Origin of the sequence: Streptococcus sp. 9903 (assembly GCF_013276625.1) — a bacterium.
In the GTDB taxonomy this organism is placed as follows: domain Bacteria; phylum Bacillota; class Bacilli; order Lactobacillales; family Streptococcaceae; genus Streptococcus.
Window position 1 is genome coordinate 60,282 of sequence record NZ_VMLI01000016.1, and the last position, 49,656, is coordinate 109,937.

Below are 49,656 nucleotides of genomic sequence, written 5' to 3' on the forward strand. Positions count from 1 at the left end.
ATTTTCATTGAGTATTAGATGAATATTAATCAAAATAAAGCAAGTCTTTGCTGGTGCTTGTAAAGAGGTCAAAGCCATCCTTGGTAACAACACCGCAGTCTTCGATACGGACACCGACTTTACCAGGGATATAGATACCTGGTTCAACAGAGAAGCACATGCCTTCTTCGATAACCAAGTCATTTCCTTCCATGATAGAAGGGAATTCGTGGACATCCATACCGATACCGTGACCGAGACGGTGGTTGAAGTACTCGCCGTAACCAGCTTTTTCGATGACCTCACGGGCAGCGCGATCCACTTCATGGGCAGTCACCCCTGGCTTGATAAAGTCAAGAGCAGCTTGTTGGGCTTCAAGAGTCAAGTTATAAATGTCTTTCTTGAATTGGTCTGGTTTGCCGACAGCGACCGTACGAGTCATATCTGACGCATAGCCGTTGACTAGAACACCAAGGTCAAAGAGGAGAAGGGCGTTATTTTCAACTTTGTTTGCTGCTGGAATACCGTGTGGATTTGCAGCATTATCACCAGTCAAGACCATGGTATCAAAACTCATTTCATAACCTTCACGCTTCATAGCAAAGTCAATTTGGGCGATGATATCTGTCTCAGTCTTATCAAGAGAAATATTGTCAAAACCAACATTAACAGCCTTGTCCGCATAGAGACCTGCAACCATCATTTTTTGCACTTCATCAGCTGATTTGATGAGGCGCATGCGTTGGATACGAGGAGTGAGGTTTTCAAACTCAGCAGTTTCAAAAACGGTTTTTAAACCATGATATTTGGTTAAGATGAGATTGTCAAACTCAACAGCGACACGTTTGAAATCAAGCTGTGGTAGAGCATGTTTCATTTTTTGCCATGGATTTTCAGAATCCACATAGCCCACAACTGGGAAGGAAACAGTGCTAGTAGCACGCTCAACCTCAAGGGCTGGGACAAAGAGGAGGGGTTCTTGATCCGCTAGGATAAAAAGGAACATTTGGCGTTCATGGGGATCACTGTAAAAGCCAGTGAGGTAATTGATTGTGACGGGGTCAGATACGACAGCGACGTCTAGTTTTTCTGATTCAAGATATGTTACGATTTGTTGTAATTTAGACATATGCTACCTTCTTTCTACTCCTCTATTTTGGCAAAAAATGAGAGAAAATGCAAGGGAGAAGGGTAAAAGAACAGACAAAAAGAACTCCGACAAGATAACAGAGTTCTTTGATATAATTTCCTTTTGTTTAAGAAAAGTCAGCCTTGCTTTTGACATCACTGTATTCTTCAGCGATTTCTTGGCTGAGAATATCTTCATAGGCAGGGAGTTGGATGTCCTGACCATATTTCTTCTTGAGGGCTGTAGTGACTAGGCGATAAGCCAGATTGGCATTACGAGAGAGGATAGGCCCGTGGAAGTAGGAACCAAAGACATTCTTATAATGAACCCCTTCGCCGACTTTTTCTTCGTTATTTCCATTTCCATAGACAACCTGTCCCAGTGGTTTTTGATCATCTGAGAGGAAGGTACGGCCCTGATGATTTTCAAAGCCATAGTAGGTTTCATTGAAATCTTCATTGTGAATCTTGATGTCACCGATAAAACGGTTATTGGTCTGGTTGAGCGTGTAGTGGCCCATGACACCTAGCCCTTCGATACGTCTCCCTGAAGCTTCAATATAATATTGACCCAATAGTTGGAAACCACCGCAGATAGCCAGAACCACACCGTCATTTTGGATGTAGTTGTCAATGCTCTCTTTTTTAGCAGGTAGGTCGTCTGCAATGATACTCTGTTCAAAGTCTTGACCACCACCGAAAAAGGCGATGTCGTAGTGATTTTCATCAAAGTCATCATGGAGAGAAACGATGTCAACCGTCACATGGGCTCCCAGCTTTTCAGCCACATACTTGAGCATGAGGATGTTTCCATTGTCCCCGTAGGTATTCATGAGATTTCCGTAGAGGTGGGCAATGTTGAGCTGATAAGGGTAATTGCCATCTTTTGAGGAAAGTGAAGTATAAACCATTAGTTCATCTCCTTTCTAACAATCTGACGACTAGCCAGCAGTTCGCGGAATTCCAGCATAGCAGTATAGGTAGCCAGGATATAGGCATGCTTGCAGTCTTGGTTTTCAATGGTCTTAAGAACTTGTTCCAGATTACTTGTCTCAGTAATTTTCTCAGCTGGATAGCCAGTCACTCGGAGACGACGTGCAATTTCAGAATGACGAACACCGCCAGCGTTGATTTCGGGAATGTCCATGTCAGTGATTTGTTCAAAATCAGCATCCCAGATCCAGCTTGTATCAATTCCGTCTGCATAGTTAGCGTTAAGGAGGACAGATAGGCTAAATGGATAAGGTGCTAGTTTAATCATTTCGATAGCTTGGGTTGCACCGACTGGATTTTTAATCAAGACGAGGGTGCATTCCTTGTCACCGATATGGAAGGTTTCCTGGCGTCCAAAGACTGCACGGCTCTTATCAAATCCTTGCTTGATTAGTTGTGAATCGGCACCAAGGAAACGGGCGATAGCAACCGCAGCTAGGGCATTGTAGATATTATAGAGTCCGCCGATTTGGATACCGTATTCTTGTCCGTCAATGACAAAGCGAGAGCGATTGTTGGTCAACTCAACCAGTTCTGTCAAGCGATAGTCCAGATCAGGACGTTTACACCCACAGCCTTCACAGATATAGGCACCCAAATTTGCATAGGTATTGAACTCGTATTTGAGGATTCCTTGGCAGTCAGGACAGAGAATCCCTTCGGTATTGTAGTGAGCCAGCTGGGCTGGACCTTTCTCCAAGTCAAAACCAAAATACTCTACAGGATTTGGAATAGCTGGTTTGTAGAAAAGTGGACTGTCTCCATTAAGAAGAACAGTGGCAGTAGGCACCTTACGGATGGCATCCAAAATCATCTTGTAAGTTGTGTAAATCTCGCCATAGCGGTCCATCTGGTCACGGAAGATATTAGTGATAACAAAAAGGCTTGGCTGGATATAGTCACAGATACGAGATAGACTGGCTTCGTCAATTTCTAAGACGGCAATATTTTTTCCAGTTTTAGATGATTTGGCTGTTAAGAAGGTTGTCGCAATTCCTGTAATCATGTTGGCACCGCTTGGGTTGGTCAGAACTTGACCATAAACCTCTTTTAAAATGCCGACAGTGAGGGCAGTTGTTAGGGTTTTTCCATTTGTTCCAGTGACCACGACAATCTCGTAGTTCTTAGCTAGGCTTTGTAAAATATCTTTATCAAATTGAAGGGCGACTTTTCCTGGGAGCGTACTTCCTTGGCCAAGACGGCTTAAAACGAAGTGGGAAGAACGCCCAGCAAGAAGGCCCAAAGTAGTTTTTAAGTTCATGTTTCTATTATATCACAAAAGAGTGAAAAGACAGATTTGGTGTTTCGCAGAAGCAAAAACAGCCCAAAGAGGGCTGTTCGATACGATCAAATCTCAACTTAAATCGCAAACAAGTCATTCAAGTTCTCAGCCAAGGTTGGGTGAGTGAAGATTTGTTTTGTGAAGTAAGTGTAAGGAATATTGTTGTCCATAGCAACAGTGATGATGTTGATGATTTCTTGAGAACCTTCTGAGAAGATGCTTGCTCCAAGAATTTCTTTTGTTTCAGTATTAACAATAGCTTTGAAAGCTCCACGAAGGTCTCCGTTTACATGACCACGAGGCATTGCTGCAACAGGGATTTCCTTCACTGCGTATGGAAGTTTCAAATCAGCTGCTTGGCTTTCAGTCAAACCAACTTGTGAAAGTGCAGGTGTGATAAACATGGTGTTTGGTACATTGAGACGGTCTTCAAGTGTGTAGCTGCCATCTCCAGCAAGGTAGCTGTAAACAACACGGAAGTCATCAAGTGAAATGTAAGTAAATTGAAGGCCACCGTTGACATCTCCAACTGCAAAGACACCAGGAACGTTTGTTTGACAATGTTTGTCTACTTTAATAGCACCACGTTCAGTTAGTTCAATATCTGTATTTTCAAGTTGAAGTGGTTCTACATTTGGTTTGCGTCCAGTTGCGTAAAGAAGGGCATCGAAACGGTAAGTTTCATTTTCAGTTACGACAAGGACTTGGTCACCGTCATTTTTAATTTCAGTAGTATGGATATTTTGAAGCAATTCAATGCCATCTTCTTCCATGTATTGTTTAGCAAGAGCTGCGATGGAAGGTTCTGCACGAGGTAGGAAAGTATCCAAGGCATCTAGGACTGTGACCTTGCTTCCAAGTTTGTTGTAAAGGCCAGCAAATTCAAGACCGATATTTCCGCCACCAAGGACTCCAAGTTTTTCAGGCAACTTGTCCAAGTTTTGGATACCTGTTGAGTCAAAGACGTTTTTGCTTGTAGCAAGTCCTGGGATTGGCAAGACGTTTGAAACAGCACCAGTGTTGATGACGATTGTTTCAGCAGTCAGTTCTTTCTTTTCATCACCAGCTTGGATTTCGATGACTTTATTTGAAAGGAAGTGAGCTTCCGCATCAAAGATGTCGACGCCTGTACCAGCAACAGTCGCATAGTTTTTACCGTTGAGGCGACCAGTGATAGTATTTTTGGTAGCAATGACTTCTTCAAAAGACAAGCCCTTCTCAGCAGCAACTAGCAAAGTTTTAGTTGGGATACAACCGATGTTGATACAAGTTCCACCGTACATACCTTTGCTACGTTCAATGAGGGCAACTTTTTTGCCAGCTGAAGCCAATTTACCTGCTAGTGTTTTACCAGCTTTACCAAATCCGATAACGATTAAATCATAAGTTAACATTTAGAGTTCCTCCTATTCGCATTTCATTCTAGCACAAGAAAAAAACTTTTGCACAATTCTGCTACGAAAAAGACAGAAAAATATAAAAACGCTTTCCAGACAAAAAACTAGTAATTTTTTGACAAGCTTGATAAACTAAAATCCTATCTATTTTTATATAAGATAGAATAAATGTTCGAAAATAGGAGGTTTTATGAAATCGAATCGCTATATTATTGCCTTTGCTGGGGTCATTTTACACTTAATGCTGGGTTCGACTTATGCTTGGAGTGTTTATCGTAACCCTATTATTGAAAAAACGGGATGGGATCAGGCTTCTGTTGCCTTCGCCTTTAGTCTAGCAATCTTTTGTTTGGGCTTATCGGCTGCATTTATGGGGCGTTTGGTAGAAAAATTTGGTCCGAGAGTCATGGGGAGTCTATCTGCTTTTCTATACGCAGGTGGAAATATCTTAACAGGATTTGCAATAGACCGTCAGGAGTTGTGGTTGTTGTATCTCGCTTATGGCATTTTAGGTGGGCTTGGTTTGGGAGCAGGCTATATTACCCCTGTGTCAACGATTATAAAATGGTTTCCTGATAAACGTGGTCTCGCAACAGGTTTAGCGATTATGGGGTTTGGTTTTGCTTCTTTATTGACTAGTCCCATAGCGCAACATCTCATCGCAGGGGTAGGGCTTGTAGAAACTTTTTATATTTTAGGTGCAAGTTACTTTATTATCATGCTCCTAGCTTCACAATTCATTAAGCGTCCAAATGAGCAAGAGCTTGCAAGTTTATCTGTTTCAGGGAAAGAAAAAACAGCCTCTTTGACACAAGGAATGGCTGCAAATCAGGCTCTAAAAAGCAATCGGTTTTATATACTTTGGATTATTTTCTTTATCAACATAGCTTGTGGTTTAGGCTTAATTTCAGCGGCATCGCCAATGGCACAGGAGATGGCTGGCTTGTCTACAAGTCATGCAGCAGTAATGGTGGGCGTTTTAGGGATTTTCAATGGATTTGGTCGCTTGCTCTGGGCGAGCTTATCTGACTATATCGGTCGCCCCCTAACCTTTAGTATATTACTGCTTGTCAATCTTTTCTTTTCTCTCTCACTTTGGCTCTTTACAGATTCCGTTTTATTTGTAGTCGCTATGTCTATTTTGATGACTTGTTACGGTGCTGGTTTTTCTTTGATTCCAGCTTATCTCAGTGATATTTTTGGAACCAAGGAATTGGCCGCTCTGCATGGTTATATTTTAACAGCTTGGGCAATGGCGGGTTTAGCAGGACCTATTTTATTAGCAGAGACTTATAAAATGGCTCATTCTTACACACAAACCTTGTTCGTTTTTATCATTTTATATAGTATCGCCTTGGCTTTGTCTTATTATCTAGGTCGTTCCATCAAAAAGGAAAGTCAAAAACCGCTTACATGATTTTCTAGAGAAATTAGGCTATCTTTTGCTTCTCTCTTGTGTTATACTAGATAGGTTGCAAAGAAAACAGTACTTTTCTTTTGTGGAAAAGAAGCAACACGATTTTATATCCAGTATATGAAAATACGTCATAAAAAGAAAAGTATACACTAAGCCCTATAGGGTGGCTTCGCACCACCTTTAGAAAGAAGAATAACGTGAAATTTAATGAATTAAACTTGTCTGCTGATTTGCTAGCAGAGATTGAAAAAGCTGGTTTTGTAGAAGCCAGTCCGATCCAAGAACAAACTATTCCCTTGGCCCTTGAAGGCAAGGACGTTATCGGTCAAGCTCAGACTGGTACAGGAAAAACTGCAGCCTTTGGCTTGCCTACCCTTGAAAAAATCCGTACAGAAGAAGCGACTATCCAAGCCTTGGTTATCGCTCCAACACGTGAACTAGCTGTCCAAAGTCAAGAGGAACTCTTCCGTTTTGGTCGTAGTAAGGGAGTGAAAGTCCGTTCAGTATATGGCGGATCGAGCATTGAAAAACAAATTAAGGCTCTTAAATCTGGTGCCCATATCGTGGTGGGAACACCTGGTCGCCTCTTGGACTTGATTAAACGCAAGGCCTTGAAATTACAAGATATTGAAACGCTTATCCTTGATGAAGCGGATGAAATGCTCAACATGGGCTTCCTTGAAGATATTGAAGCCATTATCTCGCGTGTCCCTGAAAATCGACAAACCTTGCTCTTCTCAGCAACTATGCCAGATGCCATAAAACGTATCGGTGTTCAGTTTATGAAAGAACCTGAGCATGTGAAGATTGCTGCCAAGGAATTGACCACAGAATTGGTTGATCAATACTATATCCGAGTTAAGGAACAAGAAAAATTTGATACCATGACTCGTCTTATGGATGTGGAACAGCCTGAGCTTGCTATCGTATTTGGTCGTACAAAACGTCGTGTAGATGAATTGACTCGTGGTCTGAAAATCCGTGGCTTCCGTGCAGAAGGAATTCATGGAGACCTAGACCAAAACAAACGTCTTCGTGTCCTTCGTGACTTTAAAAATGGCAATCTTGATGTTTTGGTTGCGACAGACGTTGCAGCACGTGGGTTGGATATTTCAGGTGTGACCCATGTCTATAACTACGATATTCCACAAGATCCTGAAAGTTATGTTCACCGTATCGGTCGTACAGGTCGTGCTGGTAAGTCAGGTCAGTCTATTACTTTTGTTGCTCCAAACGAAATGGGTTACCTGCAAATCATTGAAAACTTGACCAAGAAACGCATGAAAGGTCTTAAACCTGCAAGTGCAGAAGAAGCCTTCCAAGCTAAAAAACAAGTAGCTCTCAAGAAAATCGAACGTGATTTTGCAGATGAGACTATCCGTAGTAACTTTGAGAAATTTGGCAAGGATGCTCGTAAGCTAGCTGCTGAATTTACTCCAGAAGAATTGGCAATGTATATCTTGAGTCTGACTGTTCAAGATCCAGATAGCCTTCCTGAAGTGGAGATTGCACGTGAAAAACCACTGCCATTTAAACCATCAGGTAATGGCTTCGGTGGTAAAGCTAAGGGAGGTCGTCGTGGAGATGACCGTCGTGATAATCGCCGTGGAGACAACCGTCGTGGTAGTCGCCGTGATGATTTCAAAAAAGGAAGTCGTGGCAACGATCGTTTTGATAAGGAAAAACGTTACCGTAAGGATAATAAAAAACCACGCACTACTTCAAGCGAAAAGCAAACAGGCTTTGTGATTCGTAACAAGGGCGATAAATAGGAAAAAGCGGTTCAAAATGAATCGCTTTTTTTATATAAGGAGACCGAATGTGAAAAAAGATAAATAAAATTGTTGTATTATCTTTTTATAATGTTATAATACACAAAAACAGGCAACTTGTCAATAGAAAAGGAACAATTTAATTAAAAATATTCTGGTTTTTAAAAATTGCAAGTCAATAAGGAATTTTCAGATAATGATTGAAAAAGAGACGTTTTTATGTTATAATGATAGCGATTAAATTCGAGGTGAAAAATGGCACATTTATTAGAAAAAACAAGAAAGATTACATCAATTTTGAAGCGCTCAGAGGAGCAGTTGCAGGATGAGCTTCCTTACAACGCTATTACGCGTCAGTTAGCGGATATTATTCATTGCAATGCCTGCATTATCAATAGTAAGGGACGTCTGCTTGGCTATTTTATGCGTTATAAAACAAATACAGATCGCGTAGAGCAATTCTTCCAAACTAAGATCTTCCCAGATGACTACGTTCAAGGGGCTAATATGATTTACGAAACAGAAGCAAACTTGCCTGTTGAGCATGATATGAGTATTTTCCCTGTTGAGAGTAGAGATGATTTTCCAGATGGCTTGACGACTATTGCACCGATTCATGTATCGGGGATTCGCCTTGGTTCTTTGATTATTTGGCGCAATGATAAAAAATTCGAAGATGAGGACTTGATTCTTGTTGAGATTGCCAGTACCGTTGTTGGAATTCAGCTTCTTAACTTCCAGCGTGAAGAAGATGAGAAAAATATCCGTCGCCGTACTGCTGTTACCATGGCGGTTAATACCCTTTCTTACTCCGAACTCCGTGCTGTTTCAGCAATTTTAGGAGAATTAAATGGAAATGAAGGGCAGTTAACTGCGTCTGTAATCGCAGACCGTATCGGAATCACCCGTTCTGTGATTGTCAATGCCCTTCGTAAACTTGAGTCTGCAGGGATTATTGAAAGTCGCTCACTTGGAATGAAGGGAACCTATCTTAAGGTCTTGATTTCAGATATTTTTGAAGAAGTGAAGAAAAGAGATTACTAATGACTAAAGCTTTAATTTCGATTGATTATACAGAAGATTTTGTTGCTGATAGTGGGAAGCTGACAGCAGGCGCTCCAGCCCAGGCTATTTCGGATGCCATTAGCAAGGTGACTCGATTAGCTTTTGAAAGAGGAGATTACATCTTCTTTACCATCGATGCTCATGAAGAAAACGATTGTTTCCATCCAGAAAGCAAGCTATTCCCTCCTCATAATCTGATTGGGACGAGCGGACGGAATTTATACGGAGATTTGGGGACCTTTTATCAAGAGCATGGTTCAGACAGTCGTGTCTTTTGGATGGATAAACGCCATTACTCAGCTTTTTCAGGGACTGACCTGGATATTCGTTTGAGAGAGCGTAGAGTGTCTACCGTTATCTTAACAGGTGTCTTGACGGATATCTGTGTCCTACATACAGCTATAGATGCCTATAATCTAGGATATGACATCGAGATTGTTCAACCAGCTGTTGCTTCCATCTGGCCTGAAAATCATCAATTTGCCCTAGGCCATTTCAAAAATACACTTGGAGCTAAGTTAGTAGATGAAAATCTAAATGAAATTTTAGAGTAATTTGGTTGATGAAATGAAAAAAATTGAAAAAAAGTGTTGACAAGCATCCCAAAAGTTGATATACTAGTAAAGTAATCGACGCGGGGATGGCGGAATTGGCAGACGCGCAGGACTAAGGATCCTGTGACCGCTTTAGGTCGTGAGGGTTCAAGTCCCTCTCTCCGCATAGGATAAGAGTTAGCTTAGGCTAGCTCTTTTGTATTTCTCTAAAAAATTAGAATCCAGTCAAATGTAGTGGAGAATCAGCGAAAATATGGGAAAGCTGATTCTTGTTTCTGCTTTTGTATAGAAGAATAATAAAGATTATCTTCTTCAAATTCTCCGATATTCTCTAAAGTTTTGTGCAAGTTGCACAGAACTTTTTAATTTTTTTGGTCACCTTGCCATAGAAATGTAAAGCGTTTTCATCTATAATATAATTATCAAAAGACAAAAGGAGTTCACCTCATGGTAGAATTAAATCTTAAAAATATTTACAAAAAATATCCAAATAGCGAACACTATTCAGTTGAAGATTTCAACTTGAACATCAAAGATAAAGAATTTATCGTTTTCGTAGGTCCTTCAGGATGTGGTAAATCAACTACACTCCGTATGATTGCTGGTCTTGAAGACATCACAGAAGGAACTGCATCTATCGATGGCGTGGTTGTCAACGACGTAGCTCCAAAAGACCGCGACATCGCTATGGTATTCCAAAACTACGCTCTTTACCCACACATGACTGTTTATGACAACATGGCTTTCGGTTTGAAATTGCGTAAATACAGCAAGGAAGACATCGACAAACGTGTGCAAGAAGCAGCTGAAATCCTTGGATTGAAAGAATTCTTGGAACGTAAACCAGCTGACCTTTCAGGTGGTCAACGTCAACGTGTTGCCATGGGTCGTGCCATCGTCCGTGACGCAAAAGTATTCTTGATGGACGAACCTTTGTCAAACTTGGATGCTAAACTTCGTGTATCAATGCGTGCTGAAATTGCGAAAATCCACCGTCGTATCGGAGCTACAACTATCTACGTAACTCACGACCAAACAGAAGCGATGACACTTGCAGACCGTATCGTTATCATGTCAGCAACTAAGAACCCTGCTGGTACAGGTACTATCGGACGTGTAGAACAAATCGGTACTCCTCAAGAAGTTTACAAAAACCCGGTTAACAAATTCGTAGCAGGATTTATCGGAAGTCCAGCTATGAACTTCATCAATGTGAAATTGGTTGGAAGTGAAATTATTTCTGATGGTTTCCGTTTGAAAGTTCCAGAAGGTGCTTTGAAAGTTCTTCGTGAAAAAGGCTACGAAGGTAAAGAATTGATCTTCGGTATTCGTCCAGAAGACGTGAATGCAGAACCTGCTTTCCTTGAAACATTCCCAGACTGTGTTGTAAAAGCGACTATCTCTGTATCAGAACTGCTTGGTTCAGAATCTCACCTTTACTGCCAAGTTGGTAAAGACGAATTTGTTGCTAAAGTTGATGCTCGTGACTACTTGCAGACAGGTGCAACAGTTGAGCTTGGATTTGACTTGAACAAAGCACACTTCTTTGATGTAGAAACTGAAAAAACAGTCTATTAAAATAAATAAAATTCAAAGCACTACAAGAAAAGATATCTCTTTATCAATTGTAGTGGAGAGATATCAGTTAATCTAGGGAGAGAAACAAAATGCTTCTCTCCTTTTTGTTAGGGAAGTCATATTAGGCATCTATCTTGTGATACCCTTTGAATAAAAATGGTCATCTTATTTGACTTATAGGGTGACTAGCAGATGAAATATTGGTTTCTCTTTCTTCTTTACTAGAAAGTATGGTATAATAGAGAGTAAAAACTTTGAAAGAAAGAAAAAGATGAATTTAAAAGATTATATTGCAACAATTGAAAATTATCCGAAGGAAGGGATTACTTTTCGTGATATCAGTCCTTTGATGGCTGATGGGAATGCTTATAGCTACGCTGTTCGTGAAATTGTTCAGTATGCTACTGACAAGAAAATCGACATGATTGTAGGGCCTGAGGCTCGTGGATTTATCGTGGGCTGTCCAGTTGCCTTTGAGTTGGGAATTGGTTTTGCGCCTGTTCGTAAGCCAGGTAAATTGCCACGCGAAGTTATTTCTGCTGACTATGAAAAAGAGTACGGTGTCGATACCTTGACTATGCACGCGGATGCCATTAAGCCAGGTCAACGTGTTCTGATCGTAGATGACCTCTTGGCAACAGGTGGAACTGTTAAGGCAACTATCGAGATGATTGAAAGACTTGGTGGTATTGTAGCGGGTTGTGCCTTCCTTGTTGAATTGGATGAATTGAACGGACGTGAAAAAATCGGTGACTACGATTACAAGGTTCTTATGCATTATTAATGAAAAACAGTCCCTAGGGCTGTTTTCTCTACATTAGGATATAAAAATAGACTATAGCTAGTTAGAGAAAAACTATAATTGAAAACTATATCTTCTTGCAGTATAATAAAAGGACTAGATGTTTGAGATTTGGCTTCAAACATATGCAATGATTCCTGAAATAGTACAGTTAGGAGAGGGTTATGCCGATTCGAATTGATAAAAAATTACCAGCTGTTGAGATTTTGCGGACAGAGAATATCTTTGTCATGGATGATCAACGTGCTGCCCACCAAGATATTCGCCCGTTGAAGATTTTAATTTTAAATCTCATGCCACAGAAAATGGTCACAGAAACCCAGTTGTTACGCCATTTGGCCAATACACCTCTACAACTGGATATTGATTTTCTCTATATGGAGAGCCATCGTTCTAAAACAACTCGTTCAGAGCACATGGAGACCTTTTATAAAACTTTTCCTGAAGTCAAGGATGAGTATTTTGATGGGATGATTATCACGGGTGCTCCAGTTGAGCATTTACCATTTGAGGAAGTAGACTATTGGGAGGAATTTAGCCAGGTGCTTGAGTGGTCTAAGACCCATGTCTATTCGACCCTTCATATCTGTTGGGGTGCTCAAGCCGGGCTTTATCTGCGCTATGGAGTGGAAAAATACCAGATGGACAGTAAGTTATCAGGTATTTATCCTCAGGATGCTTTAAAAGAAGGGCACCTTCTCTTTAGAGGCTTTGACGATAGCTATGTATCCCCTCATTCTCGGCACACGGAGATTTCTAAGGAAGAGGTCTTAAACAAAACCAATCTCGAGATTTTATCAGAAGGACCTCAGGTTGGGGTTTCTATTTTGGCCAGTCGTGATTTACGAGAAATTTATAGTTTTGGGCATTTGGAGTATGACCGTGATACCTTGGCAAAAGAGTATTTTCGAGATCGTGACGCAGGTTTAGACCCACATATTCCAGAAAATTACTTTAAGGATGATGATGTTAATCAGATACCTTGTCTTTGTTGGTCTTCATCGGCAGCCCTCTTTTTCAGTAACTGGGTGAACTATGCGGTCTATCAGGAAACTCCTTTTGACTGGAGAAAAATAGAAGATGATGCATCCGCATTTGGGTATTTATAAGAGGAATTATGACATATTTAGACGCTTTTAAATCAGGGAACTTGGTTTTACCGAGTGCCCTGCTCTTGCATTTTAAGGAACTCTTTCCTTCTAGCGACGATTTTCTGGTTTGGCAATTTTTCTATTTGCAAAATACGACAGGCTTAGATGAAATGTCCCCAAGCCAGATTGCTGAAAGGATTGGCAAGGAAATTTCGGATGTCAACCAGTCCATTTCCAATCTGACGGAGAGGGGACTGCTTCAGTACCGTACTATCGAATTAAATGGTGAAATCGAATTGCTTTTTGATGCTAGTTTGGCTTTGGAACGTTTGGATAACTTGCTTGGAGCTAGTGCTTCGAGTTCAGACCAGTTGACACCTCAAAATCAGCTCAAGGAGTTGGTAGAGACCTTCCAGCAGGAGTTGGGACGCTTGTTGACGCCTTTTGAGATTGAGGATTTGACTAAGACACTAAAGGAAGATGGAACCAGTGCTGACTTGATTAAGGAAGCTCTTCGTGAAGCTGTTTTAAATGGAAAAGCAAATTGGAAGTACATTCAGGCCATTTTGAGAAATTGGCGCCATGAAGGGATCAAGAGTGTGGCTCAAATCGAGGCTAAGCGAGTAGAAAGAGAAGCAAGCAATCCTCAGTTGACACAGGTATCTGCAGATTTCAGAAATGCTATGGATCTCTGGAAGGACTAATCCATGTAAGCAGGCTTGAAATCCGAGTAAGATTTGCAAGCTGTGTATAATTGTGATAAAATAAATAGAAAATAAATTGAAAAAAGAGGTATGTGAAATGTCACGTAAACCATTTATCGCTGGTAACTGGAAAATGAACAAAAATCCAGAAGAAGCAAAAGCATTCGTTGAAGCAGTTGCGTCAAAACTTCCTTCATCAGATCTTGTTGAAGCAGGTATCGCTGCTCCAGCTCTTGATTTGACAACTGTTCTTGCTGCTGCAAAAGGTTCAAACCTTAAAGTTGCTGCTCAAAACTGCTATTTTGAAAATGCAGGTGCTTTCACTGGTGAAACTAGCCCACAAGTTTTGAAAGAAATCGGTACTGACTACGTTGTTATCGGTCACTCAGAACGCCGTGACTACTTCCATGAAACTGACGAAGATATCAACAAAAAAGCAAAAGCAATCTTTGCAAACGGCATGCTTCCAATCATCTGTTGTGGTGAATCACTTGAAACTTATGAAGCTGGTAAAGCTGCTGAATTCGTAGGTGCTCAAGTATCTGCTGCATTGGCTGGATTGACTGCTGAACAAGTTGCTGCATCAGTTATCGCTTACGAGCCAATCTGGGCTATCGGTACTGGTAAATCAGCTTCACAAGACGACGCACAAAAAATGTGTAAAGTTGTTCGTGACGTTGTAGCTGCTGACTTCGGTCAAGAAGTTGCGGACAAAGTTCGTGTTCAATACGGTGGTTCTGTTAAACCTGAAAACGTTGCTTCATACATGGCTTGCCCAGACGTTGACGGTGCCCTTGTAGGTGGTGCGTCACTTGAAGCTGAAAGCTTCTTGGCTTTGCTTGACTTTGTAAAATAATCAGTAAGTAGCAAAAGCTAGGTGGAACAGCATTCAGGTGCCTGTTCCATTTTTTATAGGAGAGGAAAGATTGAAAACAAAAATTGTATGTATAGGGCTAGCAAGTCTTTGCTTACTTGGCGCAAGAGTTTCAGGAATTGCGGCAGATGAAACAAGTGAAAGCACAGTTTCAGAAAAATCTAGTCTATCAACAGGGACTTCATCAACTAGTAGCAATGAACAGAGAAACAGTGTCTCTGCCCACTGGGACGGGGATTATTATGTAAAGGCTGATGGTTCTAAAGCTCAAAGTGAATGGATTTTTGACAACTACTATAAGGCTTGGTTTTATATTAATTCAGATGGTCGTTACGCGCAGAATGAATGGCATGGAAATTACTACCTGAAATCAGGTGGGTATATGGCCCAAAATGAGTGGATCTATGACAATAATTACAAGAGTTGGTTTTATCTTAAGTCAGATGGGGTTTATGCTCATCAAGAATGGCAATTGATTGGAAATAAGTGGTATTACTTCAAGGAGTGGGGTTACATGGCTAAAAGCCAATGGCAAGGAAGTTATTTCTTGAATGGTCAAGGTGCCATGATGCAAAATGAATGGCTCTATGATCCAGCCTATTCTGCTTATTTTTATCTCAAATCAGATGGTACTTATGCCAACCAAGAGTGGCAAAAAGTGGGCGGCAAATGGTACTATTTCAAGAAGTGGGGCTATATGGCGCGGAATGAGTGGCAAGGCAACTACTATTTGACTGGAAGTGGTGCCATGGCGACTGATGAAGTGATTATGGATGGTGCTCGCTATATCTTTGCGGCTTCTGGTGAGCTCAAAGAAAAGAAAGATTTGAATGTCGGCTGGGTTCACAGAGATGGTAAACGCTATTTCTTTAATAATAGAGAAGAGCAAGTGGGAACCGAACATGCTAAGAAAGTCATTGATATTAGTGAGCACAATGGTCGTATCAATGATTGGAAAAAGGTTATTGATGAAAATGAAGTAGATGGTGTCATTGTTCGTCTAGGTTATAGCGGTAAAGAAGACAAGGAATTGGCGCATAACATTAAGGAGTTAAATCGTCTGGGAATTCCTTATGGTGTCTATCTCTATACCTATGCTGAAAATGAGACCGATGCTGAGAATGACGCTGAACAGACCATTGAACTTCTGAAGAAATACAATATGAACTTGTCTTACCCTATCTACTATGATGTTGAGAACTGGGAGTATGTGAATAAAAGTAAGCGCGCTCCGAGTGATACAGGTACTTGGGTTAAGATTATCAACAAGTACATGGAGACGATGAAGCAGGCGGGCTATCAAAATGTGTATGTCTATAGCTATCGTAGTTTATTACAGACGCGTTTAAAACACCCAGATATTTTAAAACATGTAAACTGGGTAGCGGCCTATACCAATGCTTTAGAATGGGAAAATCCTCATTATTCAGGAGAAAAAGGTTGGCAGTATACCTCTTCTGAATACATGAAAGGAATTCGTGGTCGTGTTGACGTCAGCGTTTGGTATTAAGATATAAGTTTGAAAAAGGAGTGTGCAAGAAAATTGCATCCTCTTTTTCTTTATTTTGTCGCAGTTAAGAGATGTGTAAGGGGACTGTGTTTTATTCTAAAGAATTCTTAAATTATCAGTCTATTGCAACTTTTCTCATGTGGGTCATTTGGCTTGCTATTATCTTTCCTTAGTAGTATACTAAGGTAGTAATCATTAAGAAGTGGTTACATAAAAATAATGAATGAGGTAAAATAAAATGGTAGAATTGAAAAAAGAAGCAGCAAAAGATGTCGCAACATTAACAAAAGCAGCGCCAGTAGCATTGGCAAAAACAAAGGAAGTATTGAACCAAGCTGTTGCTGATTTGTACGTAGCCCACGTTGCTTTGCACCAAGTACACTGGTATATGCGTGGACGCGGTTTTATGGTATGGCATCCAAAAATGGATGAGTACATGGATGCTCTTGATGGTCATTTAGATGAAATCAGCGAACGATTGATTACACTTGGAGGTAGCCCATTCTCTACATTGACAGAGTTCCTTCAAAACAGTGAAATCGAAGAAGAAGCTGGTGAATACCGTAATGTTGAAGAAAGTTTGGAACGTGTTCTAGCTATTTATCGCTACCTCATCACTCTTTTCCAAAAAGCGTTGGATGTGACTGACGAAGAAGGCGATGATGTTACAAACGATATTTTTGTTGGTGCTAAGGCTGAACTTGAGAAAACAGTTTGGATGCTTGCCGCAGAACTTGGACAAGCACCTGGTTTGTAAGAAATAAGGCAACATAGATAAATCTGTAGGAAATTTCTTACAGATTTTTTCTATTTTGTAAGCTATTCCAAACCAGTCTTTTTTTGAGTTTTTTGATAAAATAGTACTATCAGTGAAAAGGATGGAAGCATGACTAAGAAAATCGTAGCTATTTGGGCCCAGGATGAAGAGGGTGTGATTGGGAAGGACAATCGCCTACCTTGGCATTTGCCAGCAGAACTGCAACACTTCAAAGAAACAACTCTGAATCATGCTATCTTGATGGGACGTGTGACCTTTGATGGGATGGGGCGTCGCTTGCTTCCGCAACGGGAAACCCTGATTTTGACGCGTAAACCGGAAGAAAAGATAGATGGTGCGGCTACTTTTCAGGATGTCCAGTCTGTCCTGGATTGGTATCAGGCTCAAGACAAGAATCTTTATATTCTCGGTGGGAAGCAGATTTTTCAGGCTTTTGAGTCCTATTTGGATGAAGTGATTGTCACTCACATTCATGCTCGGGTGGAGGGAGATACCTATTTTCCTGAGGAGTTTGACTTATCTCTTTTTGAAACAGTTTCAAGCAAATTCTACGCCAAAGATGAGAAAAATCCTTATGATTTTACCATCCAATACCGCAAGAGAAAGGAAGTCTAATGGAACGGAGTTTATTTGGTTTATTCACGGCTTTTCTGTGTTTCATCTGCCTTTTGGCAGGAGCACAGGCTTTTCGTAAAAAGCGTTACGGGCTTTCTATCCTCCTTTGGTTAAATGCCTTTACCAATCTGGTCAATAGTATTCATGCTTTTTACATGACCTTATTTTAGATAGAATGACAGTATAGAATGGAAGGAAATCATGTCTACAAATAGAAAAAATGATATGATGGTTTATTGCTCATTTTGTGGCAAAAACCAAGAAGAAGTACAAAAAATAATCGCTGGCAACAATGCCTTTATTTGTAATGAATGCGTGGAGTTAGCTCAAGAAATTATTCGAGAAGAATTGGTTGAGGAAGTCTTGGCAGACTTGTCTGAGGTGCCAAAACCAATTGAACTCCTCCATATCTTGAACCACTATGTAATCGGTCAAGATCGTGCCAAGCGTGCCTTGGCAGTGGCAGTTTACAACCACTACAAACGCATCAATTTCCACGATACGCGTGAAGAGTCAGAAGGTGTGGATTTGCAGAAGTCAAACATTTTGATGATTGGGCCAACTGGTTCAGGGAAAACTTTCCTTGCTCAGACCTTGGCTAAGAGCTTGAATGTGCCTTTTGCGATTGCGGATGCGACAGCTCTGACGGAGGCTGGTTATGTGGGTGAGGACGTGGAAAATATCCTCCTTAAACTCTTGCAGGCTGCTGACTTTAACATTGAGCGCGCAGAGCGTGGGATTATCTATGTGGATGAAATTGACAAGATTGCCAAGAAGAGCGAGAACGTGTCTATCACACGGGATGTTTCTGGTGAAGGGGTGCAACAAGCCCTTCTCAAGATTATCGAAGGAACAGTTGCTAGCGTACCACCTCAAGGTGGACGCAAACATCCGCAACAAGAAATGATTCAAGTAGATACCAAGAATATCCTCTTCATTGTTGGTGGTGCCTTTGATGGTATTGAAGAAATTGTTAAACAACGTCTTGGAGAAAAAGTCATCGGATTTGGTCAAAATAACAAGGCGATTGATGAAAATAGCTCTTACATGCAAGAAATCATCGCAGAAGATATTCAAAAATTTGGTATTATCCCTGAGTTGATTGGACGTTTGCCTGTCTTTGCAGCTCTTGAGCAATTGACGGTCGATGACTTGGTTCGCATCTTGAAAGAGCCAAGAAATGCCTTGGTCAAACAGTACCAAACTTTGCTTTCTTATGATGATGTTGAGTTGGAATTTGACGACGAGGCCCTTCAAGAAATCGCCAATAAGGCTATCGAACGCAAAACTGGTGCGCGTGGTCTTCGCTCAATTATCGAAGAAACCATGCTAGATGTCATGTTTGAAGTACCGAGTCAGGAAAATGTGAAATTGGTTCGCATCACAAAAGAAGCTGTCGATGGAACGGATAAACCAATCCTAGAAACAGCTTAGAGGTGACTATGGAACTTAATACACACAATGCTGAAATCTTGCTCAGTGCGGCTAATAAATCTCACTATCCGCAGGATGAACTGCCAGAGATTGCCCTAGCAGGGCGTTCAAATGTTGGTAAGTCCAGCTTCATCAACACCATGCTGAACCGCAAGAATCTAGCGAGAACTTCAGGGAAACCTGGTAAAACCCAGCTCCTGAACTTCTTTAACATTGATGACAAGATGCGCTTTGTGGATGTGCCTGGTTATGGTTATGCCCGTGTTTCTAAAAAGGAACGTGAAAAGTGGGGGCGCATGATTGAGGAGTATCTGACAACTCGGGAAAATCTCCGTGCGGTAGTCAGTTTAGTTGACCTTCGTCATGACCCGTCAGCAGATGATGTACAGATGTACGAATTTCTCAAGTATTATGAGATTCCGGTTATTATCGTTGCGACCAAGGCAGACAAGATTCCACGTGGTAAATGGAACAAGCATGAATCAGCAATTAAAAAGAAATTAAACTTTGACCCAAGTGATGACTTCATCCTCTTTTCATCTGTCAGCAAGGTAGGGATGGACCAAGCTTGGGATGCAATCTTAGAAAAATTGTGAGGAAAAGAAAATGGCAAAAACAATTCATACAGACAAAGCTCCAAAGGCTATCGGACCATATGTTCAAGGAAAAATCGTTGGCAACCTTTTGTTTGCTAGCGGTCAAGTTCCTCTCTCTCCTGAAACTGGGGAAATCGTTGGAGAAACCATCCAAGAACAGACAGAACAAGTCTTGAAAAACATTGGTGCTATTTTGGCAGAAGCAGGAACAGACTTTGACCATGTGGTCAAAACAACTTGCTTCTTGAGCGATATGAACGACTTTGTTCCTTTTAACGAGGTTTACCAAACGGCCTTTAAAGAGGAATTTCCAGCTCGTTCAGCTGTAGAGGTAGCTCGTCTTCCTCGTGATGTAAAAGTCGAAATCGAAGTCATCGCAGAGATTGGATAAGCTAGTTGAAGTTTGGTTCTGCCAAACTTCTTTTGATATAAGGAGAAAAAGATGACAAAGAAACAACTTCACTTGGTAATTGTGACAGGGATGAGTGGTGCAGGGAAAACCGTGGCAATTCAGTCTTTCGAGGATCTAGGTTATTTCACTATTGACAATATGCCACCTGCTCTCTTGCCTAAATTTTTACAGTTGGTGGAAACCAAAGATGATGACCATAAGTTGGCCTTGGTAGTGGATATGCGTAGCCGCTCTTTCTTCTCAGAGATTCAAACTGTTTTGGATGAGTTGGAGAACAAGGAAGAACTGGACTTCAAAATTCTCTTTTTGGATGCAGCAGATAAGGAATTGGTCGCTCGTTATAAGGAAACAAGACGGAGTCACCCTCTAGCTGCAGATGGTCGGATTTTGGATGGAATCAAGTTGGAACGTGAGCTCTTGGCGCCTTTGAAAAATATGAGTCAAAATGTGGTAGATACGACAGAACTCACACCTCGTGAGCTGCGTAAGACCATTGCAGAGCAGTTTGCGGATCAGGAACAAGCCCAGTCTTTCCGTATTGAAGTCATGTCTTTTGGTTTTAAATATGGGATCCCGATTGATGCAGACCTAGTATTTGATGTCCGATTCTTGCCAAATCCCTATTACCTTCCAGAACTGCGTAATCAAACGGGTGTGGATGAACCAGTGTATCACTATGTCATGAACCATCCAGAGTCCGAAGACTTTTATCAACATTTATTGGCTTTGATTGAGCCGATTTTGCCAAGTTACCAAAAGGAGGGGAAGTCTGTTTTGACCATTGCCATGGGTTGTACGGGCGGACAACACCGTAGTGTGGCCTTTGCTAAACGCTTGGCGCAGGACTTATCCAAGAAGTGGCCTGTCAATGAAGGGCATCGCGACAAAGACCGAAGAAAGGAAACGGTAAACCGTTCATGAGAAAACCAAAGATAACGGTGATTGGTGGAGGAACTGGGATCCCTGTCATTCTAAAAAGTCTGCGGGAAAAAGATGTGGAAATCGCTGCTATAGTGACGGTGGCAGATGATGGTGGTTCGTCAGGTGAACTCCGAAAAAATATGCAGCAGTTGACACCGCCAGGCGATCTTCGAAATGTTCTTGTGGCCATGTCGGATATGCCTAAGTTTTATGAGAAAGTCTTTCAGTATCGCTTCTCTGAGGATGCCGGAGCCTTTGCTGGCCATCCATTGGGCAATCTCATTATTGCAGGTCTGTCAGAAATGCAGGGTTCGACCTATAATGCCATGCAGTTGCTGAGCAAATTTTTCCACACAACAGGGAAGATTTATCCTTCCAGTGACCATCCTTTGACTCTTCATGCGGTCTTTCAGGATGGGACAGAAGTGGCTGGAGAGAGTCATATTGCAGACCATCCAGGTATGATTGACCATGTCTATGTAACCAATACCCTCAACGATGATACGCCTCTGGCTAGCCGTCGAGTAGTGCAGACCATTCTTGAGAGTGATATGATTGTCCTTGGACCTGGTTCCCTCTTTACCTCTATTTTACCTAATATCGTGATTAAGGAAATTGGGCAGGCGCTTTTGGAAACCAAGGCAGAAATCGCCTATGTCTGCAATATCATGACCCAACGTGGGGAGACGGAACACTTTACAGATAGCGACCACGTGGAAGTCTTGCATCGCCACCTTGGCCGACCTTTTATCGATACGGTCTTGGTAAATATCGAAAAAGTGCCACAGGAATACATGAATTCCAATCGTTTTGATGAATATTTGGTGCAGGTGGAACATGATTTTGCTGGTCTTTGTAAGCAAGTTCCGCGTGTGATTTCATCCAACTTCCTTCGTCTGGAAAATGGGGGTGCCTTTCACGATGGAGATTTGATTGTGGATGAATTGATGCGGATTATACAGGTGAGAAAATGAGTTTCACAGTAGCAGTAAAAGAAGAAATTCTAGGTCAACACCATCTGAGCCGGCATGAATTATCTGCCATTATCAAGATGTCTGGTAGCATCGGTCTCTCGACTTCGGGCCTGACCTTGTCAGTTGTGACAGAAAATGCCAAACTGGCTCGTCACCTCTATGAATCCTTTCTCCATTTCTATGAAATCAAATCGGAAATTCGTCACCACCAACGGAGCAATCTTCGCAAGAATCGGGTCTATACCGTTTTTACAGATGAAAAGGTGCAGGACTTGTTGAGTGATTTGCACTTGGCAGACTCCTTTTTTGGTTTGGAAACAGGTATTGATGAGGAGATTTTATCAGACGAGGAAGCAGGCCGTGCCTATCTCTGTGGCGCTTTCTTGGCAAATGGAAGTATTCGTGACCCTGAGTCAGGGAAGTACCAGTTGGAAATCAGTTCTGTTTATCTGGACCACGCGCAAGGGATTGCCTCCCTTCTTCAGCAGTTTTTACTGGATGCCAAGGTGCTTGAGCGCAAGAAGGGGGCTGTGACCTATCTCCAGCGTGCCGAAGATATTATGGACTTCTTGATAGTCATCGGAGCCATGAAGGCGCGTGATGATTTTGAGCGGGTTAAGATTTTGCGAGAAACCCGTAATGACCTCAATCGTGCCAATAATGCCGAGACAGCTAATATCGCTCGGACAGTTTCTGCCAGCATGAAGACTATCAACAATATCAGTAAAATCAAAGATATCATGGGCTTAGAAAACCTGCCAGTGGATTTGCAGGAGGTAGCGCAATTGCGGATTCAGCATCCAGACTACTCTATCCAGCAGTTAGCAGATAGCCTCAGCACCCCTCTGACCAAAAGTGGTGTCAACCACAGACTCAGAAAGATAAACAAATTAGCCGATGAACTATAAAACCAGGCTCTTGTTTTGCGAGGTTCTTTTTTGAAATAAAAAGAGGTTGGGCAAAAAGCAATGTCATTAAGTTAAGAAATTTGGCTCTTTAAAATCAAAAACGCATAATATCAGGTATTGAAAACCGTGATACTATGCGTTTTATTGTGAGAAAATTTATTTCATTTTCTCCTGAAATTGAGTTTTTACCCAGTCTCTAATTAGTTATTTCCAAGTGCCCAGTTCGCTTCAAACGCTAACATTCGATATAGTAGAGGTTTCACCAGCTGGAACCCATTTGTTGGTGCCTAAGTATCTAACTTCTAGTTTACGAACATTTACTGTGTAAGATGCTTTTAGTCTAATATAACTATAAGTGTAGGGGAGTAGGATGTGGCAGATTCAGTGATTTAAACAAATACTCTTCGAAACTCTCCTTAAAGTATCTTAACTTCGCCTTATCTGAAGCATCAAAACTGTGCGTTGAACAACCTATAACTAGCCTCCTAGTCCAATCTTTGATTTTCACTGAGCATAAGTCCAAGTTCATGATCAAAAGATTATTTTTTCAATCCTTTGAAAGTCATAATGAAACCAGAAAAGATACTGAGAGTTCCTACAGGTCTCCAATATAGTTGCCAAAAGAATAAATTTATTCTTTCTTTCAGTGTCGCATAGGGTTCGGCATAATAGGGGTTGATGTGAAATAATAAAAAACCAAAACATAAAACTATGATTCCAGTTAAGAATAAAATGTCCTTATTTACTTTCCTCATAAAACCTCCTTTTATTTTATTTAAAGCGCTTTCTATTATTAGTATACGTCAAAAAAAGAAAAAAACAAGTCTATTTATTTATTTTTTTATATGGTATAATAGAATAGTTGGAGAGTTTTTATATAGCTTTAAAAGGCTGATATGAATACTTTGTATAATCTAATGATTCTTCAAAAAATTTCTTATTCAAACAAGAGCAAAGAGAAGGTGGGCTGCATATCAGAAGTTAGATGTATTTCTGTCTAACTTTTGAGGTGTAGTTCATTTTAAAACCACGAATCCTATGTGACTCGTGGTTCTTTTTTATAAACTAGTAGAGTGTTTTGGTTGTACTTTTTGCTCAGGGTCGATGTAGTTGATAGCATTATTGACAGCAGTTGGAGCTTCTCCGAGACCTGTCGCAATCAAGTCAATTTTTCCGTCATAGTAGCAGCAGTCACCGATAGCATAGATACCTGCTTGGCTGGATTCCTGTTTGCTGTTGACGATAATCTTGTGGCGGTTGAGGTCGAGCCCCCAGCTTTTGAGGTTACCGACAGAAGATTTGAAACCATAGTTGATAAAAAGGTGGTCTAGGTCAATCGTTTCGGTTTCATCAGATTTAACTTTTGTGATTTCAAGTTTATCAAGCGTTTTTCCATCTCCAAGGAGTTGGCTAGGGACGAATGGTGTCTTGATGGTTACAGATGATTCTTGCAAGGCTTGGACACTGTGTTCCAAGGCACGAAAATTATCTCTGCGGTGAACAAGGGTAGTTGGCGCAATTTTTTCAAAAGCCAAAGCCCAATCCACTGCTGAGTCTCCCCCACCAAGAATCGTCACTTTCTTACCAGCATATTGCTGAATGTTGGAGACGTGGTAGTAGATATTTTCATAGCCTTCAACGCCTTCAAGTTCCAGTGGACGTGGTTTGAAGGCACCGCCACCCATAGCGATGATAACAGTTTTAGACAGGTGACTTCCTTTAGAAGTTGTAATGACAAAATCTTGATCTTGTTTTTCAATCTTAAGAACCATTTCATTGAGATGAATAGGGGTATCAAAGCCGTTTAATTGCTCGATTAGACGGTTAGTCAACTCTTCTCCAGTCAGGTTTGGAAACCCTGGGACGTCTAGGATTTCCTTTTCAGGATAGAGAATAGCAGGTTGTCCACCTAGCTGGGGAAGAGAGTCGATGATTTGAACCTTGGCTTGACGTAGGTGGGCATAAAAGGCTGCAAAAAGCCCGACAGGACCACCACCTACAATGGTAATATCATAGAGTTGAGACATGGTTTCTCCTTTGTTTTTTCTAGTCATACTCTTCGAAAATCTCTTCAAACCGCGTCAACGTCGCCTTGCCGTACTCAAGTACAGCCTGCGGCTAGTTTCCTAGTTTGCTCTTTGATTTTCATTGAGTATCAGTTTATTTTATCATATTTTTTCTTTAATTTAAAATGAAGTAGGATAGGGGAAAAAAATGCCAGAAAATGGTATAATAGGACGAAAGTGTTTTGATAGGGAGGATATCAGGGATGAATTTTCAACAATTATCCAATCTGCAATATTGGACCAGTTTGTTTGCAAGTCCATGGACGATAGCTATCAATCTGATTGATATTTTGATTGTTGCTTATATTTTATATCATTTTACAAAAGCTATTGCAGGAACCAAGATTATGATTTTGGTACGTGGAGTTTTGGTGTTTATTTTAGCTCAAATCCTTGCAAATATGATTGGCTTGACTACGATTTCTTGGTTAATCAATCAAATTATTACTTATGGGGTTATTGCGGCGGTTGTTATCTTTTCTCCAGAGATTCGGACTGGTTTGGAACGTTTGGGAAGAGCGACAGATTTCTTTTCCAATGCCCCTATTAGTGCTGAGGAACAGATGATTCGTGCCTTTGTTAAGTCCGTCGAATACATGAGTCCTCGTAAAATCGGGGCCTTGGTTGCTATTCAGCGTGTACGTACCTTGCAGGAGTATATTTCGACAGGAATTCCTTTAGATGCTAAGATTTCTGCAGAACTTCTCATTAACATTTTTATTCCCAATACTCCCCTACATGATGGTGCGGTGATTATCAGAGAAGAACGTATCGCTGTGACGTCTGCCTATCTGCCCTTAACAGAAAGTACAGGAATTTCCAAGGAATTTGGGACCAGACACCGGGCGGCTATCGGTTTATCAGAAGTCTCAGATGCCTTGACTTTTGTCGTATCAGAGGAAACGGGAGGAATTTCGATAACCTATAATGGAAGCTTTAAGCACAACCTAACACTTGATGAATTTGAAACAGAATTACGTGAAATCTTACTTCCAAAAGAGGAAGCAGGTCTTAGTTTTAAAGAACGATTGCTAGGAGGATGGAAACATGAGAAAAAATAGTTTATATATCATATCCTCACTCTTTTTTGCTTGTGTCTTATTTGTCTATGCTACGGCGACGAATTTTCAAAACAGTACCAGTGCTAGGCAGGTAAAAACGGAAACCTATACGAATACAGTAACAAACGTCCCTATTGACATACGCTATAATAGTGATGAGTATTTTATTAGCGGTTTTGCTTCAGAAGTATCAGTGGTCTTGACTGGTGCAAATCGCCTATCGCTAGCTAGTGAAATGCAAGAAAGCACACGTAAATTCAAGGTTACTGCTGACCTAACAGATGCCAGTGTTGGAACGATTGAAGTTCCTTTGAGTATTGAAGATTTACCCAATGGGCTGACCGCTGTGGCGACTCCGCAAAAAATTACAGTCAAGATTGGTAAGAAGGCTCAGAGGGATAAGGTAAAGGTTGTACCAGAGATTGACCCTAGTCAAATTGATAGTCGGGTACAGATTGAAAATGTCACGGTGTCAGATGAAGAAGTGTCGATTACGAGTGACCAAGAGACATTGGATAGAATTGATAAGATTATCGCTGTCTTGCCAACTAGTGAACGGATTAAAGGAAATTACAGTGGTTCAGTACCTTTGCAGGCAATCGACCGCAATGGTGTTGTCTTACCGGCAGTTATCACTCCGTTTGATACAATAATGAAGGTGACTACAAAACCTGTGGCAACGAGTTCAAGTACATCTAATTCAAGCACAAGCAGTTCGTCGGAGACATCTTCGTCAACGAAAGCAACTAGTTCAAAAACGAATTAAAAATAGAAAAAGGATTTTATAAAAATGGGTAAATATTTCGGGACTGATGGAGTCCGTGGAGAAGCTAACGTAGAATTAACGCCGGAATTGGCTTTTAAGCTAGGACGTTTTGGAGGCTATGTTCTCAGTCAACATGAAACGGAAGCACCGAAAGTTTTTGTGGGACGTGACACACGTATTTCAGGGGAAATGCTAGAATCTGCCTTGGTGGCTGGTCTTCTTTCAGTTGGTATTCACGTATATAAACTAGGTGTTCTGGCAACACCAGCAGTAGCTTACTTGGTTAAAACTGAAGGTGCAAGTGCTGGTGTCATGATTTCTGCCAGTCACAATCCAGCCCTTGATAATGGAATTAAGTTCTTTGGTGGTGATGGTTTCAAACTAGATGACGAAAAAGAAGCAGAAATTGAAGCCTTGCTAGATGCTGCGGAAGATACTCTTCCTCGTCCAAGTGCAGAAGGCTTGGGAACCTTGGTAGATTATCCAGAAGGATTGCGTAAGTATGAAGGATACCTTGTTTCAACTGGAACCCCACTTGAAGGAATGAAAGTTGCCTTGGACACAGCCAATGGTGCAGCGTCTACAAGTGCCCGTCAAATTTTCGCTGATCTCGGTGCTCAGTTGACGGTTATCGGAGAAACGCCAGATGGGCTTAACATCAACCTTAATGTTGGTTCTACGCACCCAGAAGCCCTTCAAGAAGTGGTCAAAGAAAGTGGGTCAGCTATCGGTTTAGCCTTTGACGGAGACAGTGACCGTTTGATTGCGGTTGATGAAAATGGCGAGATCGTTGATGGTGACAAAATCATGTACATTATCGGGAAATACCTTTCTGAAAAAGGACAATTGGCCCAAAATACAATTGTGACGACTGTGATGTCCAACCTTGGTTTCCACAAGGCCTTGGACCGTGAAGGTATTAACAAGGCAGTTACTGCAGTTGGCGACCGCTACGTTGTTGAAGAAATGAGAAAATCAGGCTACAACCTCGGTGGTGAACAGTCTGGTCACGTCATCTTGATGGATTACAATACAACAGGTGATGGTCAATTATCTGCTGTCCAATTGACAAAAATCATGAAGGAAACTGGTAAGAGCTTGTCAGAGTTGGCAGCAGAAGTAACCATCTATCCACAAAAATTAGTCAATATCCGAGTGGAAAATGTCATGAAGGAAAGGGCTATAGAAGTGCCAGCTATCAAGGCAATTATCGAGAAGATGGAAGCTGAAATGGCAGGGAATGGCCGTATCCTTGTTCGTCCAAGTGGAACAGAGCCTCTCTTGCGTGTTATGGCAGAAGCGCCTACAACAGAAGAAGTGGACTACTATGTTGATACTATCGCAGATGTAGTTCGATCTGAAATCGGGATTGACTAAATCCTAGAAAACTAGATGAAAATAAAAAATTATGGTACAATAGCTTATAATATTGTAGCCAAGGGAGAAAGACATGAATCTTAAACGTGAACAAGAATTTGTTAGTCAGTATCATTTTGATGCGCGTAATTTTGAATGGGAAAATGAAAATGGAGCTCCTGAAACTAAGGTGGATGTGAACTTCCAATTGCTCCAACATGATCAAGAAAATCAAGTGACTTCCTTGATTGTCATCTTGACCTTTATGATTGTATTTGATAAGTTTGTCATCAGTGGAACCATTTCACAGGTAAACCACATCGATGGCCGTATTGTTAATGAACCAAGTGAATTGAGCCAAGAAGAAGTGGAAACTTTGGCTCGTCCATGTTTGAATATGCTCAACCGTTTGACTTACGAAGTAACTGAAATTGCATTAGACTTACCAGGAATCAATTTGGAGTTCTAATATGAAACTAGCTGTTATCACAGATTCTTCTGCCTATCTCAGTGCAGAGACCTTGCAAAGAGAAGATTTATTTGTCTTGGATATTCCTGTCAATATTGATGGTGAGGAGTATGTCGAAGGCATCAATCTGACTGCTGAGGAATTTTACCAAAAAATGGCTCAGGCTTCTGAATTGCCTAAGACCAGTCAACCAAGTATTGCCAAGTTAGATGAGATCTTAACTTCGCTCAAAGAACAAGGTTATACACATGCCTTGGGACTGTTCCTATCTTCTGGAATTTCAGGTTTTTACCAAAATATTCAGTATATGGTGGATGACTATGAAGGTTTAACCATTGCTTTCCCAGACACTTTGATTACAAGCGCTCCCCTAGGCATCATGGTTGAAAGCGTCTTTAACTGGCGAGATCAGGGCGATGATTTTGCTATCATTCAGGATAAGCTAGCTATTCAAATCAGCCGTACGTCAGCTTTTATCATGGTAGATGACCTGGATCATTTGGTAAAAGGTGGGCGCCTTTCAAATGGGGCTGCCATTTTGGGCAATTTGCTTAGCATTAAGCCAATCCTTTATTTTAACGATCAAGGTGTGATTGAAGTTTACGAAAAAGTTCGTACGGAAAAGAAAGCAACCAAGCGCTTGATTGAAATCATCAAGGAAACAACGGCTTCAGGCCAATATCGGGTCATTGTCATTCATGGGAATGCTCCTGAAAAGGCTGAAGAATTGCGTCACCACTTGATTGAATCTGGAGTGGGTACGGATATTTCACTAGCTACATTTGGTAGTGTCATTGGAACCCACCTAGGAGCAGGAAGTATTGCTCTAGGTTATATTCCAGTGATTTAGTTGGCACTTTTAGACTAGTCAAGATGCCTTGTATCTTAGCAATTGAACACGGACTACCTGCCTCTTGAAAAAAGATGCCTGTCTTGCCTTTCGTGGCAAGTCAGCGTCATTCCCTATTTTTCATGGGCAGCTAAGGTCCTTTGTATCTTGATAATTGAACACGCCTGGGATCCTGTGTGAAAAAGATAGTTCTTCCAAGGAGTAGACACTTCTTGATCAGAATTCCTATTTTCACTTTGTGTTCTTACAGGCCTTGTATCTTAGACAGGAGTAGAGATGAGTATTCGAGTAATTATTGCTGGTTTTAAGGGAAAGATGGGTCAAGCTGCTTGTCAGATGGTCTTGGCTGATCCAGACTTGGACTTGGTAGCAGTTTTGGATCCTTTTGAGTCTGAGTCAGAATGGCAGGGAATTCCTGTTTTCAAGGATAAGGCTGATTTAGCAGGCTTTGAAGCGGATGTTTGGGTAGATTTTACAACTCCAGCTGTTGCCTATGAAAATACACGCTTTGCTCTTGAAAATGGCTTTGCTCCAGTAGTTGGAACGACTGGTTTCACGAGTGAAGAAATTACAGAGCTAAAAGTATTTTCTCGTGCCCAAGATTTGGGTGGCTTGATCGCTCCAAATTTTGCCTTGGGTGCTGTCTTGCTTGTGCAATTTGCAAGGCAGGCTGCTAAATATTTCCCCAATGTGGAGATTATCGAGCTCCATCATGACAAGAAAAAGGATGCTCCGAGTGGAACAGCTATTAAAACGGCTGAGTTAATGGCAGAAGTTCGAGAGTCTATTCAGCAAGGTGCGCCTGATGAGGAAGAATTGATTGCAGGTGCCCGTGGTGCTGACTTTGATGGCATGCGGATTCACTCAGTTCGTTTACCAGGCTTGGTAGCCCATCAGGAAGTCATCTTTGGCAATCAGGGAGAAGGATTGACGCTCCGTCATGACTCCTATGATCGCAGCTCCTTCATGACAGGGGTGAATTTGGGAATTAAAGAAGTTGTCAAGCGTCATGAGCTTGTCTATGGATTAGAACACTTATTATGAGATTAACGCAAATGCCTTCTGAATTTCAGAAGGCTTTACCAGTATTAGAAAAAATTAAAGAAGCAGGTTTTGAGGCCTATTTTGTTGGAGGTTCTGTTCGAGATGCCCTTCTCAATCGCCCTATCCATGATGTGGATATTGCGACGGCTTCCTATCCAGAGGAGACCAAGCAGATTTTTCCGCGAACAGCCGATATCGGAATCGAGCATGGAACCGTCTTGGTCTTAGATGGGGATGAGGAGTACGAGGTAACCACCTTTCGGACAGAGGATGTTTATGTAGACTATCGCAGACCCAGTGCGGTTTCCTTTGTGCGTTCGCTAGAAGAAGACCTCAAGCGCCGCGATTTCACAGTCAATGCCTTTGCCTTGGACGAGACAGGGGAAATCATTGACTTGTTCCATGGTTTAGCAGATTTGGAAAATCAAGTCTTGCGAGCAGTTGGAGTGGCTAGTGAGCGTTTCAACGAAGATGCTTTGCGGATTATGCGTGGTTTCCGTTTTCAGGCTAGTCTTGGCTTTGAGCTTGAGTCAGAAACATTTAAAGCTATGAAGACTTTGACGCCCCTTTTGGAGAAAATTTCTGTAGAGCGTACTTTTGTTGAGTTTGATAAACTCTTGCTGGCTCCATTTTGGAGAAGGGGCTTGACTTCCATGATTGAGAGTCAAGCTTATGATTATCTCCCTGATATGGCAGCTAGTCAGGACAAGCTTAACAGACTGTTTGATTTGGAGACTGATTTTACTTTTGAATCCTCTGAACAAGCCTGGGCAGCTCTACTGTGGGCTTTGGAGATTGAAAATGCGCAGCCATTTTTGAAGGCTTGGAAGACCTCACGCCAGTTTGCCAAGCACGTTCAGGATTTGCTGACTATTTTTGCATTGCGTGAAAAGGGAGAATTGAGCAAGCGAGATTGTTATCGCTTTGACTTGGATTTGCTTTTACAGGCTGAAAATCTTCGTCAGGCTCAAGGAAAAGAAGTTAACCCACAAGCCATCACAGAAATCTATCAGAGTTTGACCATTCATGACAAGAAAGAAATCCAAATCAACGGTGGTATTTTGATCAAGGAATATGGCTATCAGCCGGGCCCAGACTTGGGAGAGATTTTAACAGAGATTGAATATGCCATTGTCGATGGAGAATTGGAAAATGACCGTCAAGCCATCCATGCTTACCTGAGGGAGAAAAAATGAGTGATTTTATCGTTGAAAAACTAAGTAAATCCGTCGGTGATAAGACCGTTTTTAAGGATATTTCCTTTATCATCCATGACTTGGATAGAATTGGTCTAATCGGTGTCAATGGGACTGGCAAGACCACCCTTTTAGATGTTCTTTCTGGTGTTTCTGGCTTTGATGGGGATGTCAGTCCCTTTTCAGCTAAGAATGACTACCAGATTGGTTACTTGACTCAAGATCCTGATTTTGATGATAACAAGACAGTTTTGGATACGGTCCTCTCCAGCGACCTAAAGGAAATCCAGCTTATTCGTGAGTATGAACTCCTCATGCTCAACTATAGTGAGGACAAGCAGGCGCGTTTGGAACGGGTCATGGCAGAAATGGACTCTCTCCAAGCTTGGGAAATTGAGAGTCAGGTCAAGACTGTCCTTAGCAAGCTGGGTATTCAGAACTTATCTACTCCAGTTGGAGAATTGTCAGGTGGTCTAAGAAGACGGGTCCAGTTGGCGCAAGTTTTACTTGGTAATCACGACCTTTTGCTTTTAGATGAGCCGACCAACCATCTGGATATTGCGACTATTGAGTGGCTGACCCTCTTTTTGAAAAATTCCAAGAAGACCGTCCTTTTTATTACCCATGATCGTTATTTCCTAGACGCTTTATCAACACGTATTTTCGAGTTGGACCGAGCAGGATTGACGGAGTATCAGGGTAATTATCAGGATTATGTTCGCCTTAAGGCGGAACAGGACGAGCGCGACGCGGCTCTTCTTCACAAAAAAGAGCAACTTTATAAGCAAGAATTGGCCTGGATGCGCAGACAACCGCAGGCGCGTGCAACCAAGCAGCAGGCTCGTATCAATCGTTTCTACGATTTGAAGAAAGAAGTTTCAGGTGGCGTTGCTGAAACAGATTTGACCATGAACTTTGAAACCAGTCGGATTGGGAAGAAAGTCATCGAGTTTCAGGATGTTTCCTTTGCCTATGAAAACAAGCCTATTTTGCAAGATTTTAATCTCTTAGTTCAGGCCAAAGACCGCATCGGAATCGTTGGGGATAACGGTGTTGGAAAATCAACCCTGCTCAACCTGATTGCAGGCAGTCTTGAGCCGACAGCAGGTCAAGTTGTGATTGGGGAAACAGTTCGCATTGCCTATTTCTCTCAGCAAATTGAGGGCTTGGATGAAAGCAAGCGAGTTATCAATTACCTGCAGGAAGTGGCAGAAGAGGTCAAGACCAGCGGTGGTTCTACGACTTCGATTGCAGAGTTGCTGGAGCAGTTCCTTTTCCCACGTTCGACGCATGGAACCTTGATTGAGAAATTGTCAGGTGGCGAGAAAAAACGTCTTTATCTCCTCAAACTGCTCTTGGAAAAACCAAATGTTCTTCTCTTGGATGAACCGACAAATGACCTAGACATTGCAACCTTGACAGTTTTGGAGAATTTCTTACAAGGCTTTGCAGGTCCTGTCTTGACAGTTAGCCATGACCGCTATTTCTTGGATAAGGTAGCGAACAAGATTCTCGCTTTTGAAGATGGCAAGATTCGTCCTTTCTTTGGTCATTACACCGACTATCTTGATGAAAAATCCTTTGAAACAGAGATGGCCAATCAAGTGCAAAAAGCTGAAAAGGAAAAAGTGGTCAAGGTTCGAGAAGAGAAGAAACGCATGACCTACCAAGAAAAGCAGGAGCGGGCAAGCATTGAAGACGATATTGAAAACTTGGAAAATCGTATTGCTGCTATTGAAGAGGAAATGCAGGCCAATGGTTCCGACTTTGGCAAACTGGCTACTCTCCAAAAAGAACTGGATGAGAAAAACGAAGCACTCCTTGAAAAATACGAACGCTATGAGTATCTAAGTGAATTTGATAGCTAGAAGAATAGAAAAATCCCGTCTCATGGACGGGATTTCTCTATTCTTTTTTGGTTTCTTGATGAAAGATATTTTGCCAAGTTTCGTGGCGTCGCCAGATACTGGTATGAACGATACCATCTAACTCATAGCAGATGAGTTTTGTTTTCTGACTGATGGAAGTGATTTGGATGTCCTTGATAGCAGCATTCAAGTCTTTTTCGGCTTTATAAGCCTCTTTATCCATCTGCTCTCCATCCTGACGAATATAGACAAAATCGTCAGCCAAGAGTTCTTCCAGTTGATTTCCTTGATCAATCAATTGTTCACGCATAAGCAATTTTTTATAGACATTGTCTAAAATTTCATCCTCAGGGATAGGTGCTGGCTCGATATGGACATCGGTGTCAAAGACGCCAAAACGCTCCTCCAGCATAGACTCGACCTGATCCGCGATTTCATGACTCTCAAAAACAGATAAGTCAGGATTCATTTCTAGCGTAATATCAAGGTAAATGTTGCTACCGTAGGTGCGACCTCTTTGCGACTTAACCTTGCTGATCTTGGGAATTTCCATAATGGCCTTTTGATAGTCCTCAAGCAGACGATCGTCAAAGCCATCTGAAAGACTAAAGGAAGACTCGATAAAGATATCATAGGCGGTCTTCAAGATAAAGAAAGTGATGATGATAGCAACCAGTTTATCTACAATCGGATAATTGAAACTGCTAGCTAGGATGGCAATAGTCGTACCAAGTGAGGTAACAGCATCAGAAAGATTGTCCTTGGCGGCAGCCTTTAGTGCCTTGGAGTTGGATTTCTTACTGAGGCGAGTGTTGTAGAGATACACCACAAACATAATCGCTGCAGAAATGATTCCTAGAGTTGCACCAAGAGGATCAATGACCGTTTCTTCCCGACTGAGAATCTTTTGAATGGTATCCCTTAGAACATCAAAGCCAACATAGAACATGATGATGGAAGTGATTAAGCTAGCCAAATCCTCAATCTTCCAGTGGCCAAAACGGTGGTCTCGGTCAGCAGGTTGGCGTGCCATTCGAATCCCAATCAAGAGGGCAACATTTCCGATAATATCTGATACGTTGTTGAAACCATCGGCTACCAAACTGGATGAATGAAGAAGATGACCAGTTGCTAATTTGGCTGAAGACAAGATCAAATAGGTTGAAATACTGATAATGGCCCCGCGCTCAGCTAACTTGAGATTTGAGATAGATTGCTTCATTCAACTTCCTTTCTAGTCATATAGCATTCTACCATTATACTGGTTTTCAAGGGAAAATTCAAATAGGACGGATAAAACTAAGAAAACACAAAGCAGAAAATACTTTTTTTTTTTAGGAAATATGATAGACTGATAAAGTGAAAAGTTGAGGTGAATAAAATTGAAAAAAATGAGTATTTTAGCGATGAGTATTTCTTTGCTCTTTACTGTTTTAGTCTGGTTCTCGATGGTAACAAATGTCAAACAAGGGATACCGTTTTCAGATGCTAGTATTTTTGAATATTTTGGGTATGCAATGAATCGAGGAGAATTGATGTATGCAAACCTATTTGATCATAAGGGGCCAGTCGTTTTTTTACTGAATTACCTAGGATATCTTATTGGTGGTGCGTTAGGAATTAAATTTTTATACCTATTTTGCACATTTCTATTCTTTATAGCTAGCTATAAGATTTCAAGGTTATTTACTGGAAATAAGCAAACAATTTTAACTTTAGCAATTATCTTTATAATTTATGAGTATTTTTTTGATGGCGGTTGGAGTTTAGAAGGTTTTATTTTACCTTTTTTGGCTTATTCATTATACATTTTTTTAAAACTGTTTATACAAAATGATTTCAGCAAAAATGATATCATAGCATCAGGTGCATTTTTCTCTATTGTATTTTTTACGAAAGCAAATATGATAGGGATTTGGCTTGTATTTTGTATTTATGTATTGATTGATTTCATACTTAAGAAAGCATACAGGGACTTGTTTTCTTTGATAGGATTATTTTTCGTTGGAATATTAATACCAACTATCCCTTTGTGCTTATATCTGTTATCAAAGGGCATCTTTATTGAAATGGTATACCAGTCGATTGGAATTAATTTTATTTATACTACAGAGTCTAATAACGTTTCGATGTATGAGATTATCAGATGGTACATTTCTCAAACAAATCTCTTAAGTCTTAATTTATTGATGTTATTTTCCTTGATACCACTGTGGAAGAAATTTGGAATAAAATCAATCTTCTATCATTTTGTTTTTATTGTTTGTTTACTTCTGGCTCTTATCTCAAAAAGAAGCTATGGTCATTACATTTTAGTAATGCTCCCGATTTTGATTCCATATATTTCCTATTTATTTCATAGCATATCCAAGAAAATGTCTTTTCAAGTATTTTTTGTCTTATTCTTAGGATTTATTATTGTATACCAGAATGATGTAAAATCCATCATGAAAAGTATGAATACAAGATATCTGAATAGATCTGAGAAACAGCAACGCGTTGCTAGCTATATAGAGAAAAATACGTCGATGGATGACCGAATTTATACACACCGTCAAAATGGAACAATTTATTTGTATAGTGAACGGCTAGCTAGTACAAAATTTTTCTTCATCCCAGCTGTGACAGATGATCGAGTTATTATTGATGAGTTTAAAAAATCTATACAAGAAAATCCTCCTATCTATATTGTATTTGATACTGAATGGGATTATGGTAAGAGGACTGACTCTTTTATTAAGGATTATATTAAAGTAAATTATCACTTAGAAAAACAGATTGATACAGCTATGATTTATAGAAAAGGAGGAGAATAGCATGAGCAGGAAAAAGCCAATTTTATATATAGTTATCCCGTGTTATAACGAAGAGCAAGTCTTACCACATACTAATCCAATGTTTCTTGAAAAAATTGAACAATTAGTACAGAAAGAAGAAATTCATCCTCTTAGTAAAATCATGTATGTAAATGATGGTAGTAAGGATCAGACTTGGAAACTGATAGAAAGTTATGCTAAAACCATCCCTTCTGTAGTTGGCGTGTCACAAAGTCGTAATAGGGGGCATCAAAGTAGTGTCCTTGCAGGGATGTATGAAGCTATTCAGTTTGCTGATATTGTTATTACCATCGATGCTGATGGGCAAGATGATATAAATTGTATGGACAAAATGGTTGAAGAATACAAAAGTGGTTCTGAAATTGTCTATGGTGTACGTGATAATCGTGATACGGACTCTGCTTTTAAACGAATTACAGCCGAAGGTTTTTATAAAGTGCTGCGCCTATTTGGGGCAGAAGTTGTTTTTAATCATGCAGACTATAGATTGGTATCAAAAAGATTTTTGCAGGAGTTAGAGAGGTTCCAAGAAGTTAATCTTTTTCTTCGTGGTTTAATGCCCTTAGTGGGCTTTAAATATTCTTATGTTTCATATAAACGCCATGAACGAATTGCTGGTGAGAGCCATTATCCACTGTCAAAAATGCTTGGTTTGGCTATGGATGGTATTACCAGTTTATCAATCAAACCGATTCGTTTGATTACAAGTCTTGGTGTTTTGACGTCACTCTTTAGTTTTCTATTGATTATTTGGGTTATATTGAGTAAGTTTGCTGGTACGGTTGTGGCAGGCTGGGCAAGCACCTATGCAATAGTTAGTTTACTTGGTGGAGTACAATTGATTAGTTTGGGAGTAATTGGTGAGTATATTGGAAAGATTTACCTAGAAACGAAACGTCGTCCGAGATATATCATCAGTGAACGTACTTTTGATAAGGATAGAATTTTATAGAATCTTTACTCTTTGAAAACTTTTCAAAATTTGGTATAATAGAATTACTCAAGGGAGTAGCTGGCAGAAACCTGTGATAGTGTCGTCATTCCGAATTTTATACTGAAAAGTATGCTTTCCGGCACTATCTTAAACAGCGAGACTTGTTATGATTAACAGGTCTCTTTTTGTTTGTCGTAAAAAGATACGATGAGGGAAAAGAGAGTCTGTTTTGCACACAATGTCAAGGAGGAGACACATGTCAAAAGAACAAAAACGCCAAGCGTTTTACACTCAGAGTCCTGAAGAGGTCTTGCAGGCTGTGGATGCGACCGAGCAAGGTTTGTCATCAAGTGAGGCGGAAAAGCGCCTTGCCGAATTTGGCCACAATGAACTCGAAGAAGGCGAGAAACGATCAATCCTGGTCAAATTCATCGAGCAATTTAAGGATTTAATGATTATTATCCTAGTTGCGGCAGCAATCTTGTCAGTCGTGACTTCTGGTGGGGAAGATATCGCAGATGCTATCATTATCCTAGCCGTGGTTATCATCAACGCTGCCTTTGGTGTTTACCAAGAAGGAAAAGCAGAAGAAGCCATCGAAGCCCTCAAATCCATGTCAAGTCCAGCTGCCCGCGTTCTTCGTGATGGGCATATGGCGGAGATTGACTCTAAAGAATTGGTACCAGGTGATATCGTTGCCCTGGAAGCAGGTGATGTTGTACCAGCAGACTTACGTTTGCTAGAAGCCAACTCTCTTAAAATCGAAGAAGCTGCTTTGACAGGTGAGTCTGTGCCAGTCGAAAAAGACTTGACAGTTGAACTTGCTGCAGATGCTGGTATCGGTGATCGTGTGAACATGGCCTTTCAAAACTCAAATGTGACTTATGGTCGTGGTCTTGGTGTTGTTGTCAATACAGGGATGTACACGGAAGTTGGTCATATCGCTGGCATGCTTCAAGATGCGGATGAGACGGATACACCACTCAAACAAAACTTGAACAACCTTTCTAAGGTCTTGACCTATGCTATCTTGGTCATTGCCCTTGTTACGTTTGTAGTTGGAGTCTTCATTCAAGGGAAAAATCCACTTGGTGAGTTGATGACCTCTGTTGCGCTTGCTGTTGCAGCCATTCCAGAAGGGCTCCCAGCTATCGTAACCATCGTTCTTGCCCTCGGTACTCAAGTTTTGGCCAAACGAAACTCAATCGTTCGTAAGTTGCCAGCAGTAGAAACACTTGGTTCAACAGAAATCATCGCTTCTGACAAGACTGGTACGCTGACTATGAACAAGATGACAGTCGAAAAAGTCTTCTACGATGCAGTCCTACATGACTCAGCTGATGATATTGAACTAGGTCTTGAAATGCCCCTACTTCGTTCAGTTGTCTTGGCAAATGATACTAAAATCGATGTGGAAGGCAACCTGATTGGTGACCCAACCGAAACAGCCTTTATCCAATATGCCTTGGACAAGGGCTACGATGTTAAAGGATTTTTAGAGAAATATCCTCGTGTGGCTGAGTTGCCATTTGACTCTGAACGTAAGCTCATGTCAACAGTTCATCCACTTGCAGATGGACGCTTCCTCGTAGCTGTTAAAGGTGCGCCAGACCAACTCTTGAAACGTTGTGTTCTTCGTGATAAGGCTGGGGATATTGCTCCGATTGATGAGAAGGTTACAAACCTCATTCACACAAACAACTCTGAAATGGCTCACCAAGCCTTGCGTGTCCTTGCAGGTGCTTATAAGATTATTGACAGCATTCCAGAAGACCTGACTTCTGAAGAGCTTGAAAATGATTTAATCTTTACTGGTTTGATTGGGATGATTGATCCTGAACGTCCTGAAGCTGCTGAGGCTGTTCGTGTGGCTAAGGAAGCGGGAATTCGTCCAATCATGATTACGGGTGACCATCAAGACACTGCAGAAGCTATTGCCAAACGTTTGGGAATCATTGATGCAAATGATACAGAAGGCCACGTTTTAACTGGTGCTGAACTCAACGAACTGTCAGATGAAGACTTTGAAAAAGTAGTTGGTCAATACTCTGTTTATGCCCGTGTGTCTCCAGAACATAAGGTTCGTATTGTCAAGGCTTGGCAAAAACAAGGTAAAGTTGTTGCCATGACAGGTGATGGTGTCAATGATGCGCCAGCTCTGAAAACAGCCGATATCGGTATCGGTATGGGAATCACTGGTACAGAGGTCTCTAAGGGAGCTTCTGACATGATTCTTGCAGATGATAACTTTGCGACTATCATCGTTGCAGTGGAAGAAGGACGTAAGGTCTTCTCAAACATTCAAAAGACTATTCAGTACCTACTTTCTGCCAATACTGCTGAAGTATTAACCATCTTCCTATCAACCTTGTTTGGTTGGGATGTTTTGCAGCCAGTTCATCTTTTGTGGATCAACTTGGTAACAGATACCTTCCCAGCTATCGCTCTTGGTGTTGAGCCAGCTGAGCCTGGTGTCATGAACCATAAACCACGTGGACGCAAGGCAAGCTTCTTCTCAGGTGGTGTTTTGAGTTCTATCATCTATCAAGGTGTACTTCAAGCAGCTATTGTTATGAGTGTTTATGGACTTGCGATTGCTTACCCAGTTCACGTGGGTGACAATCATGCCATTCACGCAGATGCCCTTACTATGGCCTTTGCAACACTTGGTTTGATTCAGCTCTTCCATGCCTACAATGTGAAATCTGTTTATCAATCCATCTTGACAGTTGGCCCATTCAAGTCTAAGACCTTCAACTGGTCTATCTTGGTATCCTTCATCCTTCTCATGGCAACAATTGTTGTAGAACCGCTTGAAGGAATCTTCCATGTAACTAAACTAGACTTGTCACAATGGGGAATCGTTATGGGCGGAAGCTTCTCAATGATTATCATCGTCGAAATCGTTAAGTTTATTCAACGCAAACTTGGTTTTGATAAGAATGCGATTTAAAAAAAGTCATCTTCGGATGGCTTTTTGCTACAGTTGAGGGAAAGGGCTTGCAGTTATCGGCTTTTGTGCTATAATTGCTATAATATAGTAAACATCAAGAGGAGTGTGAGGAAGTGGAAAAGAAAATTGTGAAGGATATTTTGTTTTTATCTCAGGTATCTCAGCCGGCAAGTCAGGATGATCTGTATCTTGCCAGAGATTTGCAGGATACACTTTTAGCGAATCGTGAGACTTGTGTCGGTCTGGCTGCCAATATGATTGGGGTGCAGAAGCGCGTGATTATCTTTAATCTTGGCTTAGTTCCTGTGGTCATGTTTAACCCAGTGCTCCTGTCCTATGAAGGACCTTATCAGACAGAAGAAGGCTGTTTGTCCTTGACAGGTGTGAGACCAACTAAACGTTATGAAACTATAAGGGTTTCCTATCGTGACAGCAAGTGTCAGGAACAGACCATTACCTTGACAGGCTTCCCAGCTCAGATATGCCAGCATGAACTGGATCACTTGGAAGGACGAATCATTTAGGAGGAAAGCAAATGAAACGGATAATCTTTGAACTTATTTTTATCGCAACGACCTGGTATATCTTTTTACCGCCCCTTAACCTGACCAGCTGGGAATTTCTTTTTTTCCTCTGTGGGCATTTGCTGCTTGTAGCAATCTTATTTGGCTTTGGCAAGGGGATAAACCTTGTCAAAACGGTTCATGTGCGCCACGGTAAGGCGGAAGCTTCCTTAAATCTTGAGGGTTTCAAAATCAATCGGTTAGGGAAAATCCTTTTAGCTTCCATTGGAGGGATTCTTCTCTTGGCAGGTTTGGTTTCCTTGGTGACTTCTAGCATTTTTCAGGCTAAAAATTATGCCAATGTAGTCACGGTGACGGAAAAAGACTTTACTGAATTTCCTAAGACTGACACCAGTAAGGTTCCTATTTTAGATAGAAGTACTGCTGAAAAAATTGGGGACCGCTACTTGGGTTCCCTAACGGATAAGGTGTCGCAGTACGTAGCGGCAGATACCTATACTCAATTGACAATTGATGGGAAGCCTTATCGGGTTACACCCTTAGAATACGCAGACCCTATCAAATGGTTTAACAATCAAGCCAAGGGAATCGGTGAGTATATCAAGGTGGACATGGTAACTGGAAATGCCAACTTGGTGGACTTGAAGACACCAATCAAGTATTCAGATTCAGAGTATTTTAACCGCGATGTCAAACGTCATCTGCGCTTGAAGTACCCAACTAAAATCTTCAAGACTCCATCTTTCGAGGTAGACGATGAGGGCAACCCTTTCTATGTAGCAACGGTTTACCAAAAGCAATTTGGACTTGCGGTTCCCCGTCCTGTTTCAGTCATTATCTTGGACGCCACAAATGGAGAGACCAAGGAATACAGCTTATCAGATGTTCCAGAATGGGTGGACAGGGTCTATCCAGCTGAGGAAACCATTGAGCAAATCAACTACAACGGCAAGTACAAGGATGGTTTCTGGAATGCCATGATTTCCAAGAAAAACGTGACCCAGACCACCAAGGGTTATAATTATTTGTCTATCGGTAATGACATCTACCTCTACACAGGCGTGACGTCGGCCAATGCAGATGAAAGTAATCTTGGTTTCATCCTTGAGAATATGCGAACAGGAGAAATCACTAAGTATAGCTTGGCTTCTGCGACCGAAGAATCAGCCCGTGAATCAGCCGAAGGTGCTGTTCAGGAGAAATCCTACAAGGCAACCTTCCCAATCCTCATCAACCTCAATGATAAGCCTCTCTATATCATGGGCTTGAAGGACAATGCTGGCTTGGTCAAAGAGTATGCTCTGGTAGACGCAGTCGAGTACCAGAATGTCATCGTAGCCACTACAGTGGAAGAGATGCTCAGCAAGTATGCCAATAAAAACGACCTTGAAATTGACAATGCAACGACAGAAAGCATCAAGGGAGTAGTAGCAGACCTCAAATCAGCTGTTATCAAGGGAGACACTGTCTACTTCTTTAAAGTTGATGGCAAGATATACAAGGTCAAGGCTTCAGTATCCGATGACCTTCCTTACCTTGAAAATGGTAAAACCTTCGAAGGTCAAGTAGGAAAAGACAATTATCTCAAGATCTTTAAAGTACAGTAAAAATAGCTTTATTTAAAAAATATATGTTATAATAAGGTAAATTAAGCCTAATGGAGGACAAAGAAATGGGTTTTTATTTGATGCTTGCTTCAATGCTACTCGGACTGCTTGCTTTGAAGATAGGTTTTTCTCAGTTCAAGGAGAAAAAAGATAAATTCTTATCTATCTTAACAAGCTTAGCTGGGCTAGCCCTTGTTCTCGTGGCTGTCTGGTTAGGATGGCCAAAATAAATAGAGAAACCTCGGTCAAACCGAGGTTTTTCAGATGAATTTCTTGGTTGTGGCTAAAAAATATGCTACACTATCAATATGAAAATTTTAATCCCAACAGCAAAAGAAATGAACACAGACTTGCCAAGTATTGAAGCCGCTCCTTTAAAACCAGAAAGTCAGGCTGTGCTGGATGCCTTGGCCCTCTATTCTGCTAGTCAATTGGAGAGTTTTTACAAGGTATCAGCCGAGAAGTCTGCGGAAGAATTTCAAAATATCCAAGCTTTGAAAAGGCAAACTGCTCAACACTATCCAGCCTTGAAACTTTTTGATGGGCTGATGTATCGCCATATCAAGCGAGATAAGTTAACCGAGGCAGAACAAGCCTATCTTGAAAATCATGTCTTCATTACCTCGGCTTTGTACGGTGTTATTCCAGCCTTGTCACCTATGGCACCTCACCGTTTGGACTTTTTGATGAAGTTGAAAGTCGCTGGTAAGACTTTGAAGAGCCATTGGAAGGCAGCCTATGATGAAGCTGTGAAGCAGGAAGAAATGATTTTCTCTCTCTTGTCATCAGAATTTGAAACTGTATTTTCTAAGGAAATTAGAGAAAAAATGGTGACTTTCAAATTCATGGAGGATAGAGGTGGTCAGCTGAAAATTCACTCAACTATTTCTAAGAAAGCCCGTGGTGCCTTCCTGACAGCCCTGATAGAAAATCAAGTACAGACGGTCGATGAAGCTCGTCGATTAAGTTTTGCAGAATTTAACTACCGAGAAGATTTGTCACAGCCACAGGAATTGGTTTTTGTAAAGGAAGTATAGAAATCAGATATTTTGTATTTGGCAATATGTATCATCAGCTATTTTAGTTTATAAATGAGAAAAAAAGCGAACAAGCTAGTATTCTGAGTGTCAGAAAAGTAGTCTTGTTCGCTTTTATTATATTAGTTACTTGATAGCATTAACCAAGTCTTCCGCTTGTTTTTCAAGTGAATTTAGGACTGATTCTTCGAGAACCAATTTTCCGTCTGCCCAAGCAGAGTCATTAACACGTGCAGCGGTGAAATCGCCAACGATTTGTGTACGGATAAATGGCAAGAGGTCCTTGTAGATAGCGAAGAGTTGATCGTGACCTGCATTGGCTACAGATGATACGGTAACAAACTTGTCTTGAAGGGCAGAAGCGCCGCGTGTATCAGACAAGTCAAGGGCACGAGATAGCCAGTCAAGCAAGTTCTTCACTGTTCCAGGGATAGAGAAGTTGTAGACTGGAGAGAAGATCCAGATGGCATCCGCAGCGAGAACCGCTTCACGAGCAGTCGCTACAGCTGGATGTGTTGGAACTTCCAAATCTTGGCTGAAGAGAGGAACAGCTGAATAATCAAGGTAGCTAACTTCCGCTTTACCAGCAAGTGCTTTCTCAGCTTCGAGCGCCATTTGGTGGTTGAAAGAACCTTGACGTAGTGATCCGACGATAAATAATACTTTTTTAGACATGATGTGTCTCCTTTTTTTTAAATTTCCGAGAAATCTCTCGTTGTTATGAAATATATTACAACAAAACAAAAGGACTTGCAAGAAATCTGCTCAGAGTTTATTTGAAAATTATAAAATTACAGAAGCTCTAGTCAGTTGCCACTGGAAAAGTAAGAACTGTTTTTTGGATTCTGGTTTGCTTTGAAGGAAGAAATAAAGTGCGATTGTTCCTATATTCTCTTGTAATATGATGACATAAGTGCTAAAATAAACAAGAAAACTCGCAATAGAAACCGCAGAACAGCTATTTTCCGGTATCATTTCATAAATCATTAAAGGAACAATAATGGCATTGAAGATGCTTCTAAAAAGGGGTGGAGATCATGTAAAGCACAGATTAACAAGTGACGGACAAAAGAAATAATAATACACTTGTTAAAGGAGAAAAGATGTTAATAAGAAATTATCGGAAAAATATTGGCCTGATGGCCGGAGTTGAGTTTTTTGCATTTTTAGGGATTACCAGTTTTTGGATTCTCTTTCTCAGTCAAAACGGAATGTCTCTTTGGCAGATTGGACTTCTGGAAAGTATTTTTCATACGACCAGTCTTCTCTGTGAAATTCCATCTGGAATGTTAGCTGACCGCTATTCCTATAAGACCAACCTTTATTTAAGTCGTATAGCAGGGATTGTGTCTTCTATTCTCATGTTGGCTGGGCAGGGAAATTTTTGGATTTATGCACTAGCAATGGCGGTGAGTGCCTTGTCTTATAATTTTGATTCGGGAACAAGCGCAGCAATGGTCTATGACTCGGCTGTAGAGGCTGGACTAAAGGAGCGTTATCTATCCATTTCAAGTTTTCTATCAGGAGTGTCAGAAGGAACTCGGTCTTTGGGGACAGTGTTGGCGGGATTTTTTGTCCATGGTCAATTGCACCTGACCTACTATATCATGATTGCGACTTCTATCATGGTTCTTTTCCTGATTTGGATGCTGAAAGAACCTAGTGTCAAGCTAGAAAAAGCTGATAGTGTGACCATGAAACAGATTATTTGGACTGTTAAGGATGAGTTGAAGCGAAATCCCATGCTGTTCAACTGGATGATTTTATCTCAGATTGTCGGAGTACTCATGTGCATGTTTTACTTTTACTATCAAAATCAGTTACCGAATTTAAGTGGTTGGCAAATTTCAGCAGTTATGCTACTTGGTAGTCTCTTGAATATCGTCGCAGTCTATCTAGCGAGTAGGATTGGAAAGAACTATGCTGCTTTGAAGCTTTTCCCTGTTCTCGTCCTGCTGACTGGAGTTACCTACCTGCTGTCCTACTTTGGAACACCTCTAATCTATATTTTGGTCTATTTGATTAGTAATGCTCTATATGCTCTTTTTCAGCCTATTTTTGACAATGATTTGCAAGAGCGGCTCCCAAGTGAAGTAAGGGCAACCATGCTGAGTGTTTACTCTATGATGTTTAGCCTTAGTATGATTGTCTTCTTCCCACTGACAGGGTGGTTGATTGACCATTTAGGCTTTGTAGTAACATTTCTTTATCTAGGATTCTTTTTAGTCATGATTAGTCTTCTACTGGCTATCTTTTTAGGAAAATTGGCTAAAAGAAAATTGGCTAAAAGAATGGATGAAAAAATTATTTCCTAGATTAAAATAATTTCTGAAAACTTGAGTGCCAAGCTCAGGTTTTTTAATAGGTTGATTTTGGAGCTGTCTTTACTTTTCTTACTCGATTTTAACTAAGAAAAATCAGTTTGCTTTGAAGGAAGAAATAGAATTGGTTGCTTATACTCAATGAAAATCAAAGAGCAAACTAGGAAGCTAGCCGTAAGCTGTACTTGAGTACGGTAAGGCGACGCTGACGTGGTTTGAATTTGATTTTCGAAGAGTATTCTTGCATTCACTTGTAATAAAGCTTAATAGATGGTAAAATAGACGAGTGAAAAAAAGACAAAACAAAGCAAAAAATAATCTACTGTGGCAGTATGGTCTAGGGATGACGATTTTGTTTGTGGTTATCAGTGCTTCCTTTCTGTATCTAGTGTTTCTGAGTATGAAACCTTATCAAACAGCTAAAAGTGAAGGAGAAAAATTAGCTCAGCAGTATGCAGGATTAGAGCAGGCTGATCAGGTTGACTTATACAATGGCTTGGAATCCTATTATAGCGTTCTTGGTCGTAATAAAAAACAAGAAGCACTTGCTGTCCTGATTGGAAAAGATGACCATAAGATTTACGTTTATCAGCTAAATCAAGGTGTTTCACAAGAAAAAGCGGAAGCCGTTTCTAAGGAAAAAGGAGCTGGCGAGATTGACAAAATTACCTTTGGCCGTTATCAAGACAAACCAATCTGGGAAGTCAAGTCAGGATCTGATTTTTATCTAGTAGATTTTGAAACAGGAGCATTGGTCAATAAGGAGGGCCTATGAAACTATCCAATCGTGTTTTAGAAATGGAAGAAAGTGTGACTCTGGCTAGTGATGCAAGAGCAAAGAAGTTAAAGGCTGAAGGAAAAGATGTACTTTTCTTAACTTTAGGTCAGCCCGATTTCCATACTCCCAAAAATATTCAAGATGCAGCTGTTGCAGCCATTCGAGATGGACGTGCTTCTTTCTATACGGTAGCTTCAGGTTTGCCTGAGTTAAAAGCAGCAGTCAATACCTACTTCGAGCGTTACTATGGCTATTCTGTCGCAAGTAATGAGGTTACCTTTGCTACAGGTGCCAAGTTTTCCCTCTATACGTTCTTTATGGCTGTGGTCAATCCAGGTGATGAAGTCATCATCCCAACCCCCTACTGGGTTAGCTATGGAGACCAGGTCAAGATGGCAGAAGGCGTTCCCGTCTTTGTTCCTGCTAAGGAAGACAATCACTTTAAGGTGACCGTAGAGCAGTTGGAAGCAGCTCGTACTGACAAGACCAAGGTTTTGGTGCTGAATTCGCCATCCAATCCGACAGGTATGATCTATACTCGTGAAGAATTACTAGCTATCGGAAATTGGGCAGTTGAGCATGACATTCTGATTTTAGCTGATGATATATACGGTCGCCTTGTTTATAATGGAAATGAATTTGTTCCAATCTCAAGTCTATCAGAAGCAATTCGTAAGCAAACCATTGTTATCAACGGTGTATCTAAGGCATATGCCATGACGGGTTGGCGAGTTGGTTATGCGGTAGGTGATCCAGAAATCATTGCTGCTATGAGCAAATTGACAGGTCAAACAACTTCTAACCTAACTGCTGTTTCACAATATGCAACCATCGAAGCCTTAACAGGACCACAGGATTCTGTTGAGATCATGCGTCAGGCTTTTGAGGAGCGTCTCAATACCATTTATCCGCTATTATGTGAAGTCCCTGGTTTTGAAGTCGTTAAGCCACAAGGAGCCTTCTATCTCTTTCCAAATGTTAAAAAAGCCATGGAGATGAAAGGTTATAGCGATGTAACAGCATTTACAACGGCTATTCTTGAAGAAGTTGGTCTGGCCTTGATTACAGGAGCAGGATTTGGAGCGCCAGAAAATGTCCGCCTCAGCTATGCGACAGACCTAGACACGCTTAAAGAAGCAGTTAAACGCTTGAAAGCATTTATGGGTAGTGAGAATGATTGATCATTTTGAAATTAAGGTAAAGGATTTACAAATTTCAGAAGGATTTTATAGGAGTTTTCTCGCTCCTTTGGGCTATAAATTGGCTTTTAAGACTAGTTCTCTAATCAGTTTTCTTGCCCCAAACAGCCCTCATCCTGGTGGTGATTTTTGGCTGGCTCAGGGGACACAAGATCCTATTCACTTTGCTTTTTTAGCAGAAAATAAGGAAGAGGTTCAAGCTTGTTATGAGGCTGGCTTAGAGGCAGGTGGGCGAGACAATGGAGCTCCTGGTTATCGCAGTGAGCATCCGATTTACTATGCTGCTTTTATGATTGACCCAGATGGGAACAGTATAGAAGTAGTTTGCCATAAAGAATAAAAAAGAAAAGGAAAAATAATGACAAAACGTGTAACGATTATCGATGTAAAAGACTATGTTGGTCAAGAAGTGACGATTGGTGCTTGGGTTGCCAACAAATCAGGAAAAGGAAAAATCGCTTTTTTGCAATTGCGTGACGGAACAGCCTTCTTCCAAGGTGTAGCTTTTAAACCAAACTTTGTAGAAAAATTTGGTGAAGAAGTGGGACTTGAGAAGTTTGATGTTATCAAACGCTTGAGCCAAGAAACGTCTGTCTATGTGACAGGAATTGTCAAAGAAGATGAACGTTCTAAATTTGGTTATGAGTTGGACATTACAGACATCGAAGTGATCGGTGAATCTCAAGACTACCCAATCACACCAAAAGAACACGGAACAGACTTCTTGATGGACAACCGTCACTTGTGGCTACGCTCTCGTAAGCAAGTAGCGGTGATGCAAATCCGTAACGCTATTATCTATGCAACTTATGAGTTCTTTGACAAGAATGGCTTCATGAAGTTTGATAGCCCAATCCTTTCAGGAAATGCGGCAGAAGATTCAACAGAACTCTTTGAAACTGACTACTTCGGAACGCCAGCTTACTTGAGCCAATCAGGTCAGCTTTACTTGGAAGCAGGAGCTATGGCCCTTGGCCGTGTCTTTGACTTTGGTCCAGTTTTCCGTGCTGAAAAATCAAAAACACGTCGTCACTTGACTGAGTTCTGGATGATGGACGCAGAGTACTCCTACTTGACACATGATGAGTCGCTTGACTTGCAAGAAGCTTATGTAAAAGCTCTTCTTCAAGGTGTTCTTGATCGTGCGCCTCAAGCCTTGGAAACCTTGGAACGTGATACAGAACTCTTGAAACGCTACATTGCAGAGCCATTCAAACGCATCACTTATGATCAAGCCATTGACCTCTTGCAAGAGCATGAAAATGATGAAGACGCTGACTACGAACATCTTGAGCATGGTGATGACTTCGGTTCACCACACGAAACTTGGATTTCAAACCACTTTGGTGTGCCAACATTTGTCATGAACTATCCAGCAGCCATCAAGGCCTTCTACATGAAACCAGTTCCTGGAAATCCAGAGCGCGTGCTCTGTGCAGACTTGCTTGCTCCAGAAGGCTATGGAGAAATCATCGGTGGGTCTATGCGTGAGGAAGACTACGATGCCCTTGTCGCTAAGATGGATGAACTTGGTATGGATCGTACAGAGTACGAATTCTACCTTGACCTTCGTAAATACGGTACTGTACCACACGGTGGATTTGGTATCGGTATCGAACGTATGGTAACCTTCGCAGCAGGAACAAAACATATCCGTGAAGCTATTCCATTCCCACGTATGTTGCACCGTATCAAACCATAAGAACAGGAAAACGCCCATGTGGCGTTTTTTTCATAGAAATCTCTGGAAGCGAAAGGAAATATTATTAGGTATAGTGGATTGAAATAAGACAAAAGCGGGTTTTTGCCCAGCCTTTAGTGCTCTTAGAGTTCGAGTCATAGCTAATCTTCTGAAGGTTTTAACAAATAATACTCTTCGAAAATCTCTTCAAACCACGTCAGCGTCGCCTTACCGTACTCAAGTACATCTTGCGGCTAGCTTCCTAGTTTGCTCTTTGATTTTCATTGAGTATAAGAAGAAAATTTTAGGTAAATTCCCAAACTAA

The 49,656-nt window shown here is 41.1% G+C and carries 46 protein-coding genes and 1 tRNA gene; 40 read left to right on the forward strand and 7 right to left on the reverse strand.

What is annotated here, in order from left to right; all coding sequences use genetic code 11:
- Positions 1–25: 25 nt before the first annotated feature.
- The 4 genes from HT696_RS07410 to HT696_RS07425 all read right to left on the reverse strand — a co-directional run bounded on the left by HT696_RS07410 (position 26) and on the right by HT696_RS07425 (position 4,776).
- Positions 26–1,108: a Xaa-Pro peptidase family protein gene (locus HT696_RS07410; RefSeq protein WP_173234675.1), complete on the reverse strand. Its 1,083-nt coding sequence runs from the start codon at positions 1,106–1,108 to the stop codon at positions 26–28.
- A gap of 127 nt (positions 1,109–1,235) precedes the next feature.
- The gene (gene gatD, locus HT696_RS07415; protein ID WP_033686811.1) at positions 1,236–2,018 is read right to left on the reverse strand and encodes a lipid II isoglutaminyl synthase subunit GatD; all 783 of its coding nucleotides are present in this window, start codon (positions 2,016–2,018) and stop codon (positions 1,236–1,238) included.
- Positions 2,018–3,361 (reverse strand): lipid II isoglutaminyl synthase subunit MurT, encoded by a 1,344-nt coding sequence (gene murT / locus HT696_RS07420; protein ID WP_173283492.1) that lies wholly within the window; start codon positions 3,359–3,361, stop codon positions 2,018–2,020. Before murT ends, gatD begins: the two co-directional genes overlap by 1 nt.
- 98 nt (positions 3,362–3,459) lie before the next feature.
- A complete protein-coding gene (locus HT696_RS07425; RefSeq protein WP_173283493.1) occupies positions 3,460–4,776 on the reverse strand; it encodes an FAD-containing oxidoreductase in 1,317 nt (438 codons plus the stop codon).
- Positions 4,777–4,969: 193 nt separating this feature from the next.
- Between HT696_RS07425 and HT696_RS07430 the strand changes: the two genes are divergently transcribed.
- From HT696_RS07430 to whiA, 20 genes are all read left to right on the forward strand, one after another.
- Positions 4,970–6,196, forward strand: a complete 1,227-nt coding sequence (locus HT696_RS07430) for an OFA family MFS transporter (RefSeq protein ID WP_050234224.1) — start codon at positions 4,970–4,972, stop codon at positions 6,194–6,196.
- 197 nt (positions 6,197–6,393) lie between these two features.
- On the forward strand, positions 6,394–7,968 hold the full coding sequence (locus tag HT696_RS07435; RefSeq protein ID WP_173283494.1) for a DEAD/DEAH box helicase: 1,575 nt from the start codon (positions 6,394–6,396) through the stop codon (positions 7,966–7,968).
- Between the two features lie 255 nt (positions 7,969–8,223).
- Positions 8,224–9,012, forward strand: coding sequence for a GTP-sensing pleiotropic transcriptional regulator CodY (gene codY / locus HT696_RS07440; protein WP_000940732.1), 789 nt, complete (start codon positions 8,224–8,226; stop codon positions 9,010–9,012).
- Positions 9,012–9,587 carry an isochorismatase family cysteine hydrolase gene (locus HT696_RS07445; RefSeq protein ID WP_173218162.1) on the forward strand — a complete coding sequence of 192 codons (576 nt, stop codon included), beginning with the start codon at positions 9,012–9,014 and terminating at the stop codon, positions 9,585–9,587. Before codY ends, HT696_RS07445 begins: the two co-directional genes overlap by 1 nt.
- Before the next feature lie 80 nt (positions 9,588–9,667).
- A tRNA-Leu gene (locus HT696_RS07450) sits at positions 9,668–9,753 on the forward strand.
- Positions 9,754–10,034: 281 nt separating this feature from the next.
- Entirely contained in the window at positions 10,035–11,165 is a 1,131-nt protein-coding gene (gene ugpC / locus HT696_RS07455; RefSeq protein WP_000229957.1) for a sn-glycerol-3-phosphate ABC transporter ATP-binding protein UgpC, read from the forward strand.
- Between the two features lie 271 nt (positions 11,166–11,436).
- The gene (locus HT696_RS07460) at positions 11,437–11,949 is read left to right on the forward strand and encodes an adenine phosphoribosyltransferase (protein ID WP_173283495.1); all 513 of its coding nucleotides are present in this window, start codon (positions 11,437–11,439) and stop codon (positions 11,947–11,949) included.
- Positions 11,950–12,131: 182 nt separating this feature from the next.
- On the forward strand, positions 12,132–13,076 hold the full coding sequence (gene metA, locus HT696_RS07465) for a homoserine O-succinyltransferase (RefSeq protein ID WP_050294380.1): 945 nt from the start codon (positions 12,132–12,134) through the stop codon (positions 13,074–13,076).
- Between the two features lie 8 nt (positions 13,077–13,084).
- Positions 13,085–13,762: a DnaD domain-containing protein gene (locus HT696_RS07470; protein WP_173283496.1), complete on the forward strand. Its 678-nt coding sequence runs from the start codon at positions 13,085–13,087 to the stop codon at positions 13,760–13,762.
- 97 nt (positions 13,763–13,859) lie between these two features.
- Positions 13,860–14,618, forward strand: a complete 759-nt coding sequence (gene tpiA / locus HT696_RS07475; protein WP_000087893.1) for a triose-phosphate isomerase — start codon at positions 13,860–13,862, stop codon at positions 14,616–14,618.
- A 37-nt stretch (positions 14,619–14,655) separates the two neighbouring features.
- Positions 14,656–16,146: a choline binding-anchored murein hydrolase LytC gene (gene lytC / locus HT696_RS07480; protein WP_173283497.1), complete on the forward strand. Its 1,491-nt coding sequence runs from the start codon at positions 14,656–14,658 to the stop codon at positions 16,144–16,146.
- Between the two features lie 238 nt (positions 16,147–16,384).
- Positions 16,385–16,903, forward strand: a complete 519-nt coding sequence (locus tag HT696_RS07485; protein ID WP_000229861.1) for a Dps family protein — start codon at positions 16,385–16,387, stop codon at positions 16,901–16,903.
- A 129-nt stretch (positions 16,904–17,032) separates the two neighbouring features.
- Positions 17,033–17,539, forward strand: coding sequence for a dihydrofolate reductase (locus HT696_RS07490; RefSeq protein ID WP_173283498.1), 507 nt, complete (start codon positions 17,033–17,035; stop codon positions 17,537–17,539).
- Entirely contained in the window at positions 17,539–17,709 is a 171-nt protein-coding gene (locus HT696_RS07495; RefSeq protein WP_000442276.1) for a hypothetical protein, read from the forward strand. Before HT696_RS07490 ends, HT696_RS07495 begins: the two co-directional genes overlap by 1 nt.
- Before the next feature lie 31 nt (positions 17,710–17,740).
- On the forward strand, positions 17,741–18,973 hold the full coding sequence (clpX, locus tag HT696_RS07500; protein ID WP_173283499.1) for an ATP-dependent Clp protease ATP-binding subunit ClpX: 1,233 nt from the start codon (positions 17,741–17,743) through the stop codon (positions 18,971–18,973).
- Positions 18,974–18,981: 8 nt separating this feature from the next.
- Entirely contained in the window at positions 18,982–19,569 is a 588-nt protein-coding gene (yihA, locus tag HT696_RS07505) for a ribosome biogenesis GTP-binding protein YihA/YsxC (protein ID WP_166736758.1), read from the forward strand.
- 10 nt (positions 19,570–19,579) lie between these two features.
- The gene (locus HT696_RS07510) at positions 19,580–19,960 is read left to right on the forward strand and encodes a RidA family protein (protein ID WP_001140420.1); all 381 of its coding nucleotides are present in this window, start codon (positions 19,580–19,582) and stop codon (positions 19,958–19,960) included.
- A gap of 51 nt (positions 19,961–20,011) precedes the next feature.
- Positions 20,012–20,902 carry an RNase adapter RapZ gene (gene rapZ, locus HT696_RS07515; RefSeq protein ID WP_166736759.1) on the forward strand — a complete coding sequence of 297 codons (891 nt, stop codon included), beginning with the start codon at positions 20,012–20,014 and terminating at the stop codon, positions 20,900–20,902.
- Entirely contained in the window at positions 20,899–21,876 is a 978-nt protein-coding gene (locus tag HT696_RS07520) for a YvcK family protein (RefSeq protein WP_001231075.1), read from the forward strand. The genes rapZ and HT696_RS07520 overlap by 4 nt, the downstream gene beginning before the upstream one ends.
- Positions 21,873–22,784: a DNA-binding protein WhiA gene (gene whiA, locus HT696_RS07525; protein ID WP_049521492.1), complete on the forward strand. Its 912-nt coding sequence runs from the start codon at positions 21,873–21,875 to the stop codon at positions 22,782–22,784. Before HT696_RS07520 ends, whiA begins: the two co-directional genes overlap by 4 nt.
- A gap of 1,058 nt (positions 22,785–23,842) precedes the next feature.
- Here the strand turns inward: whiA and HT696_RS07530 are convergent.
- Positions 23,843–24,811: an NAD(P)/FAD-dependent oxidoreductase gene (locus HT696_RS07530; RefSeq protein WP_173282951.1), complete on the reverse strand. Its 969-nt coding sequence runs from the start codon at positions 24,809–24,811 to the stop codon at positions 23,843–23,845.
- Between the two features lie 242 nt (positions 24,812–25,053).
- Between HT696_RS07530 and cdaA the strand changes: the two genes are divergently transcribed.
- The 8 genes from cdaA (at position 25,054) to HT696_RS07570 (ending at position 33,460) form a co-directional block, all read left to right on the forward strand.
- On the forward strand, positions 25,054–25,911 hold the full coding sequence (cdaA, locus tag HT696_RS07535; protein ID WP_050089436.1) for a diadenylate cyclase CdaA: 858 nt from the start codon (positions 25,054–25,056) through the stop codon (positions 25,909–25,911).
- Complete coding sequence (locus tag HT696_RS07540) at positions 25,898–26,677, forward strand: CdaR family protein (RefSeq protein WP_049511944.1); 780 nt, start codon at positions 25,898–25,900, stop codon at positions 26,675–26,677. Before cdaA ends, HT696_RS07540 begins: the two co-directional genes overlap by 14 nt.
- 24 nt (positions 26,678–26,701) lie before the next feature.
- Positions 26,702–28,054, forward strand: a complete 1,353-nt coding sequence (gene glmM / locus HT696_RS07545; RefSeq protein WP_173283227.1) for a phosphoglucosamine mutase — start codon at positions 26,702–26,704, stop codon at positions 28,052–28,054.
- 73 nt (positions 28,055–28,127) lie between these two features.
- Positions 28,128–28,502, forward strand: a complete 375-nt coding sequence (locus tag HT696_RS07550) for a DUF1149 family protein (protein ID WP_001050087.1) — start codon at positions 28,128–28,130, stop codon at positions 28,500–28,502.
- A gap of 1 nt (position 28,503) precedes the next feature.
- Positions 28,504–29,352 carry a DegV family protein gene (locus HT696_RS07555; RefSeq protein WP_173253274.1) on the forward strand — a complete coding sequence of 283 codons (849 nt, stop codon included), beginning with the start codon at positions 28,504–28,506 and terminating at the stop codon, positions 29,350–29,352.
- A gap of 276 nt (positions 29,353–29,628) precedes the next feature.
- On the forward strand, positions 29,629–30,396 hold the full coding sequence (gene dapB, locus HT696_RS07560) for a 4-hydroxy-tetrahydrodipicolinate reductase (RefSeq protein WP_173262096.1): 768 nt from the start codon (positions 29,629–29,631) through the stop codon (positions 30,394–30,396).
- Complete coding sequence (locus tag HT696_RS07565; RefSeq protein WP_345789492.1) at positions 30,393–31,592, forward strand: CCA tRNA nucleotidyltransferase; 1,200 nt, start codon at positions 30,393–30,395, stop codon at positions 31,590–31,592. Before dapB ends, HT696_RS07565 begins: the two co-directional genes overlap by 4 nt.
- Positions 31,589–33,460: an ABC-F family ATP-binding cassette domain-containing protein gene (locus tag HT696_RS07570; protein ID WP_173283500.1), complete on the forward strand. Its 1,872-nt coding sequence runs from the start codon at positions 31,589–31,591 to the stop codon at positions 33,458–33,460. Before HT696_RS07565 ends, HT696_RS07570 begins: the two co-directional genes overlap by 4 nt.
- Positions 33,461–33,497: 37 nt before the next feature.
- Here HT696_RS07570 and mntE read toward each other — a convergent pair whose 3' ends face one another.
- Entirely contained in the window at positions 33,498–34,682 is a 1,185-nt protein-coding gene (mntE, locus tag HT696_RS07575; RefSeq protein ID WP_173283501.1) for a CDF family manganese efflux transporter MntE, read from the reverse strand.
- A 160-nt stretch (positions 34,683–34,842) separates the two neighbouring features.
- On the opposite strand from mntE, the gene HT696_RS10770 reads away from it, so the two are divergent.
- The 7 genes from HT696_RS10770 to yaaA all read left to right on the forward strand — a co-directional run bounded on the left by HT696_RS10770 (position 34,843) and on the right by yaaA (position 43,352).
- Positions 34,843–36,276 carry a hypothetical protein gene (locus HT696_RS10770; protein WP_240149615.1) on the forward strand — a complete coding sequence of 478 codons (1,434 nt, stop codon included), beginning with the start codon at positions 34,843–34,845 and terminating at the stop codon, positions 36,274–36,276.
- A 1-nt stretch (position 36,277) separates the two neighbouring features.
- Positions 36,278–37,249 carry a glycosyltransferase family 2 protein gene (locus HT696_RS07585; protein ID WP_173283502.1) on the forward strand — a complete coding sequence of 324 codons (972 nt, stop codon included), beginning with the start codon at positions 36,278–36,280 and terminating at the stop codon, positions 37,247–37,249.
- Positions 37,250–37,487: 238 nt separating this feature from the next.
- Positions 37,488–40,184: a cation-translocating P-type ATPase gene (locus tag HT696_RS07590; RefSeq protein ID WP_173283503.1), complete on the forward strand. Its 2,697-nt coding sequence runs from the start codon at positions 37,488–37,490 to the stop codon at positions 40,182–40,184.
- Between the two features lie 113 nt (positions 40,185–40,297).
- Entirely contained in the window at positions 40,298–40,708 is a 411-nt protein-coding gene (locus tag HT696_RS07595) for a peptide deformylase (protein WP_173283222.1), read from the forward strand.
- Positions 40,709–40,719: 11 nt separating this feature from the next.
- Complete coding sequence (locus HT696_RS07600) at positions 40,720–42,315, forward strand: hypothetical protein (protein WP_173283220.1); 1,596 nt, start codon at positions 40,720–40,722, stop codon at positions 42,313–42,315.
- Positions 42,316–42,380: 65 nt separating this feature from the next.
- The gene (locus HT696_RS07605) at positions 42,381–42,545 is read left to right on the forward strand and encodes a YczI family protein (RefSeq protein WP_049511965.1); all 165 of its coding nucleotides are present in this window, start codon (positions 42,381–42,383) and stop codon (positions 42,543–42,545) included.
- Between the two features lie 78 nt (positions 42,546–42,623).
- A complete protein-coding gene (gene yaaA, locus HT696_RS07610) occupies positions 42,624–43,352 on the forward strand; it encodes a peroxide stress protein YaaA (protein ID WP_173283218.1) in 729 nt (242 codons plus the stop codon).
- A gap of 126 nt (positions 43,353–43,478) precedes the next feature.
- Here yaaA and HT696_RS07615 read toward each other — a convergent pair whose 3' ends face one another.
- Positions 43,479–44,027, reverse strand: coding sequence for an NADPH-dependent FMN reductase (locus HT696_RS07615; RefSeq protein ID WP_173283504.1), 549 nt, complete (start codon positions 44,025–44,027; stop codon positions 43,479–43,481).
- Between the two features lie 428 nt (positions 44,028–44,455).
- On the opposite strand from HT696_RS07615, the gene HT696_RS07620 reads away from it, so the two are divergent.
- From HT696_RS07620 to asnS, 5 genes are all read left to right on the forward strand, one after another.
- Positions 44,456–45,667 (forward strand): MFS transporter, encoded by a 1,212-nt coding sequence (locus tag HT696_RS07620; RefSeq protein WP_173283505.1) that lies wholly within the window; start codon positions 44,456–44,458, stop codon positions 45,665–45,667.
- A gap of 292 nt (positions 45,668–45,959) precedes the next feature.
- The gene (locus HT696_RS07625) at positions 45,960–46,448 is read left to right on the forward strand and encodes a DUF5590 domain-containing protein (protein WP_049512551.1); all 489 of its coding nucleotides are present in this window, start codon (positions 45,960–45,962) and stop codon (positions 46,446–46,448) included.
- Positions 46,445–47,632, forward strand: a complete 1,188-nt coding sequence (locus tag HT696_RS07630; protein ID WP_173283506.1) for a pyridoxal phosphate-dependent aminotransferase — start codon at positions 46,445–46,447, stop codon at positions 47,630–47,632. The genes HT696_RS07625 and HT696_RS07630 overlap by 4 nt, the downstream gene beginning before the upstream one ends.
- Positions 47,625–47,990 carry a VOC family protein gene (locus HT696_RS07635; RefSeq protein WP_050242033.1) on the forward strand — a complete coding sequence of 122 codons (366 nt, stop codon included), beginning with the start codon at positions 47,625–47,627 and terminating at the stop codon, positions 47,988–47,990. Before HT696_RS07630 ends, HT696_RS07635 begins: the two co-directional genes overlap by 8 nt.
- Positions 47,991–48,005: 15 nt before the next feature.
- Entirely contained in the window at positions 48,006–49,352 is a 1,347-nt protein-coding gene (gene asnS, locus HT696_RS07640; protein ID WP_161683683.1) for an asparagine--tRNA ligase, read from the forward strand.
- The last annotated feature ends 304 nt before the right edge of the window (positions 49,353–49,656 follow it).

What these genes read in the sequence shown, in the direction of transcription:
- HT696_RS07600 (WP_173283220.1), top strand. Translation starts at nt 40,720, where the DNA reads ATGAAACGGATAATCTTTGAACTTATTTTTATCGCAACGACCTGGTAT.
- HT696_RS07540 (WP_049511944.1), top strand. Translation starts at nt 25,898, where the DNA reads ATGAGAAAAAATAGTTTATATATCATATCCTCACTCTTTTTTGCTTGT.
- dapB (WP_173262096.1), top strand. Translation starts at nt 29,629, where the DNA reads ATGAGTATTCGAGTAATTATTGCTGGTTTTAAGGGAAAGATGGGTCAA.
- HT696_RS07630 (WP_173283506.1), top strand. Translation starts at nt 46,445, where the DNA reads ATGAAACTATCCAATCGTGTTTTAGAAATGGAAGAAAGTGTGACTCTG.
- HT696_RS07445 (WP_173218162.1), top strand. Translation starts at nt 9,012, where the DNA reads ATGACTAAAGCTTTAATTTCGATTGATTATACAGAAGATTTTGTTGCT.
- HT696_RS07490 (WP_173283498.1), top strand. Translation starts at nt 17,033, where the DNA reads ATGACTAAGAAAATCGTAGCTATTTGGGCCCAGGATGAAGAGGGTGTG.
- HT696_RS07635 (WP_050242033.1), top strand. Translation starts at nt 47,625, where the DNA reads ATGATTGATCATTTTGAAATTAAGGTAAAGGATTTACAAATTTCAGAA.
- rapZ (WP_166736759.1), top strand. Translation starts at nt 20,012, where the DNA reads ATGACAAAGAAACAACTTCACTTGGTAATTGTGACAGGGATGAGTGGT.
- HT696_RS07485 (WP_000229861.1), top strand. Translation starts at nt 16,385, where the DNA reads ATGGTAGAATTGAAAAAAGAAGCAGCAAAAGATGTCGCAACATTAACA.
- HT696_RS07520 (WP_001231075.1), top strand. Translation starts at nt 20,899, where the DNA reads ATGAGAAAACCAAAGATAACGGTGATTGGTGGAGGAACTGGGATCCCT.
- HT696_RS07590 (WP_173283503.1), top strand. Translation starts at nt 37,488, where the DNA reads ATGTCAAAAGAACAAAAACGCCAAGCGTTTTACACTCAGAGTCCTGAA.
- metA (WP_050294380.1), top strand. Translation starts at nt 12,132, where the DNA reads ATGCCGATTCGAATTGATAAAAAATTACCAGCTGTTGAGATTTTGCGG.
- whiA (WP_049521492.1), top strand. Translation starts at nt 21,873, where the DNA reads ATGAGTTTCACAGTAGCAGTAAAAGAAGAAATTCTAGGTCAACACCAT.
- HT696_RS07470 (WP_173283496.1), top strand. Translation starts at nt 13,085, where the DNA reads ATGACATATTTAGACGCTTTTAAATCAGGGAACTTGGTTTTACCGAGT.
- yihA (WP_166736758.1), top strand. Translation starts at nt 18,982, where the DNA reads ATGGAACTTAATACACACAATGCTGAAATCTTGCTCAGTGCGGCTAAT.
- gatD (WP_033686811.1), bottom strand. Translation starts at nt 2,018, where the DNA reads ATGGTTTATACTTCACTTTCCTCAAAAGATGGCAATTACCCTTATCAG.
- HT696_RS07495 (WP_000442276.1), top strand. Translation starts at nt 17,539, where the DNA reads ATGGAACGGAGTTTATTTGGTTTATTCACGGCTTTTCTGTGTTTCATC.
- clpX (WP_173283499.1), top strand. Translation starts at nt 17,741, where the DNA reads ATGTCTACAAATAGAAAAAATGATATGATGGTTTATTGCTCATTTTGT.
- HT696_RS07430 (WP_050234224.1), top strand. Translation starts at nt 4,970, where the DNA reads ATGAAATCGAATCGCTATATTATTGCCTTTGCTGGGGTCATTTTACAC.
- HT696_RS07550 (WP_001050087.1), top strand. Translation starts at nt 28,128, where the DNA reads ATGAATCTTAAACGTGAACAAGAATTTGTTAGTCAGTATCATTTTGAT.
- HT696_RS07570 (WP_173283500.1), top strand. Translation starts at nt 31,589, where the DNA reads ATGAGTGATTTTATCGTTGAAAAACTAAGTAAATCCGTCGGTGATAAG.
- HT696_RS07615 (WP_173283504.1), bottom strand. Translation starts at nt 44,027, where the DNA reads ATGTCTAAAAAAGTATTATTTATCGTCGGATCACTACGTCAAGGTTCT.
- murT (WP_173283492.1), bottom strand. Translation starts at nt 3,361, where the DNA reads ATGAACTTAAAAACTACTTTGGGCCTTCTTGCTGGGCGTTCTTCCCAC.
- HT696_RS07620 (WP_173283505.1), top strand. Translation starts at nt 44,456, where the DNA reads ATGTTAATAAGAAATTATCGGAAAAATATTGGCCTGATGGCCGGAGTT.
- yaaA (WP_173283218.1), top strand. Translation starts at nt 42,624, where the DNA reads ATGAAAATTTTAATCCCAACAGCAAAAGAAATGAACACAGACTTGCCA.
- HT696_RS07555 (WP_173253274.1), top strand. Translation starts at nt 28,504, where the DNA reads ATGAAACTAGCTGTTATCACAGATTCTTCTGCCTATCTCAGTGCAGAG.
- tpiA (WP_000087893.1), top strand. Translation starts at nt 13,860, where the DNA reads ATGTCACGTAAACCATTTATCGCTGGTAACTGGAAAATGAACAAAAAT.
- mntE (WP_173283501.1), bottom strand. Translation starts at nt 34,682, where the DNA reads ATGAAGCAATCTATCTCAAATCTCAAGTTAGCTGAGCGCGGGGCCATT.
- glmM (WP_173283227.1), top strand. Translation starts at nt 26,702, where the DNA reads ATGGGTAAATATTTCGGGACTGATGGAGTCCGTGGAGAAGCTAACGTA.
- HT696_RS07425 (WP_173283493.1), bottom strand. Translation starts at nt 4,776, where the DNA reads ATGTTAACTTATGATTTAATCGTTATCGGATTTGGTAAAGCTGGTAAA.
- HT696_RS07460 (WP_173283495.1), top strand. Translation starts at nt 11,437, where the DNA reads ATGAATTTAAAAGATTATATTGCAACAATTGAAAATTATCCGAAGGAA.
- ugpC (WP_000229957.1), top strand. Translation starts at nt 10,035, where the DNA reads ATGGTAGAATTAAATCTTAAAAATATTTACAAAAAATATCCAAATAGC.
- HT696_RS07585 (WP_173283502.1), top strand. Translation starts at nt 36,278, where the DNA reads ATGAGCAGGAAAAAGCCAATTTTATATATAGTTATCCCGTGTTATAAC.
- HT696_RS07510 (WP_001140420.1), top strand. Translation starts at nt 19,580, where the DNA reads ATGGCAAAAACAATTCATACAGACAAAGCTCCAAAGGCTATCGGACCA.
- HT696_RS07565 (WP_345789492.1), top strand. Translation starts at nt 30,393, where the DNA reads ATGAGATTAACGCAAATGCCTTCTGAATTTCAGAAGGCTTTACCAGTA.
- HT696_RS07605 (WP_049511965.1), top strand. Translation starts at nt 42,381, where the DNA reads ATGGGTTTTTATTTGATGCTTGCTTCAATGCTACTCGGACTGCTTGCT.
- cdaA (WP_050089436.1), top strand. Translation starts at nt 25,054, where the DNA reads ATGAATTTTCAACAATTATCCAATCTGCAATATTGGACCAGTTTGTTT.
- HT696_RS07410 (WP_173234675.1), bottom strand. Translation starts at nt 1,108, where the DNA reads ATGTCTAAATTACAACAAATCGTAACATATCTTGAATCAGAAAAACTA.
- HT696_RS07530 (WP_173282951.1), bottom strand. Translation starts at nt 24,811, where the DNA reads ATGTCTCAACTCTATGATATTACCATTGTAGGTGGTGGTCCTGTCGGG.
- codY (WP_000940732.1), top strand. Translation starts at nt 8,224, where the DNA reads ATGGCACATTTATTAGAAAAAACAAGAAAGATTACATCAATTTTGAAG.